This window comes from Spirosoma koreense (assembly GCF_054777875.1).
In genome coordinates, this window is the sequence record NZ_BAAHAC010000022.1 from 980,415 (window position 1) to 1,038,085 (window position 57,671).

General features: G+C 52.6%; 43 protein-coding genes (2 of these 43 cut by a window edge). 27 read left to right on the forward strand and 16 right to left on the reverse strand.

What is annotated here, in order from left to right; genetic code table 11:
• Both ACYVC2_RS17345 and ACYVC2_RS17350 read right to left on the reverse strand, forming a co-directional pair.
• A protein-coding gene (locus tag ACYVC2_RS17345; protein ID WP_461103960.1) for a SusD/RagB family nutrient-binding outer membrane lipoprotein crosses the window boundary here: on the reverse strand, positions 1 to 241 show its 5' portion. It extends 1,184 nt beyond the left edge of the window; only the first 241 of its 1,425 coding nucleotides appear in the window; its start codon is at positions 239 to 241; its stop codon lies off the left edge, out of view.
• Between the two features lie 21 nt (positions 242 to 262).
• Entirely contained in the window at positions 263 to 3,391 is a 3,129-nt protein-coding gene (locus ACYVC2_RS17350) for a SusC/RagA family TonB-linked outer membrane protein (RefSeq protein WP_461103962.1), read from the reverse strand.
• A gap of 333 nt (positions 3,392 to 3,724) precedes the next feature.
• Here ACYVC2_RS17350 and ACYVC2_RS17355 point away from each other — a divergent pair, with 333 nt between their 5' ends.
• The 3 genes from ACYVC2_RS17355 to ACYVC2_RS17365 all read left to right on the forward strand — a co-directional run bounded on the left by ACYVC2_RS17355 (position 3,725) and on the right by ACYVC2_RS17365 (position 9,349).
• The gene (locus ACYVC2_RS17355; protein ID WP_461103964.1) at positions 3,725 to 5,008 is read left to right on the forward strand and encodes a TolC family protein; all 1,284 of its coding nucleotides are present in this window, start codon (positions 3,725 to 3,727) and stop codon (positions 5,006 to 5,008) included.
• Positions 5,009 to 5,106: 98 nt separating this feature from the next.
• Positions 5,107 to 6,063 (forward strand): efflux RND transporter periplasmic adaptor subunit, encoded by a 957-nt coding sequence (locus tag ACYVC2_RS17360; protein WP_461103966.1) that lies wholly within the window; start codon positions 5,107 to 5,109, stop codon positions 6,061 to 6,063.
• A gap of 103 nt (positions 6,064 to 6,166) precedes the next feature.
• Positions 6,167 to 9,349 carry an efflux RND transporter permease subunit gene (locus ACYVC2_RS17365; RefSeq protein ID WP_461103968.1) on the forward strand — a complete coding sequence of 1,061 codons (3,183 nt, stop codon included), beginning with the start codon at positions 6,167 to 6,169 and terminating at the stop codon, positions 9,347 to 9,349.
• An 84-nt stretch (positions 9,350 to 9,433) separates the two neighbouring features.
• Here the strand turns inward: ACYVC2_RS17365 and ACYVC2_RS17370 are convergent, their stop codons facing one another.
• The 3 genes from ACYVC2_RS17370 to ACYVC2_RS17380 all read right to left on the reverse strand — a co-directional run bounded on the left by ACYVC2_RS17370 (position 9,434) and on the right by ACYVC2_RS17380 (position 10,776).
• Positions 9,434 to 10,156 carry an RluA family pseudouridine synthase gene (locus tag ACYVC2_RS17370; protein WP_461103970.1) on the reverse strand — a complete coding sequence of 241 codons (723 nt, stop codon included), beginning with the start codon at positions 10,154 to 10,156 and terminating at the stop codon, positions 9,434 to 9,436.
• A 149-nt stretch (positions 10,157 to 10,305) separates the two neighbouring features.
• Positions 10,306 to 10,545: a 50S ribosomal protein L28 gene (gene rpmB, locus ACYVC2_RS17375; RefSeq protein ID WP_461103972.1), complete on the reverse strand. Its 240-nt coding sequence runs from the start codon at positions 10,543 to 10,545 to the stop codon at positions 10,306 to 10,308.
• A gap of 60 nt (positions 10,546 to 10,605) precedes the next feature.
• Positions 10,606 to 10,776, reverse strand: coding sequence for a DUF5522 domain-containing protein (locus ACYVC2_RS17380; protein ID WP_461103974.1), 171 nt, complete (start codon positions 10,774 to 10,776; stop codon positions 10,606 to 10,608).
• Positions 10,777 to 10,885: 109 nt separating this feature from the next.
• On the opposite strand from ACYVC2_RS17380, the gene rocD reads away from it, so the two are divergent.
• The gene (gene rocD / locus ACYVC2_RS17385; RefSeq protein ID WP_461103976.1) at positions 10,886 to 12,139 is read left to right on the forward strand and encodes an ornithine--oxo-acid transaminase; all 1,254 of its coding nucleotides are present in this window, start codon (positions 10,886 to 10,888) and stop codon (positions 12,137 to 12,139) included.
• 222 nt (positions 12,140 to 12,361) lie between these two features.
• Here the strand turns inward: rocD and ACYVC2_RS17390 are convergent, their stop codons facing one another.
• Positions 12,362 to 13,399 carry a M48 family metalloprotease gene (locus tag ACYVC2_RS17390; RefSeq protein WP_461103978.1) on the reverse strand — a complete coding sequence of 346 codons (1,038 nt, stop codon included), beginning with the start codon at positions 13,397 to 13,399 and terminating at the stop codon, positions 12,362 to 12,364.
• A 205-nt stretch (positions 13,400 to 13,604) separates the two neighbouring features.
• Here ACYVC2_RS17390 and ACYVC2_RS17395 point away from each other — a divergent pair, with 205 nt between their 5' ends.
• On the forward strand, positions 13,605 to 14,492 hold the full coding sequence (locus ACYVC2_RS17395; RefSeq protein ID WP_461103980.1) for a hypothetical protein: 888 nt from the start codon (positions 13,605 to 13,607) through the stop codon (positions 14,490 to 14,492).
• 8 nt (positions 14,493 to 14,500) lie between these two features.
• On the opposite strand, the gene ACYVC2_RS17400 is transcribed toward ACYVC2_RS17395, so the two are convergent.
• The 6 genes from ACYVC2_RS17400 to ACYVC2_RS17425 all read right to left on the reverse strand — a co-directional run bounded on the left by ACYVC2_RS17400 (position 14,501) and on the right by ACYVC2_RS17425 (position 20,014).
• Complete coding sequence (locus ACYVC2_RS17400; protein ID WP_461103982.1) at positions 14,501 to 15,676, reverse strand: glycosyltransferase; 1,176 nt, start codon at positions 15,674 to 15,676, stop codon at positions 14,501 to 14,503.
• Complete coding sequence (locus ACYVC2_RS17405) at positions 15,673 to 16,809, reverse strand: glycosyltransferase family 4 protein (RefSeq protein WP_461103984.1); 1,137 nt, start codon at positions 16,807 to 16,809, stop codon at positions 15,673 to 15,675. The genes ACYVC2_RS17400 and ACYVC2_RS17405 overlap by 4 nt, the downstream gene beginning before the upstream one ends.
• Before the next feature lie 100 nt (positions 16,810 to 16,909).
• Positions 16,910 to 17,935 carry a WD40/YVTN/BNR-like repeat-containing protein gene (locus ACYVC2_RS17410; RefSeq protein WP_461103986.1) on the reverse strand — a complete coding sequence of 342 codons (1,026 nt, stop codon included), beginning with the start codon at positions 17,933 to 17,935 and terminating at the stop codon, positions 16,910 to 16,912.
• A gap of 78 nt (positions 17,936 to 18,013) precedes the next feature.
• Complete coding sequence (locus tag ACYVC2_RS17415) at positions 18,014 to 18,505, reverse strand: hypothetical protein (protein WP_461103988.1); 492 nt, start codon at positions 18,503 to 18,505, stop codon at positions 18,014 to 18,016.
• 29 nt (positions 18,506 to 18,534) lie between these two features.
• Complete coding sequence (locus ACYVC2_RS17420) at positions 18,535 to 18,984, reverse strand: hypothetical protein (protein ID WP_461103990.1); 450 nt, start codon at positions 18,982 to 18,984, stop codon at positions 18,535 to 18,537.
• 229 nt (positions 18,985 to 19,213) lie between these two features.
• Complete coding sequence (locus tag ACYVC2_RS17425; protein ID WP_461103992.1) at positions 19,214 to 20,014, reverse strand: Rossmann-like and DUF2520 domain-containing protein; 801 nt, start codon at positions 20,012 to 20,014, stop codon at positions 19,214 to 19,216.
• Between the two features lie 198 nt (positions 20,015 to 20,212).
• Here ACYVC2_RS17425 and ACYVC2_RS17430 point away from each other — a divergent pair, with 198 nt between their 5' ends.
• From ACYVC2_RS17430 to ACYVC2_RS17480, 11 genes are all read left to right on the forward strand, one after another.
• Complete coding sequence (locus tag ACYVC2_RS17430; protein WP_461103994.1) at positions 20,213 to 21,703, forward strand: cellulose synthase family protein; 1,491 nt, start codon at positions 20,213 to 20,215, stop codon at positions 21,701 to 21,703.
• A gap of 268 nt (positions 21,704 to 21,971) precedes the next feature.
• Positions 21,972 to 29,573, forward strand: coding sequence for a T9SS outer membrane translocon Sov/SprA (sov, locus tag ACYVC2_RS17435; RefSeq protein WP_461103996.1), 7,602 nt, complete (start codon positions 21,972 to 21,974; stop codon positions 29,571 to 29,573).
• Positions 29,574 to 29,737: 164 nt separating this feature from the next.
• The gene (locus ACYVC2_RS17440) at positions 29,738 to 30,796 is read left to right on the forward strand and encodes an aldo/keto reductase (RefSeq protein WP_461103998.1); all 1,059 of its coding nucleotides are present in this window, start codon (positions 29,738 to 29,740) and stop codon (positions 30,794 to 30,796) included.
• A gap of 108 nt (positions 30,797 to 30,904) precedes the next feature.
• Positions 30,905 to 31,288, forward strand: coding sequence for a glycine cleavage system protein GcvH (gcvH, locus tag ACYVC2_RS17445; protein ID WP_461104000.1), 384 nt, complete (start codon positions 30,905 to 30,907; stop codon positions 31,286 to 31,288).
• Between the two features lie 115 nt (positions 31,289 to 31,403).
• Positions 31,404 to 32,747 (forward strand): dihydroorotase, encoded by a 1,344-nt coding sequence (locus ACYVC2_RS17450; protein WP_461104002.1) that lies wholly within the window; start codon positions 31,404 to 31,406, stop codon positions 32,745 to 32,747.
• A complete protein-coding gene (locus ACYVC2_RS17455) occupies positions 32,744 to 33,295 on the forward strand; it encodes a DUF4199 domain-containing protein (RefSeq protein WP_461104004.1) in 552 nt (183 codons plus the stop codon). The genes ACYVC2_RS17450 and ACYVC2_RS17455 overlap by 4 nt, the downstream gene beginning before the upstream one ends.
• 24 nt (positions 33,296 to 33,319) lie before the next feature.
• Entirely contained in the window at positions 33,320 to 33,841 is a 522-nt protein-coding gene (locus ACYVC2_RS17460) for a DUF4199 domain-containing protein (protein WP_461104006.1), read from the forward strand.
• A 97-nt stretch (positions 33,842 to 33,938) separates the two neighbouring features.
• Positions 33,939 to 34,664 (forward strand): gliding motility-associated ABC transporter permease subunit GldF, encoded by a 726-nt coding sequence (gene gldF / locus ACYVC2_RS17465; RefSeq protein WP_461104008.1) that lies wholly within the window; start codon positions 33,939 to 33,941, stop codon positions 34,662 to 34,664.
• 16 nt (positions 34,665 to 34,680) lie between these two features.
• Positions 34,681 to 35,031, forward strand: coding sequence for a VanZ family protein (locus ACYVC2_RS17470; protein ID WP_461104010.1), 351 nt, complete (start codon positions 34,681 to 34,683; stop codon positions 35,029 to 35,031).
• An 80-nt stretch (positions 35,032 to 35,111) separates the two neighbouring features.
• A complete protein-coding gene (gnd, locus tag ACYVC2_RS17475) occupies positions 35,112 to 36,008 on the forward strand; it encodes a phosphogluconate dehydrogenase (NAD(+)-dependent, decarboxylating) (protein WP_461104012.1) in 897 nt (298 codons plus the stop codon).
• Positions 36,009 to 36,148: 140 nt separating this feature from the next.
• Entirely contained in the window at positions 36,149 to 37,234 is a 1,086-nt protein-coding gene (locus ACYVC2_RS17480) for a fatty acid desaturase family protein (RefSeq protein WP_461104014.1), read from the forward strand.
• Positions 37,235 to 37,299: 65 nt separating this feature from the next.
• Here the strand turns inward: ACYVC2_RS17480 and ACYVC2_RS17485 are convergent, their stop codons facing one another.
• Entirely contained in the window at positions 37,300 to 38,157 is an 858-nt protein-coding gene (locus tag ACYVC2_RS17485) for a DNA/RNA non-specific endonuclease (RefSeq protein ID WP_461104016.1), read from the reverse strand.
• Between the two features lie 120 nt (positions 38,158 to 38,277).
• Between ACYVC2_RS17485 and ACYVC2_RS17490 the strand changes: the two genes are divergently transcribed.
• The 10 genes from ACYVC2_RS17490 to ACYVC2_RS17535 all read left to right on the forward strand — a co-directional run bounded on the left by ACYVC2_RS17490 (position 38,278) and on the right by ACYVC2_RS17535 (position 51,609).
• Positions 38,278 to 40,305 (forward strand): tetratricopeptide repeat protein, encoded by a 2,028-nt coding sequence (locus ACYVC2_RS17490; protein ID WP_461104018.1) that lies wholly within the window; start codon positions 38,278 to 38,280, stop codon positions 40,303 to 40,305.
• A 1,003-nt stretch (positions 40,306 to 41,308) separates the two neighbouring features.
• Positions 41,309 to 42,085, forward strand: a complete 777-nt coding sequence (locus ACYVC2_RS17495; protein ID WP_461104020.1) for an MFS transporter — start codon at positions 41,309 to 41,311, stop codon at positions 42,083 to 42,085.
• A 67-nt stretch (positions 42,086 to 42,152) separates the two neighbouring features.
• Positions 42,153 to 42,599 (forward strand): DMT family transporter, encoded by a 447-nt coding sequence (locus ACYVC2_RS17500; RefSeq protein ID WP_461104022.1) that lies wholly within the window; start codon positions 42,153 to 42,155, stop codon positions 42,597 to 42,599.
• Positions 42,600 to 42,634: 35 nt separating this feature from the next.
• Positions 42,635 to 43,759: a metallophosphoesterase family protein gene (locus tag ACYVC2_RS17505; RefSeq protein WP_461104024.1), complete on the forward strand. Its 1,125-nt coding sequence runs from the start codon at positions 42,635 to 42,637 to the stop codon at positions 43,757 to 43,759.
• Positions 43,760 to 43,779: 20 nt separating this feature from the next.
• A complete protein-coding gene (locus tag ACYVC2_RS17510; protein ID WP_461104026.1) occupies positions 43,780 to 45,039 on the forward strand; it encodes an arsenic transporter in 1,260 nt (419 codons plus the stop codon).
• 281 nt (positions 45,040 to 45,320) lie between these two features.
• Positions 45,321 to 45,578 (forward strand): DUF1016 N-terminal domain-containing protein, encoded by a 258-nt coding sequence (locus ACYVC2_RS17515; protein ID WP_461104028.1) that lies wholly within the window; start codon positions 45,321 to 45,323, stop codon positions 45,576 to 45,578.
• 71 nt (positions 45,579 to 45,649) lie between these two features.
• On the forward strand, positions 45,650 to 46,360 hold the full coding sequence (locus tag ACYVC2_RS17520; protein ID WP_461104030.1) for a hypothetical protein: 711 nt from the start codon (positions 45,650 to 45,652) through the stop codon (positions 46,358 to 46,360).
• A 282-nt stretch (positions 46,361 to 46,642) separates the two neighbouring features.
• Positions 46,643 to 47,884: an MFS transporter gene (locus ACYVC2_RS17525; protein WP_461104032.1), complete on the forward strand. Its 1,242-nt coding sequence runs from the start codon at positions 46,643 to 46,645 to the stop codon at positions 47,882 to 47,884.
• A gap of 110 nt (positions 47,885 to 47,994) precedes the next feature.
• Complete coding sequence (locus ACYVC2_RS17530; protein WP_461104034.1) at positions 47,995 to 48,945, forward strand: hypothetical protein; 951 nt, start codon at positions 47,995 to 47,997, stop codon at positions 48,943 to 48,945.
• Between the two features lie 474 nt (positions 48,946 to 49,419).
• Positions 49,420 to 51,609, forward strand: a complete 2,190-nt coding sequence (locus tag ACYVC2_RS17535) for a sensor histidine kinase (protein ID WP_461104036.1) — start codon at positions 49,420 to 49,422, stop codon at positions 51,607 to 51,609.
• A gap of 135 nt (positions 51,610 to 51,744) precedes the next feature.
• Here the strand turns inward: ACYVC2_RS17535 and ACYVC2_RS17540 are convergent, their stop codons facing one another.
• The 3 genes from ACYVC2_RS17540 to ACYVC2_RS17550 all read right to left on the reverse strand — a co-directional run bounded on the left by ACYVC2_RS17540 (position 51,745) and on the right by ACYVC2_RS17550 (position 56,117).
• Positions 51,745 to 52,371: a carbonic anhydrase gene (locus ACYVC2_RS17540; protein WP_461104038.1), complete on the reverse strand. Its 627-nt coding sequence runs from the start codon at positions 52,369 to 52,371 to the stop codon at positions 51,745 to 51,747.
• Between the two features lie 265 nt (positions 52,372 to 52,636).
• Positions 52,637 to 54,781, reverse strand: a complete 2,145-nt coding sequence (scpA, locus tag ACYVC2_RS17545; protein ID WP_461104040.1) for a methylmalonyl-CoA mutase — start codon at positions 54,779 to 54,781, stop codon at positions 52,637 to 52,639.
• 13 nt (positions 54,782 to 54,794) lie between these two features.
• Positions 54,795 to 56,117: a methylmalonyl-CoA mutase family protein gene (locus ACYVC2_RS17550; protein WP_461104042.1), complete on the reverse strand. Its 1,323-nt coding sequence runs from the start codon at positions 56,115 to 56,117 to the stop codon at positions 54,795 to 54,797.
• 324 nt (positions 56,118 to 56,441) lie between these two features.
• Here ACYVC2_RS17550 and dnaA point away from each other — a divergent pair, with 324 nt between their 5' ends.
• Positions 56,442 to 57,671: the 5' portion of a chromosomal replication initiator protein DnaA gene (gene dnaA / locus ACYVC2_RS17555; RefSeq protein WP_461107174.1), read on the forward strand. The gene runs 180 nt beyond the window's last position; only the first 1,230 of its 1,410 coding nucleotides appear in the window; the start codon lies at positions 56,442 to 56,444; its stop codon lies beyond the right edge, outside the window.

Genomic DNA, 57,671 nt, shown 5'->3' on the forward strand with positions numbered 1-57,671 from the left:
CGGTTGGGCTGGCCGTGCCTGGACTAGCCAGATACTGCACAAAATAGGATGTAATATTGGCTACCCGCTGCGAATTCAGACCGGTCTTCTGGGTCGTGGTCGACAGGAGCGAAGCCAACGGCGGATTCGAGATCAGGTTTGGATTGCTGTTGAGATCGAAATAATCCTTACAACTGCTCAACAGGCTCATTACAGATGCCGTCAGAATCAGTAGTGTATATCGTTTAATGTATGAGTTCATTGGGATCAGAAAAGAAATGAATTAAAATCCAACGTTCAGCGTAAACAGGAAGCTTCGTACGGCTGGATAAGTAAAGCCAGCAAAACCGTCTACATTACTGCCGCTGTTGGTGGTGGATGCCTCCGGATCATAGCCCGTATATTTGGTCCACAATGCCAGGTTATTACCCGTTATGCCCAACCGCGCATTTTTCACAAATGACTTTTTGAGCACCGACGTCGGCAGATTATAGGATAACCCCACCGAACGGATTCGAACCCAGGAAGCATCTTCGATAAAGTTTTCGGATACGCCCCGGTGCACGTTCCGGTAAAACCCGTTGCCGTAGTCTACGCCGTCTGGCCCCTTGCCCTGTCCCAGCCAAACTGCTTTCGTGTTTTTGCTGCCGTCGGCCAGTACTCCGTCGAATACTTTGATATCGTTACGATCTTCGGTGTATTTGGCAATGCCGAACGCCGAGAAGAAGTTACCCATCTGGTTATATCGGTCCTGACCGACGCGGGCGTCCATCAACGCCGTCAGCGTGAAGTTGCCATACCGCACGGTGTTCGTCAGACCACCAATCCACTTGGGTTGCGTATTGCCTAACAGACGCTGTTTGGTATCGATAACCGGGAATCCATTGGCACCGATCACGATCGGGCGACTTTTATCGACCGTCGTCGAATTGTCTTCGCCGGCGCTGGAGTAATAGCGCTGGTAGCTCCGGCCGTACAGATTTCCGTAGGCCAGGCCCGGCACCAGTTTCATGGTTACCGTTGAGTTGGCATAGCCGTACTCAGTCGCGTAACTTATTTCGGTCAGGCCTTCGCGAATGCTGAGGATTTTATTCCGGTTAGCCGAGAAGTTGAGGTTCACGTCCCAGCTCAGCTTGCCTGCCCGGACGGGTGTGCCCCGCAGGATCAGTTCGATACCCCGGTTGCGCATCTGCCCCGAGTTGATGGCTGCTTTTTCATAGCCTGTTCCCGACGACACATTCACCTGAATGATCTGATCTTTACTGATTGAATTGTAATAGGTCACGTCAAGGCCCAGGCGGTTGTTCAGAAAACTCATTTCGAGCCCTCCTTCAAAAGTATCGGTGAACTCTGGCCGCAGATTCGGATTGCCTAACAAGGAACTTCTGGTGAACCCGGTCAGACCAGACGGTAAAGTCTGATAGGATGCGTAACCAGTAGCCGTCGAATAAGGCGCGGCATCTTTTCCGATTTTGGCGTACGACGCTCGCAGTTTCCCCAGGCTAATGAACTGAGGTAACTTAAACTGCTGCGAAAACAAATACCCGAGGCTTATCGATGGGTAAAAAAATGAATTGTTGGGCGCCTGAAGCGACGAAGTAATATCGTTTCGGCCGGTCAGCGTCAGGAAGAGATAATCCCGGTAATCCATCGTCAATTCACCAAATATCCCCATCAGGCGATAATCTTCGCCGTTTTGGGTAGGTACCACCGTTTTGGCATTGCGCAGATCGAAATAGTTGTAGACCGTCAACTCGGTACCTTCTGCACCAAAGCCCCGGATTTTGCGGTCATACAGGTCGTGCCCAATCCGTAGCGTGGTGTTGAAATCCTGCCCGAATTTATGGGTCGCACTGGCCGTGAACGTCGAGGTAATGGCCCTGAAGTTAGTATGATATTGGTTGATGAAGCCCAGCCCATTGTCTTCTGATATGTATTCGCCCGTCAGACCCGTGGGGCCGGGACCCGTGCCAAGCCGATCATCGGAATAGGTATCCAGGCCAGCCCGGTAATTCAACGTCAGCCAGCTCAAGGGCGTATAAACGAAGTTTACCCCACCGATCAGGCGGTTGACGTTGTCCCGGAATTTGTTGGTCATGGCCGTATAGATCGGATTGGCATTATCTCCGGAATACGTATTCATGGTACCATCGGGTTTCAGATAATCCCGGACATCGTAGCGTGGTGACCAGTAACTCAGGAGTTCGCTGTACCGCCCTGCGTTGTAGCGGTCGCCCCCGGAGTTGATGTAATTGAGGTTGACGCCCGTGCTGAACTTGTCGCTTAATTTGACGTTCGTATTCAGCCGAACCGACAGCTTTCCGTAGTTTGTAAAGGGAATGATGCCATCCTGTGTCAAATGCGAAATCGATGACAGGAAGTTGATCTTGTCCGTACCCCCCGAGAAAGACAGGTTGTTCTGAAACTGTTTGCCGGTATTATAGGCGTCCTTGAACTGATTGTACAGTTTTGCCGGATGCGTCGGGTCGATCTTGATGGCATCGGCGACGGTCGGTCCAAACGAAGGCCAGAAGCTGTGCGGATCATATTGCCCCTGCCAGCCAATGGTGTATTTATCCTGCACCTCCGGGTATTTGTTGACGTTTTCAAAGCCGTAGGTACCGCTGTAACTACCGCGCAGGGCGCCTGCTTTACCCGATTTGGTTGTGATGACCACCACCCCGTTGGCCCCACGCAGGCCATACAGCGCCGTAGCCGCCCCACCTTTCAGAATGTTGATGGTTTCCACATCGTCCGGATTGATATCGGCAGCCCGGTTGGTCATGCCCCGGCCATCTGCCCCCGAATTTGTTGTTCCCGTGGAGGTACTATTGTCGAGCAGAACGCCATCGATCACAAAAAGCGGCTGGTTATCGCGGCTCGCATCGATCGAGTTGATGCCCCGGATCAAAATTCGGGCCCCCTGACCCGGTGCCCCACCCGTACTGGAGATGGTTACCCCGGCTACTTTCCCCTGCAACGCATTGACCAGGTTGGTCTGATGATTTTGCACAAGCTGCTCGGAGTTTACGCTCTGTGCGGCATAGCCGAGCGCTTTCTTGTCGCGGCTGATTCCCAGCGCGGTCACCACCACTTCATTCAACACTTTGTTGTCCTGCTTCAGTGTTACGTTGATGCTCCGGCGGCTGCCCACCGCCACCTCCTGATTTTCGTACCCAATATAACTGAATACCAATACGGCATTCGCGGCATTCACGCGCAGGCTATATCGCCCGTCGGCATTGGTCAGGGTTCCGGTTGTAGTGCCCTTCACGGATACGTTTACGCCGGGCAGCGCACTACCATCGCCATCCGTAGAAACAATTCCGCTTACGTCGGCCTGTTGCGCCCTAACGAGCGACGAACTCAGTAGTGATGTCAGCACCAGGCAGACCTGTAAAATTTTCTTCATGTTTGAGTAAGTGTTAATATGTACTTGAAAGCGGTGAATGCGCAAAGGTATGGCCTAACTAAAATTTTGCAAAGCTTTTAAATAGACAAATTTTATTTTGTGTACTTTGGGGTAGCCAGGGTTGAGGTTTACTTCTCAGCATCAGGACATAAGCTTTTCGACCACTCAACCTCGATGAGCATTGCCATTGCCGGTGGTGCGTGTACGGCCTTCCAAGGCTAGGTGACTAAGTAGATTTAACTAATTTTTAATTGCAATTTTATGGGTGTTTAATTGCAATTTTGTCGCTTTAGGGTGGTTAGAAACGTTGTTTTTTTGACCCAAGCTTATCGAATGATTTTCCGGAAAGTACTATATCAGCTTCTGTTGATCGGCTCGGTCAGTCTACCAGCCTCGGCGCAGACTATACTCACTCTGCGACAGACTCTTCAGCGGGTTCGGGAGAATAGCCCAGCCCTGCGCGTCGAGCGGTTCAACATCAATGCCGCTCAGGCCGACCAAACCACTGCTAACCTGCGTCCGAATCCGGTTTTAAATAACCAGACGCTGTTGCAGCTAACGCCGACACCCGGTGCGGAAGGGGCCAATCTGTTGAATCGACAACGGCGGCAGTTCTGGTTGCAGGCGACCAAGGAGTTCGACATTCACAACAAACGGTTATACCGGAGTCGCTTCGCCGAGGCCAATACGAATCTGGCAGTCCGGAGCGTAGCCGAAACGGAACGTGGGCTGCTGTTCGATGCGGCCAATCGGTATCTCGATGCCTGGTACGCCCGTATTCAACTGGCGTTGCTGGAGCGGGCCAAGGCCAACGTCGACACACTAGTGCAACTGAACAAAGTGCGGCTGAAAAACCTGGTGATTACCACTACCGACCAGACACGTACCCAACTGATTTCGGATCAGTACGACATACAGACCCGAACGGCAATCCAGGAACTGCGCAATCGGCTGAGTGAACTTCGGCTGGTAGTTGGCTCCGCCGACAGCGTGACGGTTGCGCTGAACGACTCGATCGTCAACCCGGCGTTTTCAAATCCGCTACGGCTCTATCCAACGATTAGCACGAGCGCCGACAGTTTGTTTAGGCTGGCCTCCACAACCCGCAGCGACGTGCAGGTAGCCCAGGCAAATCTGGAGTCGGCCCGGCGCAATGTAGATTTGCAGCAGGTGCTGGCCAAGCCACGTAACGAAGCCGGTCTTATCTGGAACCCCCAGAACGCCATTCCGTACGCGGGGGTGTTTCTGACACTCGAACTGCCGGTATACAGCCGCAATCAGGGCGAAATTCAGAAATCGAGGGTGTTGCAGGAGCAGGCGGGGCAGGCAGCCGCGCTGGTACAGGCCCGGATTCGGTCGGAGGTAGAAACCGCCTACCAATCGTTCATGACCAGCCGGCAGAACATCGACCGCTATATCGCGATTCGGCGCGATGCCGATCAGGTACTGGCTTCTGTGCGCTACGCCTACCTGCGCGGAGCAACTACTCTGATCGACCTGCTCGAAGCGCAACGGTCGTGGTTCGATACGCAAACCGCTTATTACCAGACCTTATATACCTACCGTCAGAATTACGTCCGGCTGTTGTACGCAACCGGTCAGATTAATTCGTATTAATGAATAATGGATAATGAATACTGTAGAATGAGTACTTAGCTTCTGATTATGAGTGCATTATGCATTGTTCATTATCCATTATTCATTGCAAGAAAACCATGAAAGTTAGCTCCCTGTTCCTGCTCATCTTCCTTCTGCTTGGCTGTAAGGAAAAGCCGAAGCCCGTCGTTACGTCGATTCCCCGCCCGACGGTCAGTGCCGATGGAGTTCGGGTATCGTTTCCGGACGCGGCCATGATTCGCCCTTTTGTAGTTCAACCCGCTCGTACATCGGCCATTCACACCGATTTCTCGGCACCGGGGCATGTGGCAGCTATGGTGCTGCGGTCGGGTGAGAATCCTGCTGAGCGGCTGGTGCTTTTCGATGACCCCGGCCTGTCGGATAATTACACGGCTATCCTGCAGCACCGGATCAACATCCAGACCGAGCGGGGAAACCTGGAGCGGGTGAGAGATTTGCAGGCGCACGGAGCCGCTTCGGGTAAGGAAGTCATCGAAGCCCAGACCCAACTGGCAAACGAGGAAGCCGCCATTATTTCAGACGAAGCTACGCTTAAACTTGCCGGTTTCGATCCGGCGGCCCTGCGCCATGCGGCTCCCAACACGATTCTGGTCGTTTGCGAAATTCCCGAGAATCAATTCGGGAGCATTCGGAAAGGCCTGGTCTGTGCGCTGAACTTCACGGCTTTCCCGAACGAGCGCTTTACTGGCCGGATCGACAACGTAAACGATTACGTCGACAATACTACCCGTCAGATCAAACTCCGCATATCCGTAGCCAATCCCGACGGACGGCTTAAAGCCGGTATGTTCGCCACCGTTGAATTCGGAGTTACGGAAGGGCAGTTTATCACCGTTCCGCGCGATGCGGTTGTGACCGTGCAGGGCCGCGACTACGTCTTTATCCAGACCGGCCCGCAGGCTATTGAACGGCGATCGGTGCAACTGGGTCAACAACGGGCCGATCAGGTGGTAGTACAGAGCGGGCTGAAAGACAGCGATCGGGTGGTGGTCCAGAATGTGATGCAGTTGAAAGGACTAAGCTTTGGGTATTAAAAACAATGAATAATGGATAATGAACAATGGATGATGAGAACGCAGCCATCAGGACCAGGATCAGCCATTATTAACTATTCATTATCCATTATCCATTAAGGAGATGATTCAGCAATTAATAACGTTTTCCCTGAAAAACCGCTGGGTGGTAGTGGGTTTGGCGATTGCCGTAATGGGACTTGGCCTGTGGTGCTTTAAGCTGCTTAAGATTGAAGCTTACCCGGATATTGCCGATACCAACGTCATTGTCATTGCCAAATACGATGGTCGGGCCGCCGAAGAGGTAGAGCAGCAGGTGACCATTCCGATCGAGCGGGTACTCAACAGCGTGCCGCACGTAACGGACCGCCGGTCGCGGACGATCTTCGGCCTGTCGGTGGTGCAACTCAACTTCGACGAAACCGTAACCGATTATTTTGCCCGGCAGCAGGTAATCGAGCGGCTTACGGGAGCCCAACTGCCCGACGGTGTAGAGCCCGAACTGGCTCCGCTAACGACGGCCGTCGGCGAAATTTATCGGTACGTAATCGAGGCCCCGCCGAGCATGACACCGATGCAACTGCGTGATTTACAGGATTGGGTCATTATCCCCCAACTGCTGCAGGTGCCCGGCCTGGCCGACGTAACGACCTTTGGTGGACCCATCAAGCAGTATCAGGTAATTCCGGACCCCGCTAAGCTGCGTAAATACAGCCTGACACTACAGGACGTTATTGAAGCGGTTCAGAAAAATAACCAGAACACGGGTGGAAACGTCATTGCGCGCGGAGGGCAGGGTTTCGCCGTACGGGGACTAGGGGCGCTGAAAAGCCCCGACGATGTCGAACATATCGTCCTGAAAGCCAACGAAGGTGTACCCGTACTGGTGCGCGATGTTGCCAGCGTAGAAGTCAACCCACCGTCGCCGTCGGGGATACTGGGCTACCGGATTCCCGACGAACACCTGGACGTGATTGGCGCTACCGAAGGGATCGTGCTGCTGCGTCGGGGCGAAAACCCCAGTGAAGTGCTCGAGCTGCTGAAAGAGAAAATCGCCGACCTCGAAGCGCGTGAGTTGCCCAAAGGCGTCCATCTCCGCATTCTCTACGACCGGGGGTTTCTGATCGACCACTCGCTCGAAACGGTAGCGCATACGCTCATCGAAGGGATTTCCATCGTGGCCATTCTGCTGGTACTGTTTCTGGGGAGCCTGCGGGCCGCGCTGGTCGTTACGGTCACGATTCCGTTCTCGCTGCTGTTTGCTTTTATTCTGATGAAGCTGGTGGGTATTCCGGCCAACCTGCTATCGCTCGGTGCCATCGACTTCGGCATCATCGTCGACGGTGCCAGCGTCATGGCCGAACACCTGATCCGAAGGTATCGGGCCACTGGTCCGGCGGAGCGAAATCAGGGAATAGTGAATGTAACAGCACGCTCAGCGGGGGAAGTCGCGCGGGAAATCTTTTTTTCCGTAACGATCATCATTTTGGCGTACATGCCCATATTGCTGATGCAACGTGTGGAAGGTAAGCTGTTTAGCCCAATGGCGCTGACCCTATCGTTTGCCGTGATCGGCTCGCTGATTTGCGCGCTGACGGTCATCCCGGTCCTGATTTCGTTTGCCTTTCGAAAGGCGCTGGCACCGGATGGCAAGCCCCTGAAAGAGCACAAAAACTTTCTGCTGTCGCCCCTGGAGCGAGGCTATCAATGGCTTTTACGATCGACCCTGTTTCGGATGCCGCGTGTGGTTGTGGGCGTCGGAATGGCGATTGTACTGGTTATGATCGGCTTCGGACTTAAACTGGGCACGGAGTTTTTGCCCGAATTGGATGAGGGCTCGATTTTCATGCGGGCGTTTATGCCCTCAGGAATCACGATTCAGGAGAACGCGAAAATCTCGCCTAAAATCCGCGATATCATCAGCACCTTCAAACCCGTCAGTTTTGTGATCACCCAGGCGGGCCGCAACGACGACGGAACCGACCCGTTTCCCACCGACCGTACCGAAATTCTGGTCGGCCTCAAAGACTACAGCACCTGGTCGGATACCATTTCGAAGAAAGAAATCGTGCGCTCGATGCAGAACAAGCTGCAGGAAGCCTTTCCCGGTGCCTTTTTCTCGTCTGGTCAGCCAATCATTGACCAGGTGATGGAGATCGTAACGGGCAGCGCGGCTGATCTGGCGATCTCGGTAGTGGGTAACGATTTGACGCTGATGCGGTCTAAAGCCGACAGCATTGCGGCTCTGGTTAAAGGGATGAACGGAGCCGTGTCGGTGAATATCGAGCAGGAAGGCCCACAGGATCAGCTTGCCATTCGGATCAACCGACCTGCAGCAGCCCGCTATGGCATCAATGTTTCCGAAATCGAAAACATGATCGAAGCGGCCATTGGCGGAAAAGCCATCGGGTCCATTTATGACGAAGCCAAACGCTACGACATCGTCGTACGCTTCACGCCCGAAAGCCGGGGTAGCATCGATGCCATTCGGCTTTTGCAGGTGCCTTCAGCCTCAGGAGCGCTGATTCCGATGAACGAGCTGGCCGATATCCGGTACGTGCAGGGGCAGACCAACATCTACCGCATCAACGGCAAGCGGATGGTGACGGTCCGGACAAATATTCGTGGGCGGGACCAGGGTGGTTTCGTGAAAGAAATCAGTCAGAAAGTACGTGAACATGTTAAAATCCCCGAAGGCTACAGTGTTATCTACGGTGGGCAGTACGAAAATCTCGAACGGGCGGGTGGCCAGCTGGCCATTTCTATTCCGCTGACCATCGTCGTTGTGTTTCTGTTCCTGTTTATGCTCTATGGCAACGTTCGCGATACGCTCCTGACGCTGACCTGTCTGCTGTTTGCACTAGCGGGTGGCATTGGGGCGTTGTTGCTGAGGGGCTACAATTTCAACGTATCGGCTGGGGTGGGTTTCGTCTCGATTTTCGGCATTTCCGTCATGGCGGGCGTTTTGCTGGTGTCGGCCCTGAACCGGAACCTGCTCAGCAGCTCGAAGTCATTGCTCGAAGTGACCATCGAAACGGCACAGGAACAGTTTCGGGCCATCATGGCGATCATGGTTGTGGCGATTATCGGTCTGGTTCCGGCGGCTATTTCGAGTGGTATCGGCTCCGACGTGCAACGGCCTCTCGCTACCGTAATTATCGGCGGATTGACCACGACCCTGTTGTTTGCTCCGCTGATTATTCCGCCGTTGTTCTACCTCGTCAACCGCCGACGGCCGCGCCCTACTCCCCTGGATTCGACGGGGCATCATATTCCGGAGCCAATCGAGGAAGGCACGGAGATGTAATTTTAGTGAAGAGTTAAGAGTGAACAGTGAAGAATAGCGCAATACCAATTATTCTTCACTGTTCACTCTTAACTCTTCACTACTTTACGCAAACTTCTCCAACTGCTTCACCAGTACGTTGAAATCCTTGGGATACGGGGCGACGAACGTTTGCGGTTCTCCATTCAGCAGTGTAAACGTCAGCGAATGCGCATGAAGCGCAACCCGGTGGATCAGAGGTTGTTCTTCAGTGCCCTGTTTGAGGTTGAACTTGCGTTTTATCGCCGACAAATACACCGGTTCTCCGCCGTAGGTGGCATCGTTGACGATCGGTGCTTTCAAACACATCAGGTGCACGCGAATCTGGTGCATCCGGCCTGTAATGGGCATGCATTCTACCAGCGTAGTAGTGCGAAAAGCGCGTAGCGTATTGAAAATCGTTTCGGCCACTTTACCTTTCTCGCGATCGATCCGAACGGCAGTGCCATCTTTGATCGGCGAAATAGGCAGGTAGACCGACACATCCTCAAAATCGTGCACGCCATTCGTGACGGCATGGTAGCGTTTGGTAACCTCACGATGCTCAAACTGCATGGCCAGATGCCGGTAGGCTTCCGGGTTTTTGGCAATTGCCAGAATACCCGACGTTTCTTTATCCAGCCGATGCCCCAACTGTGCATCGGCATGATACGCTTTGGCCATCCGCACAATACTCTGACCACTCCGGTCGGTTGTCCGCTCATCGAGCGAAGCCACGTGGGGCGGTTTATTGATCAGAATATAATCCTCGTTCTCGAACAGAATGAGGTCTTCAAAAATCAGTTTCATTGATGTAGGTCATTCATAGTCATAAATAGTCATTAGAAAAACGATCACTGACACGAATAACTATTTATGACTATGAATGACAATATATATCGAACACAAAAAGCCTCCTCCTGACCGGAAGAGGCTCAATGCTAGCATCCTGATAAAACCTAGATTGACAGCGTACCGCGCTCGTGAGCTTTGCGGATCGTTGCTTCCAGACCGTTTTTATTGATGGTCTTGATCGCCGATGTAGCGACTCTGAGCGTAACCCATTCGCCGGTTGATTCGACGAAGAACCGCTTCTTCTGCAGGTTCGGGAAGAATTTACGCTTAGTCTTATTGTTAGCGTGAGAAACGTTGTTTCCCGTGCGTGTGCGCTTTCCTGTGATTTGACAAACTCTGGCCATTACCGTACTCGTTTTCCGTATGAGGGCGCAAAATTGGCTAAATTATTCATAACGTGCAACTCATTCCCGGTTTTTTTTGAATCCATATGGGCAATGGCGACAACCATTCCGACAGCAGTAGCCCCGTTTCAGGTGATAGGCCGCCGTAAAGACCACATAGCCTTCGGGAGTCAGGTAATAGTCTTCATCGGCTAAACCCGGAATTTTTTTCTTGGGTGAAGGCGGTGGCATCGGTTTGGGGGTCTGTAGAAGAAAACGTATTTTTGAAAGAACGGGCTACGCTCCGGGTTAGTTGCAAAACCAGCCAGTGCGTCGCTCAGGGACATTAATCCTTACCACTATGATACTCGAACCAACGATTCCGACCTCATCGGCCGATAAGGCGATGCAACTGGAGTGGCATTACGGTGCCCATAATTATCACCCAATTCCGGCAGTACTGTCGCGGGGGGAAGGCATCTTTGTGTGGGATGTGGATAATAAGCGCTACTTCGATTTTTTGTCGGCTTACAGCGCCGTGAGCCAGGGGCATTGCCACCCGCGCATCATCAACGCTATGATTCAGCAGGCCCAGCAGCTGACCCTGACATCGCGGGCGTTTTACAACGATAAAACGGGTTTGTGCGAAAAATACCTCTGTGATTACTTCGGTTACGATAAAGTGCTGCTAATGAACTCCGGAGCCGAAGCCGGTGAAACGGCCCTTAAGCTAACCCGTAAATGGGCGTATAAAGTGAAAGGTATCCCGCAAAATCAGGCAAAAACCGTTTATGCCGCCGGAAACTTCTGGGGCCGCACGCTAGCCGCTATTTCCTCATCGACAGACCCGAGCAGTACGAATGATTTCGGTCCGTTACTGCCCGGCTATATCATCATTCCGTATAATGACCTGGTTGCCCTGGAGGAAACGTTCCAGCGTGACCCCGACATTGCCGGTTTCATGATCGAACCCATCCAGGGAGAGGCCGGCGTGGTTGTACCTGACGAAGGCTACCTGCGTGGCGTGCGCGCGTTATGTACTCAGTATAACGTACTCTTCATTGCCGACGAAGTGCAGACGGGTATTGGGCGAACGGGCAAGCGTATCGCCTGCGATCATGAAGGTGTCAAGCCGGACTTACTCGTGCTGGGTAAAGCGTTATCTGGCGGCACCATGCCCGTATCGGCCGTGCTGACCTCCGATGAAGTCATGCTGACTATTAAACCCGGCGAACATGGCTCGACCTATGGAGGCAACCCGCTTGCCTGTGCCGTCACGATGGAAGCGATGCAGGTTGTCGAGGATGAAAAGCTGGCGGAGAACGCGACCGTAATGGGCGAAATTTTTCGAAGCCGCATGACGGCCTTGACTCAGAAGACGGATTTAGTAAAGTCGGTTCGGGGAAAAGGGCTCCTCAATGCCATCGTTATCGCCGAGCGTCCGGAATTCGGCGAAGAAACTGCCTGGGAAATCTGCCTGAAGCTGAAAGACAATGGATTGCTTACCAAACCCACCCACGGCGATAAAATTCGATTTGCTCCTCCGCTGGTCATCAACGAAGAACAAATGCACGAAGCCTGCGATGTCATTGAAAAGACGATCCTGGCGTTTTAGATGATACAGAATAGATCGCTGGTATTCGTCAATCTGATATTCGCGTGCCTTTGTCGGCATGACACCGGACGGACGACTGACTTAACCAGTCAGAACCGCTGGTGGCCCACGTAGTTCAAAAAATTGACCGACTGATTGAGATGGATTCGGGATCGGTTGATAGAAAGGACTGGCATCCGCCAACCTGCTTTGTAAAGCACCAAACAGGTTGGCGGTAGCGATCTACTGCAAGGGCTGACCGTTTTTGAACGTAGCTACTAAGCGTTCGCCACCAGTGAAATAATAGGTTCCTTTTCCGTTCGGTACGTTTTTCTGAAACCAGCCTGCGTATTTATCACCGTTGCGGTAGTAATACACACCGTAGTCATGACGGAGATTATCCCGAAAATTACCTTTGTATTTGAGTTTCCCATCGGCGTAATATTCTACGCCTTCGCCGTGTTTATCGCCTTCTTCGAATTCACCCGCGTAACGCTCACCGGTTGGGTAAACAAAAACACCGGTACCGTCTTCACAATCACCCGAAATACAACCTACGGCAGCACGGACGGGCGCTTTTGGAACGACGACCGGCCGGCTGGCCACAGCAGGGGTTGCCGCTGAGGTGAGGGGTTTGGGCGCTATGGCCGCGGGCGTTTTTACGGCCGTTCGGCTTTTCGGATACATAGCCTCGGCTTCCAGCCAACCCTTTCGGATGGCGTCCAGGCGAGCTGGTTTGGCAGGGTGGGTCGAGGTTGCATGCTCGTCGCCCAGCGCCCTGACGGCTACTAATGACTCATCCAGCGAGGCCCCCAACTGATGGAGCACGAAACCAGAAAACTTGTCGGCTTCGATTTCTTTCTGAGGTTGACCACCCCGACCGTCGATGGTATGGCCCTGTAGATGATGGCCAATTTCGTGCGCCATGATGCTGATGGCCGACCAGTCAGTTTCGGTTTCTTCCTCAATTTGTTGCATGAAAGACGCGTCGTACACAATAAATCGCTGGCCTTTCAAGACTGTAGCAAAGCAATTGTCGGTATTCGAACACTCGATTACTTTGAAATTCCGCATTAGGCCGATGGGCTTCAGAATCCGGTCGACGACGCGCTCGGCATGACCGTTGGACGATGTATTCGGAGAGCAGACGACCTGCTGATCTACTTTTCCACCAACGTACCGACAAATGAAGGAGCCCGATGTTGGAATCTGGGCGAAAAGGGGGCTAACAGCCGCACCAATCAATAAAATAGAGAGAGAAAAAGCCGATCTCACAGGCATAACCGGATGAGGTTAATCGTTCAACACGGCTGAATAACGATGGAAAGCGGCTGAGCATTGTGATCGGTTTTGTGGGAAGTGCAGAAGTTCGTTTAATTTTCTACCTTTCTGAGAAAAGCCATAACCTGGCCTGGAATTACAACGCTTTTCTCTGAAGATGGATCTTTTACGTATAGGTAGAAATGGTTAACCTAAGGCCTCGTCTATGAAAATATTGTGGTTTTGCCTGGTTGGATTGAGCCTGGTCGTGGGCTCATCCTGTAAGAAACCCGTAGAGCCTGCTGCGTCGGGACCGTTTTTGAAAACGGTGGTTGAAACCCGAAACCTGCCCGACGATAGTCTGACCATTACGTATCAGTACGATCCGATGGGGCGGCAGCTTAGCGAAAGCTATCAGGGTAACTATAAACCTTCGAATATCCATGATATATACAGTCCGTCGGCTATGCCTGCGCCATCGAACACCACGGATCAGTACCGACTGCATATTTTAGATGCTCAAAATCGGGAAGTTGCGGTCAAACGGTATTTCGCCCAGTACGGTTCGCACTGGTCTGTTTTTGATTCGGATACGATGGCGTATGAGGCAAATCGGCTGGTGAGGCAGGAGCATAAAGACTTTTTCTTTATAGTCGATGGAATGGGGCTTGCCTTCAATTATCCGTTGTGGGTAACCAGGCGACGTTTTACCTACGATCCCCGGCAGCATATTCGCTCCGCAATCGATTCGGTATTCATAACTCATGATATGCCGGCCGGAACCGTCGTTTTAGCTAACGCTCCTGCTACATTTCTGTATACTAATCAAACGACTTACGACTACGACGACCAAGGCAAAGTAGTGACGAAAACGGCCGTGTCCAACGATCCGAAAAAGCCAATGGTTTACAGCAATGGCTGGGCCTTGCTGGACACGGAAGGAAGAGGGTATGCGGCTTCGGTACGTATGCGCTTTACGCCGGGAATTACGACCTATGCTTACGAGTACGATGCCGCTGGGCAACTGACTCGCAAAACAGCCACGTATACAGCCAATCGAACCGCTCAGCCGTACGTAAGTACGTTTATCTACGAATACGGGATGAGTCAGTAGCAGAACAGCTACAGATGATCGAAAATGGTCCTGGCAAATGATACGTCGGAGTTCTCGTCTGCCAGCTTCTGAAGATTCACGGCTGAGTAGGGGAGACCCTCGGTCAGTACCTGCTCCAGAAGCTGGCTGATGGCGGTTGGTGAGGTCGAGTCGGCTACTACGCCCAGTTGCTCACTCGTTACCAGATGGCCCAGATAGCCGTAATCGGAAGAAACTAACGGTTTTCCGGACACAGCCGCCCGGATAATGACCGACGCCATGCCGACGTGTCGCTGATACAGGGTCAGCACGTAATCGGCCAATTCAAAATAAGTTTGAATAGACCGGCCTTTCACTTCTTTGAAGACGCCAATGAGCTGGACACTCGGGCTGACCGTTGTCATGAGCTGTTCGATTTTAACCTGGTATTCGGGTTTTATGGCACCGACCAGTAGAACGCAGACTTGTCTTTGTATAGCCGGGTCAACCTGATTGAGCGCTGCCAGTAAAGGCTCTATACCCTTCCGATCGTCCAGGTGACCGAACAGCAGAAAAACACGCCGGTTCGGCTCGATTCGTAGGGCTTCGCGTAGCTTTTCTGTTTCGTCGGTGGAAATCGTGTACGTCTTTACCGGATCGGGGAGAGGCAGGATATTCACGCGGGAATTCATCGCACGAATACGCGTGATGGCGGAGTGATCCAGACAAAACAGATTCGTCAGTCGCTTGCGCGCGAGTATGGCCAATAGAGTTGCCTCTTTTCGAATGACGTTTAAACGGGCCTTCAGACCGCGTGTAGTAGCGTAATGAAAATCCGGACGGAAATAAATGCCCGAAACCGCACAGGGCGCCTTTTTACCTAACAAAAGCCCAAGCTGAAAAATATCGAAATACATTAGTAAAGCGTGCGTTGGCTGGTAGCGCCGGCAATAAGTCAGGAGCAAGTCCCACTCTCTAAGCGACCGGCTCACTACCGATCCCTGATGAGTATGCCTTATTTCCTGCTGCGAAAGCGCTACAAACTGAACCTGAGCCTGGGCAGGTCCGTCTTCCAGCAATTGCTCAAACATGGGCCCGAATGCGGCCTGGGTTACAACGACAAGTTCGCCCTGGGGCTGGGCGCGAAGCCAGTAGTGAACAAGATGGCACAGGTAATCGGCGTGATGGCCATCAATGGTGGTATCAAAAAGCAGAATTCTTCTCACGATGCTTGCGCGACGACACGCTGATAAACTTCCAGGGTTTGGTTGACCACGTTTTCGGGCGAGAAATCCAGCTGCCGTCGATACCCTTTCTGGCGCAGCGACAACCGAAGCGATGCATCCCGAAGAATCCGCTCGACTTGCTCCCGAATGGAGGTTTCGGACTCCGGGTCGAAATACAGAGCCGCATCCTGCGCCACTTCCGGAAAGCAGGACGTATTGCTCAATACGACGGGGCAACCAGCCGCATAAGCTTCCAGAATCGGAATGCCAAACCCTTCATACAGTGATGGATAGACGAAAGCCAGTGCGTGCTGGTATAAGCGGTAAAGAATAAAATCGTCGATCGGATAATAAAGCACGCGCCCGGCTAATCCCAGATTTTGGATAAGTTGTGCTTCCTCCTGACCGAACTCTCCGCCCCCCGCGCAAAGCAAATGAACCGACTCATGGGCTTTCAGGACGGGCGTAATGGCTTTCAGAAAAAAATCGAAATTTTTATAACTGCCGCGCGCTCCTACATACAGCAGGTAAGCGGCTGGTGTCTGAATCTGGAACGTGTCCGGCACAGACAAATCCCGAAAATTAGTGGCATGGTAAACCACCGTAATTTTCTCCGGGTCAAGTCGAAAAATGCCGATTAAGTCTTTCTTCGTGTTTTCCGATACGGCAATGATATGTGCGGCCCGGTCGAACAGGAGCTGTTTTTGTTCTCTGGAAGCGTTGTCGAGGTGACCGAATTTATCCGGAAACTTATCCTTCGTCGCGTCGTGGTACGTAAGCACGAACGGCTTGTGGCCAATAAACCGTAAAAAGTAAGGATGGAAAAATGTAGGGTGAAACAGGTCGTAATTTTTCTGCATAATCAGCAGAATACTCCAGAGCCGGTTAACCTGCGAAAACAGCATGTTTGTTTTCATATAGCCCAGAAAATACCGAAAAGGCTGGACCGTAAACTGGCGACTCTCTTGCAGATATAGATTGTTGGAAAACCGAACCGAGAGCTGGACTGCTACCCCTTTTTGCCGAAGAGCCACCATTAAATTATAAAAATACCGGGCTACCCCTCCATACCGCGACGCCGTGAACGCCTGATGATCGAACAATATCTTCATATCCGGCGCAAGTTTACGCATAAACTCCGTGCCGTTGCGTACGAAGCGGCCAGATTACCGGGGAAGATACCTGGCGGATTGGCCCAAAATCTGGCCACTAGCAAACCCGTTGCCCGTTTTTTTATTTGAAATGTTGTTTGGCTACTTTACCCTTGGCCCCCACGGCATAACATGTTCCTTTGGCGCACGCAACCGAATGAAACCCCTCCGTATCGAGTCGTTGCCAGGTCTGACCCTGATCGGCCGACAGGCTGGTTCCGGATGGGCCGATAGCGAGGAGCCGATCGCCGGGAAGCAACGTTACGGCTTCTTTCAGACCGGGCGGATCGGTTGGCGAAACCAGTTGCCAGGTTTGTCCGCCATCGCGGGTGATGGCCGCATTCGGGCCAGTTTTCTGTTCTTCTTTGTAATTTCCGCCGACGACCATGCCATTTTTATCACTGAAAAAATGCATGCCGAACAAGCCCGTCGCTTCGCCACCGGGTAGTGGCGTGGTCGCTACCGTCCAGGTACGGCCCCGGTCGCGGGAGCGAAATACGCGCCCAAGGTGACCACCACCCGAAGCAATCCAGACATTGCGTTTGCCCTGTACAACCAGGCTGGTACCGCTGGCGGCAAAGGCTGCTTCGCTGGGTTCCATGGACGGAATGGCCGCGGGCGCCACTGGCTGCCAGGACTGGCCGCCGTCGTCGGTAGTCAGGATAAACCATTTGCCGTCGATGGGGTCGCTCATGACAATCCCATGGTCTTTGTCCCAGAAGTCCAGATTATCGAAAAAAACGCCTGTTTGCTGGGTTTGGTAGAGCAACGACCAGCTTTGTCCACCGTTGGTTGTTTTATAGAGCCGGGCGAGGCCTTTCTCGGCCGGGCCGGCGCTCATCAAATAGGCGGTCTGCGCATCGATGGCCTGCACGTCGCGGAAGTCGCAGGCTTGCGCGTCGGGAACGGTGCCTGTCTGCCAGGTTCTACCCCCGTCTGTCGTTCTGACAAACGTACCTTTGGTGCCTCCGATCCAGACGACATCGGCGCTGGCAACACTTACGGCCCGGAAACTGGCGTCGGTCCCAACGGCCTGTGTTTGCCATTGGGCAAAGGTAGCGCAGGCCGGAAATAAACAGACGAATAAGCCCAGTACGACGTGTTTCATCAACAGACTGTTAGTGCTACGCAGGAAAATCCCGGACGACGAATAAAAATACTACACAGGGCCACGAATTTCCTGTGCTTACGGCCTCCGGCTATTGGTTGTCGTCTGTTGAGATGCCGATTTAAGCCGCTGAATTTCCTCCTGCAGGCTGTTGGATTTGAAATAGTAATACAGACCAAGGATCAGAAAAACTTTCGATAGCACAAATACCGCAATGAAAGCCGCCCGCCAGTATTTATGAACCCGGATGTGTGTATCGCTAACTTCGACCTGGATATAGGGCGATTCGGCCGGTGCGGGTTCGGGTTGTTTAGCTTGCTGTTTGGAGCGTGGCTGATCGGCTTCCTGCCATTTTTTGACTTCCGTTTCGCTGATTCGCAGCTCGATTTTTTCCCGGATGCCAGGCGGGGGAGGTACGGCGTTGCTTATAAAATAATCTTCCATAGTCGCTTCAAGCTCAGTCAGCTGAGCTAAAACTTCCGGATCAGTAGCCAATACATGCTCTAATTCTTCGCGCTCTGTTTCGGCAACCAGGCCTAGCAGGTAAGCTTCCAGAATTCCGCTTGTCAAATAGTGCTGGGTTTCCAAGGCCGATTTAATTAAGACGAACGTAGATGTTTAAAATAACTATAAAACGCCTTAAACACATTCGTCGTGGATAGATTTAATTTTTCCGCTACAGCTTCCGGTGTATATCCCTGACAGAACGACAAATTAAAAACGATTTCTGCGATATTCACTGCATCGTTCGACTGCGCAAACGGGATGGGTGAATCCGGCAGATTGACTGAGACCGATTTGGCCGCCAGTGCTTTGGTCCTTGCCAGACGTATAATTTCGCCGGCTGTTGGTGCCTCCGGGCAGGCACTTAGGGGAGGTGAGGCAAACAAGTCCATCAACACCTTCTGGGCTACTTCTGGTTCCGGAATAATGGTTAAAATGATTCCGTATGCCATTGCACTATACTTGTCGTATAAGGCAAGCTGATCTACCGCTCCAGAAACTTCCCGATAGGCAGAGTCTATATTTATTCGTTTTAATGCACCCATTCTGTCGAATGAAGTCTAATAGGACTGTAGTAATTAAATCTATAGGCTTGTATCCCGCGTACTTTAGAGTACTATATATGGCGCAATTTACATAAATATTGGAATTATTTTACTTATTCTCGCTAAAAGGTAAACTTAAATATATCAATAGGTTTATTTGAGCGCCAGCAAATAGAGATAGTCTAATTTGTAAGCGTACAAAATAAAGCAATGAATAGAGTCCTGATCGTCAGTGACCGTAATAATGGCGGATGCTGTCGGTCATTACCTGATAAATTTCCGCCAGTTTAGGCTGGTCGGCTAGAACCGTCAGATGGTCATCGATCGTGGTTAAATCACCCCGGCGGGCAGGCCCCGTCTGCACATCGGCCGGATTACTGGCCGCCAGCCCTTTGCGAAATGTTTCGGTAATCAGCGGCCGAAGTAAATCGAATTCCAGGCTCTCCCGGCTGGTCAGATCATGTGCCAGTGCCAGCAAATGGTTCGTGAAATTACAAGCCAGAACAGCCGCCACGTGCAGGGTTCGCCGTTCGTCGGACGTGATCAGGTATACGATATCGCTAATGCTCTGTCCTACCTGCACCAAAGCCTCTTCGGTGGCTTTGTCGTCGGCTTCCAGGCAAAGCGGAATCTGGTCGAACGCCATAAAGGGCTGTTGTTTGCTGAAAGTCTGCAAGGCATAAAAAACCCCTGTCTGAACCGGAATATCGCTGTAAATAGCCATCCACTGGTCCAGTGAATCCAGGCTTTTGCTCCCTGAAGTATGTACCAGAATGGCCTGTTCGGGCAGAACCAGCCGCGAACAAACACTGTCGAGCGCATCGTCGGGAACGGCCAGAACAAACAGTCGGGATGGGCTATCGGCAAAATTCAGGTCGGAATGGGTAGTTGCATCGTATAAATTACTGACCAACTGCCGGGCATGCTGAAGCTGGCGACTATATACTTCATTGATATGATGGCCCGCATTTTCGAGGGCAGGGGCGAGGTGCCAGGCCAGGTTGCCCGCACCGATAAACGAAATTTCCATAGCCAAGTATAGGCTATTTTATGCGAATGCGAGTCATTGGCTACCAAGAAGATGGATTATGGCTACAAAACCTGGGGGACTTTGCAGCTTCGGGCAATCCACGCTCACTTTATCAACCATTTGCTTAGTCAGGCAGTTACGTCGGTGAGCAGGCCAGTGGGCTTTCACTCAACGTTCGAAACTTCGCTTATCAACCCTATGGAAATTCTAGTCCTACTATTATACGGACTGGCGCTGCTGCTGCTTTTTCTTTATAACTGCGGTCAGTTAAGCCTGATAATAATTTACATTCGCTCGGAGCGGGCGCGCCGGAAAGCCGCCCGAACAGTCAGCCTGATTCCTGCTGACGAGTTGCCCTTGGTAACGGTACAGTTGCCAGTTTACAATGAAATGTATGTTGTTGAACGGCTGATCGACGCGGTGGTGCAGTTGCAATACCCGCTCGACAAACTGGACATTCAACTCCTCGACGACTCGACCGACGAAACGGTCGAAATGATTGCGCAAAAGGTCGACCTCTATAAACGGCAGGGATTTTCCATCGAGCACATTCGACGCCCCGAGCGAAAGGGCTTCAAAGCGGGGGCGCTCGCATACGGGCTGGAGTTCGCCAAAGGGGAGTTCATCGCCATTTTCGATGCCGACTTCGTGCCCGACCCGGAATTTCTCATCAAGACCATTCCGCATTTCGCCGATCCCAAAGTAGCCATTGTGCAAACGCGCTGGGAACACCTGAACGAAGAATTTTCGCTCATGACCCAATTGCAGGCGTTTGGCCTCAATGCGCACTTTACCATTGAGCAGAGCGGTCGGCATGCCGCCGGATTTCTGGCCAATTTCAATGGTACGGGGGGCGTCTGGCGGAAAGCCGCGATTGCCGATGCAGGCGGCTGGCAAAGCGATACCCTGACCGAAGACCTGGATTTGAGCTACCGGGCGCAGTTGCGGGGCTGGAAATTCGTTTATCGCGAAGACATTGGTTCGCCGGCCGAGCTGCCGGTGGCGATGAATGCACTCAAATCGCAGCAGTACCGCTGGATGAAAGGGGCCGCCGAATGCGCCCGCAAACTGTTCGGTAACGTGCTGCGGACCCCCGGCATCTCGCTTACGCAGAAAGTCCACGCCTTTTTACACCTGTACAGCAGTGCGACGTTTATACTGGTACTAATTCTGGGGGTAATGAGCGTGCCCCTTATTTACATCCGTAGCCAGCATCCGGAATGGGAATGGGTGTTTTTTGTCATCAACCTGTTTCAGTTCAATTTGCTGATACTGATTACCTTTTATGGCATTCCCTGGTTCTTACTGAAACCTGCGATGAAGGCCAGGCTGGTCTGGTACTTTCCGATGTACTCATCCCTGATGATGGGACTTTCGCTGCACAATACCATCGCCGTAATGGAAGGCTACCTGGGGCGGAAAACTCCGTTTGTCCGGACGCCTAAATTCAACGTAACAACTGCAGCGGACCGGTGGGATGCGAATAAATACGTCAGTCGGCAGATCAACTGGCTGACCATCGCCGAAGGCTTTTTATCGATTTATTTTCTGGGCGGTTTGGTGCTGGCCATTTATATTCAGGATTTCCGTATGTTCATTCTGCACATCATGCTGATGGTTGGCTTTGGCATGGTTTTCATTTATTCACTCGTTCATGCCAGCCGCCGGCCGGGCGCTATACATGTTTGACACGGTCGGATGGCAACGTATATTCGGTACTTATAACGGGTAAAATAACAGAAGGGAACGGTTTTTCGACCGTTCCCTTCTTCATTGTATTGGAAAAGCATTCACTTAATCCTTACTTTTACGAATTAATTACGTCGAAAAATAGAAAAGGAATCGGAAGACTACCGTTAAAAAAATCTATCATCCGATTAGACGATTGGGCTGATTCTGGCCGTTTGATAAAAGAATACACCGTACGCTACTAATACTGAACCTGAAAGTACCCTCAATGGTGAACCCCTACTTTGTTCACAGTACCGTTACCTGCCATCTCCTTCCCACCGTTAGCCGACTTCTATTTATCTCGAATGGATGGCAAATACTGGGGTTCTGGCTACTTCTGGGACTGGGCATAAGCTTTGGGCAGGACCAACCGGCGCCCGCTCCGAACCGACGGGGGGCCGCCGGACGACGCCAGCAACAGGCCACGGCCGACTCCGCACGGGCAAACGCTCGTCGGCGGGCAGTCATGCGGGCCGATTCGGCGAAACAGGCCCTGCAAAACCGAAACGATAGCATCCGGGCTTTACGCAACGCCGACCGGCGCCCAACCGTCAATTGGCTCGACCGGCGCGCTACCCGCTTTTCAGAACGCCCGTCCAAATCCCCCTTCATCCTGCGGGACCCACGAGGGGTCGCAACGGATTTCCGGCTGTCACCCGACGGACAAATCGGCATCACCGAACGCGTCGGTGCAGGTACCCCTGTAGCCGGAACAACGCCGGCTACGTCTGCTACCGCTACGCCCAACGCCAATACGTCGGGACAGCCCGTGCCGGGGGTGGCCCTGCCGCCCTCGCAGTTCGGGTTACCGTATCGACCGGCCGAAACAGTTCCGTTTTCGACCTATAATCAAATTCAGAATCAGCAGGTTGAAAAAAGTTTGTGGCGGGAGTACAGCGCCCGTCGTGATGGGCAGAGCGCGCTGAGTGGCCGTGGGCTGATTCCTAAACTCGAATTACCTCCTATCATTGATCGGCTCTTCGGCGGCAGTCAGGTCGATTTCAAGCCCAATGGGTTTGTCACCCTCGATTTTGGCTACCTCTATCAATTCATCGACAACCCGGTATTGCCGGTTCGGCAGCGTCGGAACGGCAACTTCCTGTTCAATGAACAGATCAGCATCAACTTCAACGGCAAGATCGGTGAGAAACTGGGCGTACTGGCCAATTTCGATACCAAAGCTAGTTTCAATTTCGAAAATGCGCTGAAACTTAATTACAAGCCTGGCGGAAATCTGCCCGCTTTCGGAACAGGACAGGGTCTGCCGAATCTGCCCAACCTGCCGAGTACGCCGAACCTGCCCAATCTACCCGGCACCAACGGGAGTTCCTTGCCGGGATTCACACCCCAGAACGAAAGTATTTTGCAGGGCCTCGAAGTGGGAAATATCAACTGGACGGTCAACAGTCAGTTGATTCCGGGTGTGCAGAACCTGTTCGGGATCAAAACCCAGCTTCGATTCGGAAAACTGAACGCCACCCTGGTTGCATCGCAGCAGCGGTCGCGCAAGAACGAGATCGTCATCCGGGGAGGGACCTCGAACCGGCCATTTGAAATCCGGGCCGATCAGTACGACGAGAACCGACACTTCTTTCTGTCGCAGTTCTTCCGCTCGAACTACGAATCGTCGTTGAAAACCCTGCCCCAGGTAACCTCGGGGGTCAACGTTACCCGTATCGAAGTATACGTAACGAATCGAACGAACACGACCGAGACACTGCGGAATATTGCTGGTTTTCAGGACTTAGGGGAAGCCAATCCATACGCTCAGACAAACCCCAATTTATCACCCTTCTCACGCAACGGGCGAACCCCCGCCGACAACGCAGCCAATGGACTGTATGGTAAGCTGACCAGCAACTTCAGCAACCCCTTCCGGCAGGTCAATCAGACCAATGACGTACTGACGGGCACGTACACGCTGACGAAAGGAACCGACTACGACCTGCTTCGGGGGGCAAAACGGCTGAAAGACAATGAGTTTAAGCTGGAGGCCGATCTGGGATACATCTCGCTGGTTACTCCCCTCCGGAATGATGAAATCCTGGCCGTTGCGTATGAATATACGTATCAGGGACGGCGGTATAAAGTTGGGGAGCTGACCGAAGACTATCAGTCGCGCAAAGACGATGAAGTACTGGTGTTGAAACTCCTGAAATCAGCGACGCTTCGCAACAATCTTCAGTTGCCGATGTGGAACCTGATGATGAAGAACATTTATTCGCTCAACACGGCCCAGATAACCCGGCAGGGCTTTCAGTTGCGGATCATTTATAAAGACGACGTAACGGGAATCGACAATCCCAACCTGCAGGAAGGGCGCCGGACACAGAACAGACCGCTGGTACAACTGTTTGGCATGGACCGGCTCAACCAGCAACTGGATGCGCAGCCCGACGGCAACTTCGACTTTGTCGAAAACATAACCATCGACAGCCGGTACGGGAAAATCATTTTCCCGATTCTGGAACCGTTCGGGTCGTATCTGGAAAAACAGTTTGATCCCGACGAAGCCAATTTAAAAGCGAAATACGTTTTCAACCAGCTTTACCGAAGTACCCAAACGGATGCTGCGCAGGTTGCCGATAAAAATAAATTTTTCCTGAGAGGCTCCTTTCAGTCGGGCAATGGAGCTGAGGTTCCGCTGCCTTATGGTGTGAACGAACAGTCGATTTCAGTAACGGCCGGCGGGGTACCGCTGGTGTCGGGGCAGGACTATGTATATGACGCGCAGGTAGGTCGTTTGCGGATCATCAACGAAAGCGTAACCAACTCCGGCCGTGAGATACGGATCAGCTATGAACAACCCGATCTGTTTCAGAACCAGATCCGTACGCTGGTCGGAACCCACCTGGATTACGCCATCAATCAGGATGTTACCATTGGCCTGACCGCCATGCACATGAAGGAAACCCCCGCTGGGTTCCTGACCCGCGTAGCACTGGGCAACGAACCCGTCAACAACACCATTCTGGGTCTGAACGCCACTATCCGGAAAGACGCTCCCGGCCTGACGCGCCTGCTGGATGCCCTGCCGATGGTGCAGACGAAGGAACTATCGACGGTACAGTTTACGGGTGAGGTAGCCCAGCTGTTTCCTGGCACGAACCCACGCGCCCGGAATGAAAGTTATCTGGATGATTTCGAAGCGGCCCGAACCATTTTCGACCTGACCCGCCAATCTACGCGCTGGCGGCTGGGGGCTACTCCACAGCAGTTTCCGCAGGGCTCTTTTTCGGACCCACTGCCCTATGGCTACAACCGGGCGCGGATATCGGTTTACTCCGTCGATCCAAGTCTATACTCGACCGGGTCGTTGGGAGTGGTCTCGAACGTCGATCCCGACGATGCGAAGAAACACGTGTACGAACGTTATTTTTTGCCGACGGATCTGTTTCCAGGGCGATCGGTTCGGCCCGTGCAGTTGCCCGAAAGCATTCTGGACATTGCGTACTTCCCGAGCGAACGGGGTATGTACAACTACAACACCAACCTGACGGCGGCTGGTCTGCTGACCAACCCAAAGGGCAATTTCGGGGCGGTGTCGCGGGCTATTTCGTCAGATAACGACTTCGATAACGCCAATATCGAGAACATCACTTTCTGGCTGATGGATCCCTTCGTAACGGGAGAAGCCGGAAAAATTCGGGCCAGCAGTGACCCGAGCCAGCATACCAACAATACGACTGGCGGCAAGCTGGTCTTTAACCTGGGCGATATTTCGGAGGACGTTATCAAAGACAGCCGCTACGAGTTCGAAAACGGTTTTCCAGCCAGTGCCGACAGCGTCAACAACCGCATCGGTGGGGTCGAGACGACAAACTGGGGAAAGGCACCGACGCAGCAGTTCGTCACCAATGCATTTCAGAGTGGCGTACGCGACCGGCAGGATATTGGTCTGGATGGGCTCAGCAGCCAGCCCGTCATACCGGCGGGTGTGGTTTCAGAAAAAGACTTTTTCCGGAATTACCTGAACGCCATTCAGACGCGCGTGACCGATCCGGCGGCTCTGGCCGATATCCAGAACGACCCGTCGAATGACGATTTTCAGTTTTACCTGGGCGATCAGGCCGATCAGCAGAAGTACATCGTGGCGCGGTATAAAAAATTCATGGGTATGGAAAACAACTCGCCCGAAAATACCACGACCAACCAGTTTCTGACGCCGGCATCGTCTACCCTACCCGACATTGAGGACCTGAACATCGACAATACCATCAACGACAACGAAGCGTACTACGAGTACGAGGTCGATCTGCGGCCGGGTAAACTCGAAGTGGGCAGCACCAAATACATCGTCGATAAAGTGACCGTTCCTTCAGAAGGGGCACCGGGCGGGGTGGTAACCTGGTACCAGTTCCGGATTCCGGTGCGCGAACCGCTGCGTAAAATCGGAACGATCAACGGTTATAAATCCATTCGCTTCATGCGCATGTACCTGACGGATTTCGACCAGCCGGTAGTGCTGCGCTTTTCGGAATTGCAGATGGAAGCCAACCAGTACCGTAAGTACACCGGCGATCTGACCCAGCGCGGTTTGCAGGAAGTTCCTGAACCGTATGATGCCAACTTTACCGTTTCGACGGTCAATATCGAAGAGAACAGTGGTACGCAGGTGGCCACGCAGGGGGGCGACAAGTACGTATATGCCGTCCCGCCAGGCTACGTCCGTGACCGCGACTATACGCAGGTAAGTACGGTTGAACTGAACGAGCAGTCGATGCGGATGAGTGTGACCAACCTGCGTGATGGCGATTCGCGGGGCGCGTTCCGGAACACCAATTTCAACCTGTTGTTTCGGGAGCGGCTCAAGATGTTCATCCACATGCACAATGCCGAAAACGAAAGCGGACAGGTGTCGGCCTTCGTACGGCTGGGTACCGATTATACCAACAACTATTACGAAATCGAGATTCCGAATCTGGTAGCGACCCCACCGGGCAATCAGCCGTCTGAGGCTGTCTGGCCAACGGCCAACAATCTGGATATTGCCTTCGAGGAACTTATCAACCTGAAAGCAAACCGAAACCGGCAACTGACGCGCCAGACATCGCTGCCTTTCACCGATGTATCGTCGGATCGTCGTTACATTCTGACGGTGGTGGGTAACCCCGACCTAAGTTCGGTGCAGTCGGTGATGATTGGGGTGCGTAATCCTAAAATCAACGGGGATGGTGAGCGGCCCAAGACCTTTACGATCTGGGTGGACGAACTGCGGGCCAACGGCTACGACCAGCACGCGGGGATGGCTGCCGTCGGGGCGCTAAACATGAAATTGGCCGACCTGGGTACGCTGACAGCGTCGGGCCGAATTACGACCTTCGGCTTTGGTGGCGTACAGACCCGGATCGGTGAACGGGCGCTCGAAACGACTTCCGAGTTTGGCATTTCGTCGGCGCTGGCGCTGGATAAGTTCCTGCCCGCCAGCTGGGGGTTGCGGATTCCGTTCTACATTAACTACGACCACCGGAACGTAGACCCCCATTTCGACCCGCTGGACCCCGATATGCCGTTGGAAACCTCGCTGTCGACCAAGCCTGAGTCGGAGCGGGATGCTTACCGAAAGCTGGTTGAGGACAATACGACCCGGCGGGGGTATAACTTCTCGAATGTTCGAAAAGTAAAGACCAGTCCCAACGCTAAATCGCACTTCTGGGATATTGAGAATTTCGCGTTTACGTATGCCTTCAACGACATGCAGCGCACCAATATCCTGACGCAGCAGTACCTTCAGCAGCAGCACAAAGGGGGGATTGCCTACACTTTTAGCGGTCAGCCGAAAGCGTTCGAGCCGTTCCGCAACGTACAGTCGTTCGAAGCGCCTTACCTGCGCTGGCTCAAGGATTTCAACCTGACGTTGTTGCCCTCGCTGGTGTCGGTACGGGCCGATATGGACCGGAGCTTCATCAAAACCCAGCTTCGGTCGTCGGATCTGACCACGAACGGGATCGTGCCGCAGTTTGAAAAGTATTTCCTGTTCAACCGGTATTATGACCTGACCTGGAACCTGACCCGTAGCCTGGTGCTGACCTATCATGCGCAGGCGAACGCCATCATCGACGAACCCGCCGGCGACATCGACACGAAGGCCAAACGCGACTCGATCATCAACAGCATCAAGCACCTGGGCCGGATCAAGAACTTTGTGCAGGACATCCGCGCGACCTACCGGTTGCCGCTGGATAAAATCCCGCTGCTCGACTGGATTGCCGCTGATGCGGTCTATGGGGTGGGGTATCAGTTTCAGGCCAACTCGTTCGGCGTGACCGACACGCTTGGCGTTCCATTTGGAAATATCCTGCGGAACAATCGCGAACGGGGTATTACGGGCCGCGTCGACCTGATCCGTCTGTACAACAAAATTCGGTATCTGCGCTTTGCCAATACGCCCGCGCCGGTTCGCAAAAACTTCGCCCGAAATCCGGGGGATATCGAAGACATTGTCCGGAGTGAAAATACTGTCCTGAAAAACTTTACGCGGGCGTTGCTGACCGTACGGGGCATTAACTTCTCCTATGTTATTCAGGAATCCACGATTCTGCCGGGCTTCCTGCCCACACCTACGTTCTTTGGGCTGGATGGAAATAACCAGAATGCGCCGGGGCTGGGATTCGTGCTGGGTAGTCAGGATCATAACATAGCCTACAAGGCGGCCGCCAAAGGTTGGCTTTCACCCAGTACGGTACTGAATACGGCCTTCCAGCAGAACATCTCGAAGAAGTTTACGGCCAACACGACTCTCGAACCCTTCAAAGATTTCCGGATGCAGGTCAACTGGCGGCTGGACCGTACGGATGCGTACCAGGAGTATTTCCGGCCGGGTTCGCAGGGAGGGGCCTTCGAAACATTCTCGCCAGTGCGCAACGGCCAGTTCAGCATGTCGTTCTGGTCATTCCGGACCGCCTTTATCGGGCTGCGGGGCGATAACACGTCGCCCATCTTCGACCGCTTCGAAGAGTATCGGGAATTCTTTGTCGATAAGCTCACAAAGGCGAATGCTGAAAAGACCGGAAACTATACTAAAACTTCGCAGGATGTGCTGATTCCAGCGTTCTTTGCAGCCTATAGCGGCCAGCCTAAAGAAAAAGCACAGTTGTCGCCGTTCTATAATTTCCCGCTTCCGAACTGGCAGATCACCTACAACGGCATGTCGGGTTTAGGGTTTATTAAGAAGAAATTCAGCGCGTTTACTCTCAACCACAGCTATTCGTCGACTTACAGTGTCGGAAATTTTATCTCGAACCTGGATTATACGGCCGCCTATGTGAACCTGGCGGTACAGGGCTACCCGATGGCCACGTCGATCAACCAGCAGGGCCAGTTCGTGCCGGTATTTGCGATGAGCACCATTACCATGTCGGAGAAATTTGCCCCTATGTTTGGGGTTCAGTTCCAGACCAGGAGCCGGGTGACGGGGCGGCTGGAATACAACCAGAGTCGCGATGTGGCGCTGAGTTTGTCCAACACGCAGGTAGCTGAACTGAGCAACAAAGACCTGACCGCTTCGATCGGATTTACGAAGCAGAACATTCGGGTTCCGTTCCGGATCAATGGGGCGTATAAGCGACTGAAAAACGACCTGACGTTCTCCTGCAACGTGACCTTCCGGGACACCCGCTCGATTCAGCGGAAGCTGGATGCCCAACAGATCATTACCGCTGGGAACGTCAATTTCCAGCTCCGTCCGCAGGTCAGCTACATCGTGAGCCGTCGCTTAAACCTGAACTTCTATTTCGACCGTACCTTCAATGATCCGCTCGTCTCGAACTCGTTCCGTCGGGCTACTACCGCCGGGGGGGTGCAGGTGAAATTCAACCTGGCCGAGTAAAGGGTCATTGGTGGTCGTTGATTGCTATTCATTATCCAGGATGCAATTTGCTGAACAACGAATGACAATCAATGACTACTACTGACTATGAATGACAATTGACCATATTTAGGTCAACAATCTATTCATTTCCCGGTTGCACTAACAAACCTCAATAAGATCGTATGAAGTATAATCCGCTTGGAAACACGGGGGTACTGGTTTCGGAAATCTGCCTCGGTACCATGACGTTTGGTGGCAGTGGTTACTGGAAAGCCATGGGCGAACTCCAGCAAAATGCCGTAAACGACATCGTAAAAACGGCCGTCGACAACGGCATCAATTTTATCGATACGGCCAACGTTTATTCCTTTGGCGAGTCGGAGCGGCTGCTGGGTCAGGCCATTCAGTCGCTGGGCCTGTCGCGCGATGAACTGGTGATTGCAACGAAAGTACGCGGCCGCATGGGCGAAGGGAAAAATCAGGTCGGTCTGGGGCGGTTGCAGATCATGCAGCAGCTCGACGGCAGTCTGAAGCGCCTGCAAACCGATCATGTCGACCTGTACCAGATCCACGGATTCGATCCGCTTACTCCGCTCGAAGAAACCATGCGGGGGTTGGAGGATGTTGTCAGAAGCGGTAAAGTTCGGTACATTGGTTGCTCGAACCTGGCTGCCTGGCAGGTTATGAAAGCCAACGGTATTGCCGAGAAAAACGGCTGGACCAAGTTCGTCTCGACGCAGAATTATTATTCCATTGCCGGGCGTGATCTCGAAAACGAGCTGGTGCCGATGGTGCAGGATCAGCAGATGGCCATCCTGCCATGGAGCCCACTAGCGGGCGGGTTTCTGTCGGGGAAGTACACACGCGATAATAAACCGGCCGACGATTCGCGCCGACTCAACTTCGACTTTCCACCGGTCGACCAGGAACATGCCTATGCCATTATCGACGTCATGCAGACGGTTGCCGAAGCGCACGGTGTATCGGTTGCTCGGGTAGCGTTGGCGTGGGTGCTGGCTAAACCAGCGATTACCAGCGTCATTATCGGAGCGAAAAATACGGATCAGCTGCTGGATAATATCAAAGCCGTTGAGGTGAGCCTGACGACGGAGCAGCTAGATAAACTCGACGAGGTAAGCGCTACCCGGAAGCCGTATCCGCAGTGGATGATTCAGCGGCAAAGCAGTGACCGGCTCGGCGCCTACAACTTCAATCCGAACCAGTCGGCGGTTGTGAAGTAATACGACTGGGAAGCCGGGCTCAAGAGGCCTGGCTTCCCAGTCGTATTACTGTTTGCAAATACGGTGGCATCTGCCGTATTTTGTGGCTGTTAACAAACAACCCCTATAATGAATTTTCCCGCAGAACTGAGCTATACGGAAGATCACGAGTGGATTCGGATAGAAGACGATGGTACGGCTGTGATTGGCATTACTGAATTTGCCCAAAGTGAACTGGGTGATATTATCTTCATCGACGTAACCACCGTCGGTCAATCGCTCGCTAAAGGCGACGTGTTTGGTGCCGTTGAGGCCGTTAAAACCGTGTCGGACTTGTTTTTGCCCATCGAGGGTGAAATTCTGGAACTCAACCCGGCTGTCGAGAAAAGTCCCGAACTGCTGAACAGCGATCCGTATGGCGAAGGCTGGATTATTCGTCTGAAACCGGCTGATGCGTCTCAGAGCGAGGGGCTGCTCACTGCCGATGCGTACCAGACGCTGGTTGGTGCCTGATGATCTGATTTGTTTGATATAAGGCTCCGCGAGGGGCCTTTTTTTTAGAATGACCTTGTGGCAGTAACTGCCCGTCTCTAGCCTTTCGCCCTGGACAAGGTGAGGGGTGTTGCTTATGAAGACTCTTATCCGTTCTGCCCACGTAGTTGATGGGGCTTCGTCGTTTGATGGACAGGTTGTCGATATTCTTGTCGACAATGGCCTGATCAGCCAGATTGGTGTGAATCTGGAAGCCAATTCGCGTACCCGCGTCGTTGAAGCCGATCAACTACACGTTTCGCCCGGCTGGGTCGATTTGCGTGTATCGACGCAGGACCCCGGTTATGAACACAAAGAAGACCTGATTAGTGTTTGTCAGGCCGCCGTAGCCGGTGGCTTTACAGACATCGCGGTGCTGCCCAATACCCAACCCGTTGTGGATGCCAAAGGAACGCTCGGCTACGTTCAGCGGATGGCCGAAGGGCAGCCCGTAAGCCTTCACGTCATTGCGGCTGTAACGAAAAAAGCGGCTGGCGAAGATTTTACGGAGATGCTCGACCTGCATCATGCCGGTGCCGTGGCCTTTTCCGATGGTACTCATCCGCTTCAGAATCCTGATCTGTTGCTCAAGACCCTGCAGTACCTGCAACCGGTCAACGGATTGCTGATGAACCGGCCGGAAGAAACGCTGCTGACCCGTTTTGGGCAAATGCACGAAGGGGTTCAGAGTACGTTGCTGGGGCTGAAAGGTATGCCTGCGCTGGCCGAAGAACTGATTGTCGAGCGCGATCTGCGACTGCTGGACTATGTACTGGGCGGGCAGGGAGCAGCGGGCACGGGGCATGGGGAAAGGGGCCTAAGGGAGAGTCAGCCCTCCACCCCAAGCCCTCTGCCCTCTGCCCTTCACTTTTCTACCATTTCGTCGGCCCGTTCGGTTGAGCTGATCCGACAGGCGAAAGCGAACGGGATGCCGGTAAGTTGCGACGTGGCAGCTCATCAACTGGTTTTCGACGATTCGGCGCTGGCTGGCTTCGATACCAATCTGAAGGTCAATCCGCCTTTTCGGTCGCCTGCGGATGTGTCGGCACTTTGGGCGGGCCTGGCCGATGGAACCATCGATGCCATCGTGTCGGATCATTTACCGCAGGATGCCGAAAGCAAAAACCTGGAGTTCGATCAGGCTGAATTTGGTGTGTTGGGTCTGGAAACGGTCTTTGCGGCCATTATCACGCACAACCGCGACGTAGCTCTGGCGCAACTGCTCGACAAACTGACGACCCGCCCCCGGCAGATCCTTCGCCTGCCTGCCGTACGCATTGCCGAAGGCGAACCGGCCCGCCTGACGCTGTTCGACCCCACGCATACATGGCGTTACGACCGGACCCGCTCGAAGTCGAAAAACTCGCCGTTTCTCGGACAAACCCTGACGGGCCGCGTGATCGGAACCGTGCTGCACGGTCAATTTAATCCTGCTCTATGAAATCGATTCTCGCTTATTTTTCGCATCCGCTGCTGAAGATTCCGCTCCTGGCTGGGCTGGCAACGGGTGTTCTATGCTTTTTTTATTTTCTGGGATTGTATCTGGTTGGTATACCGGCGCTGGGAAACATCCGCGTACTGGACTACGGTATTCATATCATCGTAATGGTCGGAACGATCTGGTATTACCGCAAATACATCGGCCACGGCCGGCTGCATTTGTGGGAGGGGCTTACCATTGGGTATGTTCTCAACACCGTGGCGGCTCTGGTGACCGGCTGGCTTATCTACCTGTTCATCACCCAGATCGATCCTGGTGTCTTTACCGAATACGTGATCAACTCTAAAAAACTTCTGTTGCAGGGGAAGAAGCAGATTACCGACCAGTTTGGGCCGGAAACCTTCGCTGATCAGTGGAGCAAAGTTTCCACCATGAAGCCCTCGATTCTGCTTCCTGATGAGCTGACGAAGAAGACCGCTCTGGCCGTGATACCCGTTCTGGTTATTTCCCTTATTTTCCGAAAGCAGGATTACAGCGTTTTGCAATAACCATGTCCGCCCTATTTTACCCTTATGAATGAACAACCGTCTTCTGCACGCCTGGCTCTGAAATGGGGTGGCATCCTCGGCCTGGTACTGATTCTGACTACACTGGTCATGTATGTGAGTGAACAGACTGCCAACCCTATATTCAGTATACTGACGTTTGTGGCCATGATCGCAGGGCTGATACTGGCTATGCGCGATTTTCGGACGCAGAACGGTGGCTACATGACATGGGGAGAGGGAGTTGGCCTTGGCGCCCTTTTATCGGCCGTGGCCGGGCTGCTGTCCGCTACGTTCATCACGTTTTATAATGTGATGATCGATCCTACCGTTCAGCAGCGGGCGCTCGAAAAAGCACGTGAGCGACTGGAAGAGCAGGGGAAGCTATCGGACGAGCAGATCGACCAGGCGATGGAAATATCGCAGAAATTTCAGTCGTCGGGCTTTACATTTATTGCGGGCGTGTTCGGAACGATTTTTATGGGCTTACTGATTTCGTTAATTGTCGCGGCATTTATACGGCGGAATAAAGCGAATCCGTTTGAATAAAAAACAGGGGTCGGTTGCCAGTGGCTGACGCACGAACATTACCCGATTACTGCCTCCTGACGACTATCCACTGACACTTAACGATTTAGTAAGTAACGTGCTGGCCATCTTTCGCAAAGAAATCAATCAGTTTTTTTCCTCGCCCATCGCTTATATCATCATGGCCGTGTTTCTGACGGCTATTGGATTGATGCTCTGGGTATTTCCGGACACGAGTCTGCTCGAAAACGGGTACGCCGACATGGGTACGTTCTTTACCCTGACGCCCTATGTGATGCTGTTTCTGGTACCGGCCGTTACGATGCGCTCCATTGCCGACGAAGTGCGGTCGGGTACGCTCGAATGGTTGCTGACCAAGCCCGTTAGCCGATGGGGCGTTGTGGGGGGCAAGTTTCTGGCGAGCTGGCTGCTGGTGATTCTGACGCTGCTGCCTACGTTGCTGTATTACATTACCCTCTATCAGCTCGGCTCACCGGTGGGTAATATCGATTCGGCGGGGGTATTCGGTTCGTATATCGGCTTAATTCTGCTGGCTGGCGTGTTCGTTGCCATCGGTTTGTGGGCCTCCTCGCTCAACGATAATCAGGTGGTGGCGTTTGTGCTGGGCGTATTTTTCTGTTTTTTGCTTTATATTGGCCTCAGTGCGCTGGCAGGTCTGTCGGGACTGGGCGGAATATCGTATTACCTGTCGTCGTTCGCGCTGGATGAGCAGTACCGTGCGCTGGGGCGAGGGGTGATCGACTCCCGAAATGTCGTTTATTTACTGAGCCTGCTCATTTTTTTTCTGGTGCTGACGGTTCAGCGGCTTAAATCAACCAATTAATTACCTACTCTATCGAATGAACTTCTCTACCGTAGCGCGCTGGCTTGCCATCACCTGGACTATTATCATCCTGATTGGCTGCCTGACTCCCCACGAAGATGTACCGGGTACACTGATGACCTGGAACGATAAAGTGCTGCACATTGCCATCTTCGTTCCGTTTTCGCTGTTATGGATCCTGGCGGGTTTCCGTCGAAACAATGTGGTGGTAGCTGGGTTTTTTCTAGGCGCACTGATTGAAGCGCTTCAGTACGTATTACCCATCAACCGGAGCGCCGATGCCGTCGATCTGCTGGCCGACTGCCTCGGAGTGGCCATTGGCGCAGTGCTGGCGCTGGCGTGGTACCGTCTGTTTCCCAAATCATAAATTTAATCGAAATCTATTGACCGCGTGGGCGTCCTTGTTGGAAAAAATTACCAATTTGCCCACCTAAATCATTGATCATTATGCACATTGGATTTGTTGGCTTAGGTAAGATGGGGTTCAACCTCGTCGCTAACTTAATAAAGCACGGCCACACGGTGGTCGGTTACGATATTAATGCCACGCTGGTAGAAGAAATTAAAACCGAAGGGGCACAGGGAGTTAATACGCTGGAAGATCTTTACAAGGCCTTACCCGAAAAGCGTGTGCTGTGGCTGATGATTCCGGCCGGGCCGCTGGTCGATAATGTGATCGAGCAGTTACTGGCGTTTATGCAACCGGGCGATGTGGTAATCGACGGAGGAAATTCGCACTACAAAGATTCGATCCGGCGGCATGATTACCTGAAAGAAAAAGGGATCGGCTTCCTGGATTGCGGCACCAGCGGTGGTATCAGCGGAGCCCTGAACGGTGCCTGCACCATGGTTGGCGGTGACGCCGACGTCATTGAACCGCTGCACGTTGTGTTCAGAGACATTTCGGTCGAAGATGGCTACCTCTACACTGGGCCATCTGGCAGCGGCCACTTCACCAAGATGGTGCACAACGGGGTCGAGTATGGCATGATGCAGTCCATTGCAGAAGGGTTCGAAGTACTGGAGAAAAGTCAGTTTCCTATTGATTTCGAGGCCGTTGCCAAAATGTGGAACCACGGTTCCGTTATTCGGGGCTGGCTCATGGAACTGACCGAGAATGCGTTCAGCAAAGATCCTAAACTCGATGCTATTAAAGGAAAGATGTTCTCTTCGGGCGAAGGCAAGTGGACCCTCGAAACTGCCCTCGATCTGGGCGTACCGACGCCGGTTATTGCGCTCTCGCTGATCATGCGGTATCGCTCCCTGCAGGAGGATACATTCACCGGAAAAGTGGTGGCTGCGCTGCGAAACGAGTTCGGCGGGCACGCAGTTGAGAAAAAATAATTGGCCGTGACCAGCTTCTTACTCAATCTGGTTAATTTTTTTTCGTTAGTATTACAGGAAGGTTCGGACAGTTTCGATTGTCATAGCACAGTCGGGACCGTTCGAGCTTTTTTTATTCCTTTTTAACCCCGTAAACTTGCATGAAGCTACTTGGTGCTATCCATGATCCTACCTTTACCGCCCGCGATTATAACCGGCTCGATCGTTTCTTTCTTTCGTATCTCAAAGACGAACGCGATCTGCCCTTCGTTTATCTGACCATCCGGATTAGTGGCATCCTGCTTCCGTTGAGCATTCTGCTGTTCATGCCGTTTGTTACGGGCTGGGTATGGTGGGCCATAGCGGCTGTTCATTTTTACGTAAGTAATTTCGTATTCAAAGGGCCATTCGGGCTGATGCTCCATTGCACAAGCCACCGGCAGTTTTTCAAATCCGAGTACGACTGGATGAACAAATACCTGCCCTGGATACTGGCTCCCTTTTTTGGTCATACGCCCGAAACCTACTACAGCCACCACATTGGTATGCACCATCCGGAAAATAACCTGGAAGAGGACGACAGTAGCACCATGGGATTCCAGCGCGATTGTTACAAGAGCTTTCTGGCTTATTTCGGCCGCTTTTTTGTCGTTGGCGTCCGGAACCTGCTGACGTATCTGCGCCGGAAAAAGCGCCCGAAACTGGCTACCCGCGCCCTGCGTGGTGAGATCGTGTTTGCCATCGTCTGCATCGGACTTTGCTTCATCAGCTGGCCCGCTACGGTGCTGGTTTTCCTGTTGCCGCTGGTCATTTACCGGGTTGTCGCTATGATGGGTAACTGGACCCAGCATTCGTTCGTCGATGTCGATGATCCGGGGAATGCCTATAAAAACAGCATCACCTGCATCAATGTGAAGTACAACAAAAAATGCTGGAACGACGGCTATCACATCAGCCATCACATCCGGCCGGGGATGCACTGGACCGAGCATCCGACGTTTTTCCAGAAAACTCTCGACAAATACGCGCAGAACCAGGCGATCATTTTCGATGGACTGGATTTTCTACAGGTTTTCTTCCTGCTGATGCGCGGCCGCTACGACGTGCTGGCCAGTCATATGGTCAACCTCAATGGTACATTCACCGGCGACGAAGAAGCGATCTCGCTGCTCCGCCGACGGGTGCAGCGTATTCAGCCCAGTCTGGTGGCCGTGCCTGCCACTGTAGATGCCGCAATCACGGTCTAGAACTTATCACCTTACGGTTGGAGGGGCCCTGATGCTGAGTTGGGGCCCCTCTAACTATTTAGCGGCTAGCTATTTCCGCCATCGATCCGTGCTTCGAGAACCTGCTGAATCTCGACCGGAACAGCAGACAAAAAATCGTACCCCGTCAGACTTTCCAGTGCATCGATGCTGGTCAGATAAGCACGCCAGGGTTTGTCGGCAGCTGTTTGCGTATTTGGAATGTTGACGGCAATCACGCGGGTATCGGCGGTGAGCTGAAACGTGTCGTCGGTGCCGGTCGGTACAATCACCAGAATTTTCCAGAGTGTGGCCGGAACCGTCAGTTTCCCATTCGCCAAGGTGGTCGCGAAGCCATTCTGCCCCGTACCGCCCGTGCCGCTGGCCCCCGCCAGGATGTATACATCATTGCCACTGCTCATCAACTGCCGTTCGTAGTCTTCCAGCGTTTTCCATACCTCGCGATTATGTCGGGGAGCCTGTGGGACAATATTTGTTAACAGGAACGTCGCTGCATTATCGTCGGGAGTGTTATCCCGATCGTCGGAAGGACACAGGTGCCCCCGGTCGAAACCTGTATTCGTGTAGTCGGAAGTTCGGACGGCATACCAGTTGGTCGGCAGGAGCGGGTCGGGTCTGAAATCGTTGGTTCGCTTGCTATCTCCTTTCCAGGCCGTGCTCAGATGCCAGCTTACCCAATTGGCAATGCCCCGGCTTCGACTGTAGGAAAGTACGTACTGAGGCCGGGAAAGCAAGTAATTCTCCGGATCGCCCGCTGAAGCCCCGCTCGGATTGCCGAGGGCCAGGTTGTCGGTCCGTTTCAGGATAGTCGAGGTGCCGATTATGGCCGGTTTTACGGTTCGGCAACTGTTGGACAGGAGCCCTAAACTAACGACGAAGAGGATTGTTTTTAGATGATTGCGCATATGGATTGATTTTACTGACATTCTTGCGGAACTTTACACCTTGATGTATGGAAGTGACAACTCTCTACTAAAACGATATAGAGAAGTAAATTACCCTGAAACAGACGGTTTATTTGCTGTATGGCTAAAAAGAAACAATCGCCGGGCACCGGGAATGCGCGCCCAGCCAACGAACGAGTGCCGAATCCGAAGCCTGTTCCGACGCCGACACCTGGTACTTCCCGACCAGCTCCTGCGCGACCTGCCGAAGCCGCATCTCGGCCACCGTTACGCCCGGTAGCCGCGAAACCTGAGTCTGCAACTGATAAGCTGCCCATCGAACGACGCCCCATAGTCTGGTGGCCGGCAATCGTCCTGGCGCTGGTTGGCTTCCTGCTCTACGTCAACACATTCGGACATCAGTATGCGCTGGACGACATTGCCGCCGTTGGGCAGAATCTGTTCGTGAAAAAAGGCATTGCGGGTATACCCGATCTGCTGCGCACGGAGTTCTGGCATTTCAGTAATATTTCGCTGGGATATTACCGGCCGCTCTCGCTGATCACTTTTGCCCTGGAGCAGGAATTCTTCAAGGACAATCCGCATATCAGCCACATGATCAATGCGGGTTTGTACGGATTGATCGGGCTGGTAATTGGTTTGCTACTTCAGAAATGGCTGTCGGGCCAGACCATCACGGCCTTTCTGATCGGACTGGTGTTCATGGCGCATCCGATCCATACCGAGATTGTGGCGAACATCAAAGGGCGCGATGAAATCCTGAGTTTCCTGTTTATTTCGCTGATGCTGTTGTCCTACTGGCGGTATCTCGAAACCAACCAGCAGGGCTGGACGATGTGGGCCTGTATCTCGCTTTATCTGGCCTTTCTGTCGAAAGAGTCCTCGATCGTCAGTCTGGCGCTTATTCCGGCGATGCAGTATTGGTTTGCCCGGCGTAGCGTCGGGCAGTCGCTGCTGAGCCTATGGCCGTTTTTGCTGGTAGCGATTCTATTTTTCTACCAGAAACAGAAAATGATCGGTACGCTAAGCGGTAACCCACCGGTCGACTGGGCCAACTATCCTTATGCGATCGAAAAAACCCAGAAATCGACGACCTTCAAGTTTTTGATGTATTACATCCGGCTGATCATTTACCCGCATCCGCTGGTATATGACTATTCGTACAACGTCATTCCGTCGGGTGGAAAGGGCGATTTACTGACCTGGGCGGGCTTCGTTACGTTTCTGGGGCTGCTCTGGCTAGCCTGGAAAGGGTTCGTGAAACGGACCGTGTGGGGATTCGGTATTTTCTGGTTCTTTGTTACGATGGCACCCGGCCTGGGCTTTATCTGGCTGCGGGGGGGGATTTTTGCTGAGCGGTTTGCCTTTGCTGCCGTCATGGGATACGGCTTTATCCTGGTCTGGGCTTTACAAAAACTACTGATGCGTACGCCAGCGGAGCCAGAAGCCCAAACCCAGCCGCTGCTGACCCGCTACACGCCGGTGCTGGGCATTATGGCCGTCATCATTGGCCTATATTCGTTCAAGACCATTGCGCGCAACCCCGACTGGGAAAACAACTTCGTGCTCTTCAACTCGGCTTTGCCCTACGCGCCCAACAGTTGTCAGGTACAGCGCCACGTAGCCAACGAATGGATTGAAAAAGGCTTGAAAGACCGCGCCAAAGCCGACTCCATTGCGACGAAGACAAATGCCCTTAAGCCAAAGCCATCGGCGGAGCAGATAAAAAAGGCGCAGGCGCTGATCGATACGAATATTGCACACGCGAACATACACGGGCGCTGGGCGCTCGATCACCTGCAGGAATCGACCCGAATCTACCCGAATTTCGGGGAAGCATATTTCTCGATGGCGTATGTGTTTCAGAAGATAACGCCTAATGTCGATTCGGCCAAGTACTATTACAAGCAGACGATGCGGGCGGCAAACGCCTACGCACCGGCTTATAACAACCTGGGCGTAATCTACCAGAACGAGGGTATTACCCAGAATAACCGACAAAAACTGGAACTGGCATCCTACTATTACAACCGGTCGATGGTCGTGAATCCAGCGTATGTAGATGGCCAGAACAACCGGAACAACCTGTTCAAATCGACAGGAATCGATGTGAAATTCTTACCCGACTCGGTCTTGAATAAATACTAAACCTGTCCCGGTACTTAAAATAGGCGTATAAATTCGTAACTACCGATTAGAGGGCTAACAGGGCTACTAGCTTGAATCAATAAACTCTGCGCCCATTCGAATCAGAACGTTAAGCGAATGTTCTGATTCGAATGGGCGCAGAGTTTATTGGGTTTGGGGGCAGGTAGAATGATTGTTGAGAACCTGCCTATACATATTTGCTCGTCTATACGCTAGTTCCGGACTTCTAAGCCTGGTGCCTCCTGCTTCACCTAAAAACGAGTTTCGCCGAGTCTGGACCATTTTTCGGTTGCCGGAGTCAAACAAATCGCTGACCGGATCTGGTACGCGCTGCTGCCTGCAAGAACGTAGTCTGTAGTCAAGATGCTGGATGCGGTTAGGGGCAAGACGGTGCCCGTTAGCAAGGGTTTTGTAATCTGCTAAGATACTTGTTGACCCGCTAAATTATCATCCCGCATTTATTCGTGTGTTTACCACAAATGACGCATCGGTGGCAGTCCATATGGTTTGCCAGGTTTCTTCTGATTTGGTAATTATCACTTTATCGATGGTATTCGGGAACCAAATCAACTATGCATCATCAAATCATCTGTTCTTTGAGTAATTATATCAAGTTAGTTTTAATAGACTTTTAATATATACCTGATTGTTAGGGTGCTAGTGAGATAGTGTTTCTACGTATATGAGTATAAATACCCCAGTGGTCGTGGGTAGTCATAGGCCTTTTTTACTACCAACGTGTTGGCAAACAGGTTATTGATAACCGTTAAGTAGTTTGGCATAATTTTTCGAATGGGCAGCTATCGTCCAGGTAACTTCCGTATTTCTTATTGAAAAAGATTCCTTCTTCTTTATAGCTGAAGAAAAATTAATACTAAGCTAATCGAAACTTTATCTGGCCAGGATTGCTTTGCCAAGATCTTGAGTAAGTGCTTTATCCATTCGCAGAAAATGCGCACTTACTCCACCAGTAGTTAATCAGTTACTCATTGAATATCGACTTATGCCGCGCCCTGCACCTCAAACTACAGATAAGCATCGTGTTGTCTGGGCACTTCAGGCCCTGAATTTTTTCATGGCCGATATGCAGGCGGGCATTGGCCCCTTTCTGGGTGTATTTTTATTAGCTCACGGCTGGCAAAGCGGCCTGATTGGGTCAGTCATGACAATTGGCGGAGTAGCTGGTATGCTGATGACAGCGCCTGCTGGCGCACTCATCGACGCTACCAAACGTAAACGAATGTATGTCGTGGTAGCTGCCTTATTTACCACACTGGCTTCTGGAATTATACTCCTGTCGCAAAACTTCTGGTTAGTCAGCCTATCGCAGGTCGCTACGGCCATCGCCGGATCGGCCATTGGCCCCGCCGTGGTTGGCATGACCCTGGGCATCGTGCGTCAGGCTGGATTTAATCGTCAGAATGGCTATAATCAGGCTTATAATCACGCCGGCAACGTTCATGAGGGGCTGTATCCGGTGCAAATTCTGGACGGCATCGGAGCGGGACTGCAAAGCGTGGCCGTTCCGGGGCTAGTGGCGCATCTGCTGAACGGAACGGGGCGAGTCAACATCGGACAGGGTGCCGTTATGACCGTGCAGGGTCTGGGGGCATCCTTGAGTCCCGCCATCGGAGGATGGATGGCCCAGCAAATCGGTTATTCGTCCACGTTCCTGATTTTAGGCAGTTTTGCCTTCGTTTCGATTGGTTTGTGGATGTTGTTTGCCACTACGCTTAAATCCGCCTGTGCAACAACGCTGCCTGTGGCGACTGCCTGCTAACCTGAAGCCACAGATCGCTGACAGGGTGTTTTTCTCAATTTACTAAGCAACTTCAACTTAATTAGCTATGAATCAAGCCTGGCTTTACCCACTTATTATTGCCGCTGGTGCGCTGCAGGCCTGGGGGCCTCCCATGAACGGGGCTCTACTGAAATCCGTCAGTAACCCCTGGTTGTCGAGTATCATTTCGTTCCTGCCCATAGTGGCCCTGCTGAGCTGCGTTTTTTTGTGTCTACCCAAACCCATGCCTACCGGAGATGGCCTGTCCTCGATGCCCTGGTGGGCACCGCTTGGCGGGCTGGCCGGAGCCGGGGCTGTTGTGGTCGGGCTGATGTTCGTCAACAAGGTGGGGGCTGGTACACTGGCGGGACTGACCATCACCGCTAACATATTGATGTCGCTATTGATCGATAAATACGGCTGGTTTGGTATGGAACAGCACCCACTTAGCCTGGGTCGGATAGCCGGTGCTACGTTGCTGGTGATTGGTATCTATCTGGTTTCTAAATACTAACTCGTTTTTAGCGAAGAACGCACCTGTCAGCGTCGATGGATACGAACGGACCACTACTGATTGCCCACCTGGGTGACCTGCATATTACACACCCCAAACAGCAGAACTACGTCGACTTTTTGTCTATTGTAGCCCAGATCGAAACCGAATGCGGCTCCGCGCTCGATTTCGTTTTCTTGCCGGGCGATATTGCCGACAGTGGGTTGCCTATCCAGTATAAATGGGTGGCTACTGCCCTGAAAATGCTGCGCGTTCCGGTCTACTGCATTCCCGGTGATCATGATATGGAACAGAAAAGCCTGGCGGGTTTTTATCAAAATCTACGAGCGGAGCCCCTACCGATATCCAGCGTCATCCAAGGTATTCGCTGCCTGTTTTTAGATGTCAGTGGCACTGGCAGTGGGGGGCCGGATTTTCGGCTGGGCGATTCACAACAAAACTGGTTAAGCCGTGAAATGGCCATGGCCCGAGTCAACGGCGAACAGGTTGTTATCTTTATGCACACGTATCCGGCTGATTTAGTCGACCCGCAGGAAACTCATTTACTGAATAGCCTCATCGCCGAACACGATGTAGCGTTAATCGATATGGGGCATACGCACTACAACGAACTGGCCAACGACGGGCATGTCATTTTCTCGGCTACCCGGTCTACAGGTCAGATTGAGGAAGGTCCGGTTGGGTATTCGTTGATTTCCGTTGACAACGGGAGTGTAAGTTGGCGGTTTAAAGCGCTTCACGACGCCTTTCCGTTCGTTCTGATCACAAGCCCGGCCGATTACCGGCTTCGCCGGGACGATACACCGCTACCTTTGGATACTGTAGAGATACGAGCTAGTGTTGTAGGAGCCAATGCCCTGCAAACCGTGGTCTGCCGACTCAATAACAGCGACTGGACGCCCATGACCTTGTCGAGCGATCAGCGCAGTTGGTTGGCTACGATTAGCGTGCCATCCGCCGACCAACTGGAATTGACCGTCGAAGCAACCGATACGAGGGGGCGGCCCGGACGGCACACGATACAATTGGCTCCGGCCCGGCACAAAAAAAACGAACGAATAAAAAACGGGAGCGATGCCGATCGGATAGGAGCATGGCCTGAAAACGGAATTTTCGGGACACAACTAGGGCCCAATAGAAACGGCAAACCAACTTCCTGAATACGTTTTAATAACTGAACATGACTTCTTTTTCTATCTGGCTTATCACCGTTTTATCGATTGCCGGGGTTATTTTCCGCCCCTTTAAAACCCCCGAATTCATCTGGGCCGTTGGAGGAGCCGTCTTATTGCTCGTTCTCGGCCTGATTACCCCTGCCGAAAGTTTGTCGGGAATTACTAAGGGAATCGATGTATATCTGTTCCTGACCGGCATGATGCTACTAGCCGAAACCGCCCGCGAAGAAGCCCTTTTCGACTGGCTGGCCGCTCATGCAACCAAACGGGCCAACGGATCGGCTAGTCGGCTTTTCGGACTGATTTATCTGGTGGGTGTCGTGGTTACTGCCTTTCTGTCGAACGATGCCACGGCCGTTGTGCTTACGCCGGCTGTGGCGGCTGCCGTGAAAACGGCGAAGGTTAAGAATCCATTGCCTTATCTGTTTATCTGTGCCTTCATCGCCAACGCTGCTTCGTTTGTATTACCGATCTCGAACCCGGCCAATCTGGTTATTTACGGAGTTCACATGCCTCCTTTACTGGTCTGGATAGCGCATTACGCATTGCCATCCGCTGTCTCCATCGTGGCTACCTACCTGATCCTGCGCTTCACACAACAGCATGCATTACGTGAATCAGTGGCTCAGGACATTTCGATTCCGTCGCTATCGCCGGGTGGGCGGCTGGCCATTATCGGTATTACCGCCACCGCACTCATTTTGCTGGGAGCGTCGGCGCTCGATAAACCCCTGGGGCTGCCAACGGCCATTACCGGCATTCTCACCTCGGCGCTGGTGCTGATCCGGGCCAGAAAAAATCCATGGGTGGTCATCAAGGATGTTTCCTGGGCGGTGCTACCGCTGGTAGCCGGGCTGTTTGTGCTGGTAGAAGCCCTGGCTAAGACGGGCGTTATTCAGCAACTAACCACCCTACTGCGAACCAGCACTGCCCATTCGGTATCGGAAACAACCTGGCTGAGTGGCATCGGTGTAGCGATTAGCTGTAACCTGGTCAATAACCTGCCTGCCGGATTGATTGCGGGTACGGTTGTTCAGACCGGGCAGGTCCCCGAAATGATCAAAAGTGCGATCCTGATCGGGATCGACTTAGGGCCTAATCTGTCGGTAACGGGTTCGCTGGCAACCATTCTCTGGCTGGTTGCACTACGCCGGGAAGGCCAGTCGGTAAGTGCGTGGGAATTTCTCAAATTAGGCGCCCTGGTCATGACGATACCGCTGCTTTGCACACTGGGCACGATCTGGCTCTATTACCGCTATTTTTAAAAGGAAACTAGGCTGGCTGGGCATTGAATTCATTGCTGAGCACCAGCGTTAAAAGCAGTCATAGATACAATAGGGAAGAATCTGGTGCTACAATAACAAAACAGACCAGGAGCATGAAATTTCAGAATTGGTCGCGTATGGATGGATTTATATGAATAATAAAACACGCGATGAAGGAAGATAAGTGTACGCCAGCAGCTATAAACGAAGCCGCGTATAGTGAATCTCTGTAACAAGCTGTCGCAGAAATTCGCCTTTCCCGAACGTTACTGGCAAAACAGGTGAAAAGTGTTGCTAATTCAGTTTGCTGGAATTTAGGGAAGTTGCTGTTGGATAAGCAATTTACGGAAGGGTATGGCAGTGGTGTGGTGAAGCAATTATCCATTGACCTCAAAAACGAGTTCCCGGACATAGGCTTGTCACCCCACAATATGTGGAGTATGAAACGCTCTTCTACGAGCGATATATCAGGAAGACACAAAACTGCTACGGTCTGTAGCAGTTTTGCCGTGGGGACACAGCCTTTGAGCTTAAGATAAATTAATACGCTTTTCAGACCATCCTTAAACGGGTGCGGTAGGTTTGCTTTCGTAATCAATCAAATACAGTTATGAAACGCAACCACCAAATTCCATTTTTGCTATTACTTGTCGGCCTGGCCGGTACGCTCACAGCACAGGCCCAACCACCTATAGGCCCTGGCTCCAGTGGACCCGGCCCAATTGCTTTCGCCGGTGTTCGTCCGCCACAAACGTCGGGTATGGTCGCCCTGACAACCCTGTCGGGTACGGTTCAGCAGTTCACCGCTAATGACGAATCCGTTCTGGATGGACTTACATTAAACACGGGCTCGAAAACCGTAGCGGTTCAGTTTGCTCCTCACTTGGGACAAGCGATTCAGACGACTGGTAAAGCCGGAAGTCAGGTAACCGTGACCGGATTAGCCGACGTTACCCCCGAAGGAACGACCGTTTTTCGGTTGGTTAGCCTGAGCAATGGCCGTACTGTTGTAACGGATACGCCACCGGCTGCTCCGGCTGTACGCTCCGCGCCAACGTCCATAACCGTAAAAGGAAAAGTAATTGACTATTCGTTAGATCGGCAGGGTCAGGTCAACGGATTGCGATTAAGTGATCAGACACTGGTTCGGGTGCCTCCTCACGTAGCGGCTCAACTTATGACCATAGCCCCTAAAGGAACTGCGATTTCTGTAGACGGCTATGTCTGTCCGATCGGAGAAGGACAGGTTCGATTGCAGAAACAGACCATTCTCGACGCTTCTCTAATTACGGCCAACGGACAGTCCTTCCTGGTCCGTTAATCCTAGGGCCCGATATAGCTTCCCGGTTTCTATCGCGGTTCATCTGATTCATGTTGGCACTTCAAAAGAATCGGATGAGCCGTGCGTATATCGGGCAACAGCACTAGGTATTTTTCTCTACAGTGAACTGAGTAATTTATATATGAAACATTGTAATGGTAGTTGATAATCAGTACAGTGGATGCTGGGTGCCACTTCGCTCCAGGCTGGTACAGTATTTACACAACTTCAATATTGTGATCTCACCATTCACTTTACTCATCGTTGGCTCAACATTAAAATATGGTTAAATCTACCCCGAAACTGACTACCCGGCAACCCAGTTTAGCCAGCCTGCGTGCGCTGGATGCCGCCAATTTCTTTCTGGCCGATGTTCGCGATGGATTAGGACCCTACCTGGCTATTTACTTGTTAACGACCCTGCATTGGGATGCCCAAAATATCGGTATTGCTATGTCGGTGATGGGCATTGCTACCGTCGTTGCACAAACACCGGCTGGCGCTCTGGTCGACCGGACCCGCCGGAAGCGGGCTTACTCGATTGTTGCCTCGCTTCTAATCGCCCTTGCCGCGGTCATCACGATTACCCTACCAACCTATCCGGTAATTCTGGGAGGGCAGGCCATCATGGGCGTGGCTGCCGCCTGGTTCACCCCCGCCATTGCCGCCATTACCCTGGGCCTGGTGGGGCCTAGATCGTTAGATAGACGAGTGGGGCGCAACGAAACCTTCAACCACGCCGGGAACGTATTTGCCGCTCTGCTGGCAGGTTTGCTGGGTTATTACGTGAGCACAAAAGGTATTTTTCTGCTGCTGGCCGCCATGTCGGTCCTGAGTAGCTTGTCGGTATGGCGCATTCGGGAAAAAGACATCGATCATCAACTGGCCAGGGGCTGTTCAGAAGAAGAGGAACAAGCCGGCAACGACAAGCCCTCAGGCTGGCAGGCTTTGCTCAGTAACCGGTCGATTCTCTTTTTTGCGCTGGCCTGCGTGCTGTTTCATTTTGCCAATGCAGCGATGCTGCCACTGCTTGGCCAGCGACTGGCCCAGGGAATCGATGCGGGCGCATCTTCGGCCTATATGTCGGCCTGTATCATCGTCGCTCAGCTCGTCATGATTCCAGTAAGCTACCTGACCGGGAAACTGGCTCCGAACGGCCGTAAGCGGCTGTTGCTCATTGGCTTTGCGGTGCTACCCATTCGGGGGCTGCTGTATACCTTAACGGGTGATCCGATACTGCTGGTGGCCATTCAGATTCTCGACGGCGTTGGGGCAGGGATTTTTGGGGTATTGTCCATCCTGATTGTCTCGGACCTGACGCGCGGATCCGGTCTGTTCAACACCACACAGGGAGCCATCGCCACGGCCGTTGGGCTGGGGTCTTCCCTCAGCAACGCCTTTGCCGGGATGCTCCTGCAACAAACGAACTACAACGTCGCTTTTCTGACCCTGGCCGCGCTGGCCCTCGTTGCCCTGGCCGTATTGTGGTTTTTGGTGCCGGAAACGAGCCCTGAGGCAAACTGATCTCTCCAGGACAGCACGGAAAAGGAGTGGGTCGTTTTATTCATTAACTAATCAACTGCATGACCAATTTTGGATTGCATTCTCTACCCGCTTGCCTGATAAGTTTACTTTTGATCGTTTCGTTAACCAGTTGCCTGACCTCCCGGCAAACCGCAAACACGTTGACAAAAGTTGCCAGCGATAATTGTGCAATTGACTCCAGCGGTACATCGGGCTACGTCTTTCACCCCGTTGACTTAGCGCCCGGCTCAACGGACGATTCCCTGCTTCGGCATCGCTACGGCGAGCGTGGCCTTCGGATGGCGCAGGCCATAGGTCTTACTACACTCCTGGTCCAGGCAACACGTCTGGAACAGCAACAAAAGCCTGATCAGCCAGCATCGAACGAATACCTGACCATCCGGCAAAAAATGACGGACCAACTGCAACTCGCCAGTTTCGACATTGCCACGTCGGTTGCACTGGTCGACTGCGATAGCAAACGAGCCGCTTTGACGGCAACCTTACTAACCCGGCAGGAGAACAGTCGGGAAAAACGTATGACCATCAGCGCCATCACGACCGGTGCACTGACGGCACTAACGGTCGGTTTACTCAAATTAGGCGATCATGAAGATGCTGGCGAGTGGGCCGGCATTGGCGGTGGTTTAGCCGAAGCGGGCCTGGGTATTACCTCATTACTGCAAAAACCACCCAAGGCCGATTATCGTCACCTACGTAATCCGCTACGTGATATATGGAATCACCCAACTACATCGACCGTTTTTCCGCCACTAGTATGGTATTACCTCAACAAGCCAAAATCGGGCGGTAATCCCTCGCTTATCAATGGCCTGCGTAGCCGATGGGATATTCTGGTTTCGTTAAATGCCGAAGCGAAGCGGTCACGTCATCGCAGGCATCGGGAGGTCGATTATTTTGGCGATGGAGATTTTTACACGGCTGAAGAATTAACCGTCCGTTCAACGATGTTAGGGCAACTGGCCACTGAACTTCAACTGATGAACAATGACTTAACTATCCTGCTCAACGAGATTGTGCGTCCAGTCGTAAAGCGATAGCCGGTTCCTGGATCACCCCGGGAATTGATTTTACCGTAAGAAAATCTTCATCTGTCAAAGCCAACTTCAGTTCGTTAACAAAACAAAGCCTTTCATCCGTTGCCGTTCTGGCAGTGCCCATCAACGGAGACACGCAGGAATACCGGGGTAGATTCTGATCGACCTGGATGGTGAGCGAAGCCGCCGTACCATACGGATGAACCGCCAGGTAAAGCTGTCGCTGTTTGATGGACGTATGATGGGGCGTCGGGTTCGATGCTTGCCGGACGGAGCTGCATCGATAAGAATTTTCAGTCGACAGGTTCACTGAGTACGCTCAAGACTTTGTGAACAGCTTCTTACAATTGATACGATCTGCCTGCCAGTTGAGCGCATTATCCGATCAATCTGTACAAGCTTTACTGGCAGCAGGCCCATCTTATTGCCGATTTTAGGGCATTTATGATCCTGTCAGGCGTTCACTTACCAGTTACGATGCGGTTACTTATTGGACTTGCCATACTTGTTGGCTTAACGGTACTGGCGCGGCCCTCCCTACAGGCTCAACCAGCCGACAAGGTGCTTACCCTCCCTTTAGATGAAGTTTTCCCCGATGAATATTGGCGATTTCAGGTGGGTCACCATCCGGCCTGGGCTAGTCCGGCGTATAATGACCGACAGTGGGCCAACAACTCTCCTTCCTCTCTGTTGCTCCAGAACCGATCTCTATGGCAAACCCGACAAGGCTGGTTTCGCTTGCCGGTTCGCATCGACAAACGCCTGGTAAACCAGTCCATTCAACTCACCATCCGGCAGTTTGGTACCACCGAATGGTACCTCGATGGGCATAAGCTGGCAACACTAAAACCATCGGTCACCGGTTGGGCGGCCTCTCAGCGCACGCATCAATCCCTTTCCTTTCGGTTGGCCGATACCAATCGGCACTTGCTGGCCGTCCATTACCAGTTCGAGCCCGAATCCGTCTATTACGCAGCTACTGGCCAGACTCCCTTCGAAACTACGGCTTATCTGGCCAGTCAGGCCAGTCAGATCATGGTGAACTGGCACCGCTTAGTTGCGGGCTTGGCCTTTTGCTTATTGAGCGTATTTGGACTGCTGGGTGTACTTCACCTGCTGTTTTACCGGGCCAATCCTGGTCAGCTGGTTCATAAATGGCAGGGCCTGGCCATGCTTTTTCTGGGTCTGGGGGCATTGATGGATACGTTGGGCGATTTTCCCATCTCGTTGACGGCTTACTCGTTGACCAGCCTGGTCTCCGAAATGACCTTCTACCTGGGGTGTGGTTTTCTTCTGACGGCTGTGTACCGATATGTAGATCAGCCTGCTGGCTGGCTTTATCGGCTACTGCTGGGTTGGCTGTCCGCTATCTTCGTGTACAGTCTCTGGATCGATAACCCACCTCACCTAATGACGGCAGGACTGCTCAGTACGGTCCTATTCGACTATGTTCGGGTCAGCTGGTTGGGCAAACGGCAACTCGCTGCCGGCTTTCGGCTTCCCTGGAACGCCCTTAAAGTCGCTTTCTATGCTTTAATGGGGATTCCCCTGATGCTGATCCTGTTAGTAATGATGGGGCGAGCCGAACACCTCGACTTGTTTGTGTATGCGACCTTACTCCTGGTGTCGGTAGCCATGCTCAGCATACCGCTCGGCTTTTCGCTGCTGTTAGTCAGTGACTATGCCCGCACTCACCTGGCATTGCGCCGAAATTTGCAGCGGGTAGAACAACTCTCGGCACAAACCCTGGCGCAGGAGCAGGAAAAGCAGTACCTGCTGGCCCAGCAGAATCAAACCCTCGAACGACAGGTGCACCAGCGCACGTCCGCTCTGGAAGAATCGCTGGAGGAGCTACGCCGGACGCAGAACCAGTTGATTCAGGCCGAAAAAATGGCCACGATTGGTAAGCTGACCAAAGGCATTGTCGACCGCATCCTCAACCCGCTCAACTACGTCAATAATTTCTCGCTCAGCGCCCAGGAACTGCTACGACAAATGCAGACAGTGACTCAAAAATACCAGGCAATGTTTATGGCTGATGAGCAGGACGATCTGGCCGATGCCGCTCAGATGCTGGCCCAGAATTTAATCAAGATTCATGAGCATGGGAATAGCAGCGCCCGGATCTTACAGGATATGCGGAAATTGCTCAAAGAGCGCTCGTCAACCCTGGTACTCACGGACCTCAATCCTTATCTGACCCAACATCTCGACAGTGCTCTGCAGAAAGCCATGGCCAAATACCCTACTTTGTCCATTCAGCTCGACCTGCAACTTTGTCCGCAAGCCATTCCCGTGCATCTGTTGCCGGCCGAGTTCAGCGAAATGCTGGCCAGCCTGGTGGATAATACCTGTTACACGCTGGTTGAAAAGAGCCATCGGGTGAAAGAGTTTGAGCCCCGTCTGGAGGTGCGTACGCAGGTCGTTAATGAGCAGGTGCAGCTTCAGGTTCGCGACAATGGGCTAGGGATTCCAGCCCGTGAAGCTAGTCAGGTGTTCAACCCTTTTTTTACGACCAAGCCCACGGCCAAAGGTAGTGGACTGGGTCTGTTCATGAGTAAAGACGTGGTTGAGTCTCTGCAGGGGCACATGCAGATCGAGTCGGTGGAAGAACAATATACCCAAGTGACGATCCTGCTGCCACTAGGCGCAGATCGGGTTAACTGATGGCTGACAATAGGGCAACCGTAGAACGGAACTCCGAAAATCACAATCAGCGCGTAGTCAGTACAGTAAATTTGTACTGACTACGCGCTGATTCAGCCGCTTGTGCAAGGCTAGAGCGGTCGGACTTTTTATGCTTTAGTCGAGATGGTAAATTTCCTTTATATTTTCCAGCAATTTGATAAAATCAATCTTTAAGTCAATCAACTCACCTGAATGTACATCGAATACCCAGCCATGAACGGTAAGATTTCGCTCCAGTTGGGCTTTTTGTACTTCCGCTGTTTTAAGAACATTTATACACTGTTCTTGGACGTTCAGCTCTACCAGTCTTTTATAGCGTTGTTCCTGATCGGCAATGGCATTCAGTTCATCCTTATGCGTCCGGTAAACATCACGGATATTTCTTAGCCAGGGGTTCAATATACCCATATCTGCCGATTTCATAGCTGCCTGCACACCACCGCAGTAATAGTGGCCACATACTACCACGTGATCTACTTTGAGGTGTACGACAGCATAGTTGATAACTGACATGACACCCAGATCCGTGTTCGGAACCATGTTTGCAATGTTTCTAAGCACAAACACTTCACCGGGTGATACACCCATCAGTTCTTCGGCTGTTACGCGGCTATCCGAACAACCTATGTAAAGAATACCTGGTGTTTGCCCTTGCGATAGCTTATTAAAATAATCTGGTTCTAGGTTTAGCTTCTTTTGAACCCAATTTTGATTGTTTGCAAAGATTTGTTCAATATTCATTTTTGCTTCCTGAATAGTAGTTTATGATCGATTATGTGGCTGTTGGGTAAACCAAATTCATTACTTTGTGTTTAGACAGGTCAACTTCCGGCTGTTTCAGCGAGGAGGACAGTAGCAGCAGGAATAGCCCAGTAATTGCCTACCCGGCGGAGAAGCGACCTTGTAAAGTAATGAAAAAAGCGGTTCTGGTACTAATTATTGTCTGGCTTTCCGTAGGGGAGGGAAACCCCACTTTCCGAGTCAGATCCTCCTGGTGCCGGTTCGGTTACTCCTCCATCAGCTCCGCCAGAATCTTTTGAGCCGCTATCGAGATGACGGTACCCGGCCCGAAAACACCTTTAACACCCGCATCATATAGGAACTGATAGTCCTGCGCCGGAATCACCCCACCTGCAATGACGAGAATATCGTCGCGGCCAATTTTTTTGAGCTCGTCGATGAGCTGAGGAACCAGGGTTTTGTGGCCTGCCGCCAGGCTCGATACCCCAACGATGTGGACATCGTTTTCGGCCGCTTGCCGGGCTACTTCGGCGGGTGTCTGGAACAAAGGCCCCATATCGACGTCGAAACCCAGGTCGGCGAAGCTCGTAGCGATCACTTTCGCACCCCGGTCGTGGCCGTCCTGCCCCATTTTAGCCACCAGAATACGGGGCCGTCGCCCGTCCAGTTCGGCAAAGCGATCGCTCATCTGGCGGGCAATCCGGAAGTTTTCATCGTCGGAGACTTCGGCTGAGTAAACGCCTGACACGGCGCGGATAGTGGCTTTATGGCGGCCGAAGGCTTTTTCCATAGCGTCAGAAATTTCGCCCAGCGTAGCGCGGTGGCGGGCCGCTTCAACGGCCAGCGCGAGCAGGTTGGGGGCAGCGAGTGGGGTAGCGGCAGCAGTGGTCAGGGCGGCTAAGGATTGCTCAACTGCTAGCTGGTTCCTGGTGGCTTTTATCGCCCCGAGCCGCTTCAGCTGCGCTTCCCGGACGGCCTGATTGTCTACTTCAAGTAATTCGATTTCGGTTCCGGACGCGGGCTTATAGCGATTTACGCCGACAATTATGTCTTTACCTGCGTCGATACGGGCTTGCTTTCGGGCGGCTGCCTCTTCGATCCGAAGCTTCGGAAGGCCCGTTTCAATGGCTTTTGTCATACCCCCCAACTGCTCGACTTCTTCCAGCAAGGACCAGGCTTTTTCGGCCAGTTCGTTGGTCAGAAACTCAACATAATAGGAACCACCCCAGGGGTCGATGGCACGGGTAATATCCGTTTCGTGTTGCAGATACAACTGCGTGTTGCGGGCAATCCGGGCCGAAAAATCGGTCGGTAGCGCGATGGCTTCATCCAGGGAGTTGGTATGCAGGCTCTGGGTGCCGCCCAGCACCGCAGCCAGTGCTTCGATGGTGGTGCGGGCTACGTTGTTGAACGGGTCCTGCTCGGTCAGGCTGTAGCCCGACGTCTGGCAGTGGGTCCGCAGCGCCAGCGATTTGGGATTTTTTGGCTCAAATTGACTGACGATCCGGGACCACAGCAACCGCCCTGCCCGAAGTTTGGCAATCTCCATAAAATGGTTCATGCCGATCCCCCAGAAAAACGACAACCGGGGTGCAAACTCGTCGATGTTCATGCCCGCCCGCAGCCCCGTCCGGATGTATTCCAACCCATCTGCCAGGGTGTAGGCCAGTTCGAGCTGAGCTGGTGCGCCCGCTTCGTGCATGTGATAGCCACTGATACTGATGGAGTTGAATTTGGGCATGTGACGACTGGTGTAGGCGAAAATGTCGCCTACAATGCGCATCGACGGTTCGGGGGGATAGATATACGTGTTCCTGACCATGAACTCCTTCAGAATGTCGTTCTGAATGGTGCCCGACAACTTTTCGGATGGAACGCCCTGTTCTTCAGCGGCTACGATGTAAAACGCCATGATTGGAATTACCGCGCCATTCATGGTCATCGATACCGACATCTGGTCGAGTGGAATCTGGTCGAACAGGATTTTCATGTCTTCCACCGAATCGATGGCTACGCCCGCTTTGCCTACGTCGCCTACCACGCGCGGGTGGTCGGAGTCGTAGCCGCGGTGTGTAGCCAGATCGAACGCGACCGACAAACCTTTCTGACCGGCGGCCAGGTTACGCCGGTAAAAAGCATTCGATGCTTCGGCAGTCGAGAAACCGGCATATTGTCGAATGGTCCACGGTTGCCGGACGTACATGCTTGCGTAGGGTCCCCGCAAAAAAGGTGGAATCCCCGCCTGAAGCGGTGCCAGTCGTTCCAGATCAATATCGGCCCTGGTGAACCGGGATTTGAGCCGGATGCCTTCGGCGGTGGTGAAGGGCAAAGGAGGAAGGGCAGAGGGATGCTCAACAGCTCTCCGCTCCCCGTCCTCTGCCTTCTGCTCAGGTTTAAATGTCGGTCTCATGTGGATAATAAAATTATTCAAAGTCCTGCGCCAGGCGTCGGTTGGGTAATAAACCGGTTTCTGACGGTATGGCTGGCTTTTCGGTAACGGCTTCGTCGGACCGGAACTTCGTTACACCCACCAGCACGTTTCCCTCGCTGACAGCCTGCCGTTTGGCCTTATAAGCCCGTTCCAGGTCATTCTGGACCGAGCCATCGGCCAGAGCCTTAGCCAATCCACCGCGCTGTTCGACGGCCAGGAATAAAGCCCAGGCCGATTCGGCTAAATGCCAGGTCAGGTTTTCCAGATAATAAGCGCCAGCCGCCGGGTCGGCTACTTTGTCCAGATAGCTTTCTTCTTTCAGCAGAGTCGACACGTTTCGGGCCATTCGCTCGGCAAAATCACGATTTGTGGCGTCCGCAGAGGATGAGAGGATGGCATCGTACGGATGCACTGTCAGCGCATCGCACCCGCCAATAACGCCCGCCATAGCCTCGGTGGTAGCCCGGAGCAGGTTGGTATAGGGCGTAACAGCGGCATCGTAGAAAGTAGACGTTTGCCCGTGAATAAATATCGGCTCCTGTTTTTTAGTCAGTGTATAATAACTCAACAGTCGATTATACAGGACACGCAACGCACGTAATTTGGCGATTTCCCGGAAATAGCTTGTGCCGATGGATACCGACAGCATGGTTTTCGGAACGAGCTGGTCTATCGTCAGGCCAGCTTCGGTCAGTAAATCATACACATCGGCGAGTGACGCCAGGGTATAGGCCAGTTCCTGGGTAGCGGTAGCTCCCGCATTATGAAAAACATGACCGCTGATGCAAACCGTCCGGAAGTGGGGCGAATCGGCTGTCAGGCGCGTGACTTCAGCCGTCTCGTCGGTACTATCCGTTAGCATGCCACCTTTGAGCTGGTAGGGCGCCAGGGTTTGTAAATTTTTTATAAACCCGACGGTATCGGCTGAAAGTTGGAAGAAAACGGGCGTATCGCTGAGTTTGATGCCATAAAGCAACTGAGACAGGTTGGCTTCGGGCGTCGATAACGCTAGCAGGAGGCCATCTGCTCCCTGCGCCAGCGCGTCGCGGACAAGCGCATTCGTGGGTTTCTCGCCGTCGACCTGATAAGCCGGTAAATTGAGCCAGCCTGTGGTGGAGCGCTGGGCAGCCTGAATGGCATCGAGCGGTAAGGCATTGAGTGAATCAGCCGTGTAATATGGTTCGAGCGTGAAGCCTTCGTCGGTTTTCCAGCGAAGGCTCTCGTAAGCAGACTCACTCCGAAGCTCTTGCTGAAGCTGCGTCAGCCAGGCGGTTCGGCCGGCATTTGGAAACCTATTGGCCAAAAGTGTCTCCATCAAAAAAGATTGGGTTATTGGGTTAGTAAATGTAGTCTTTTTCTCTTTTCGGGGTTCATCCGTCGTTCTACTCATCGACAAGCGGAGGCTTTTGGATTATTCGAAGGGATTTCGTTTAGGGCTTGATGTTCCGTCAGAATCGCAATACTTTTAGCTTAACAATTGGGTAATACGCCCCAGCAGACAGCGGCAGACCGGTAGAAAAAAACGTGGCCGGGGTGGTACAGCCCCGCCATAAATTCCCTACATTTGTCTCCCTTTTTTGCGACCCAGACCGTAACAGAAAAATGCACTCTCCCCGTGAACGTAACTTCTCAGACAGGCATGCAGCGTGAAATAACGACGGTGTGGAATCGCTGTCTGAACGTGATCCGGGAGATTGTTCCCGAACAAAGTTTCAATACCTGGTTTGAGCCCATTGTGCCGTTGCGGCTAACTGGCAACGTACTGACCATTCAGGTTCCGAGCGAATTCTTTTACGAATGGCTGGAAGAAAACTTTGTGCATGCCCTGCGAAAGGCACTCGATACGGCCATCGGTCCGCAGGGCCAGCTGGAGTACTCCATTATTGTCGATAAGGGAAATGAGCAGAACCGCCCGCTGACTGTCAACGTACCCACGACGAAAACGCCACAGACGGCTAAGCCAGATAACGTCAATCCCGACATTCTGAAGAGCCCATTTCAGCTTAAAGACCTGGATTCGCTAACGCTGGATTCGTACCTGAATCCGAGTTATACGTTCGATAATTACGTTGAGGGCGACTGTAACCGGCTGGCACGCTCGGCGGGCTTTGCCGTTGCCGAACGACCAGGCGTGACGTCGTTTAACCCGCTGATGATCTACGGCGGAGTCGGACTCGGCAAAACCCATCTGGTGCAGGCTATCGGCAACTTTATCAAGAACAACAATCAGAACAAGTTTGTCCTGTACGTAACCTCGGAGAAGTTTACCAACCAGTTCCTGAATGCGGTTCGTAGCGACGGTATCCGGGATTTCACCGCCTTCTACATGCAGGTCGATGTACTGGTGATCGACGATGTGCAGTTTTTACAGAAGAAAGAAAAAACCCAGGAAATTTTCTTCCATATCTTCAACCACCTTCACCAGTCGGGCAAACAGATCATTATGACCTCCGACCGGGCTCCTCGTGCGCTCGATGGGCTGGAAGATCGTTTGCTGTCGCGGTTCAAGTGGGGCTTATCCGCTGATTTACAGACGCCGGACCTCGAAACCCGCATCGCTATTATTCAGAAAAAGCTACAGGCCGAAGGCATCTACATCGAGGATAACGTCATCGAATACCTGGCCCATAGCGTGAATACCAACGTTCGGGAGCTGGAAGGCGTCATTGTCTCACTGATGGCCCAGGCTTCGCTCAACCGGCGGGATATCGACCTCGAACTGGCCAAGAAAACCCTGCGCAACATCGTAGTCGACTCGGAGCGCGAAGTAAATATCGATTCCGTACAGGAGATCGTTGCCGATTTCTTCAACGTGACCATTGCCGATCTGAAAGCCAAGAGCCGGAAACAGGAGCTGGTCTATCCGCGG

Bases quoted from the DNA above. Each gene is read 5' to 3' on its own strand.
- ACYVC2_RS17350 (WP_461103962.1), bottom strand. From the start codon at position 3,391: ATGAAGAAAATTTTACAGGTCTGCCTGGTGCTGACATCACTACTGAGT.
- ACYVC2_RS17355 (WP_461103964.1), top strand. From the start codon at position 3,725: ATGATTTTCCGGAAAGTACTATATCAGCTTCTGTTGATCGGCTCGGTC.
- ACYVC2_RS17360 (WP_461103966.1), top strand. From the start codon at position 5,107: ATGAAAGTTAGCTCCCTGTTCCTGCTCATCTTCCTTCTGCTTGGCTGT.
- ACYVC2_RS17365 (WP_461103968.1), top strand. From the start codon at position 6,167: ATGATTCAGCAATTAATAACGTTTTCCCTGAAAAACCGCTGGGTGGTA.
- ACYVC2_RS17370 (WP_461103970.1), bottom strand. From the start codon at position 10,156: ATGAAACTGATTTTTGAAGACCTCATTCTGTTCGAGAACGAGGATTAT.
- rpmB (WP_461103972.1), bottom strand. From the start codon at position 10,545: ATGGCCAGAGTTTGTCAAATCACAGGAAAGCGCACACGCACGGGAAAC.
- ACYVC2_RS17380 (WP_461103974.1), bottom strand. From the start codon at position 10,776: ATGCCACCGCCTTCACCCAAGAAAAAAATTCCGGGTTTAGCCGATGAA.
- rocD (WP_461103976.1), top strand. From the start codon at position 10,886: ATGATACTCGAACCAACGATTCCGACCTCATCGGCCGATAAGGCGATG.
- ACYVC2_RS17390 (WP_461103978.1), bottom strand. From the start codon at position 13,399: ATGCCTGTGAGATCGGCTTTTTCTCTCTCTATTTTATTGATTGGTGCG.
- ACYVC2_RS17395 (WP_461103980.1), top strand. From the start codon at position 13,605: ATGAAAATATTGTGGTTTTGCCTGGTTGGATTGAGCCTGGTCGTGGGC.
- ACYVC2_RS17405 (WP_461103984.1), bottom strand. From the start codon at position 16,809: ATGCGTAAACTTGCGCCGGATATGAAGATATTGTTCGATCATCAGGCG.
- ACYVC2_RS17410 (WP_461103986.1), bottom strand. From the start codon at position 17,935: ATGAAACACGTCGTACTGGGCTTATTCGTCTGTTTATTTCCGGCCTGC.
- ACYVC2_RS17420 (WP_461103990.1), bottom strand. From the start codon at position 18,984: ATGGGTGCATTAAAACGAATAAATATAGACTCTGCCTATCGGGAAGTT.
- ACYVC2_RS17425 (WP_461103992.1), bottom strand. From the start codon at position 20,014: ATGGAAATTTCGTTTATCGGTGCGGGCAACCTGGCCTGGCACCTCGCC.
- ACYVC2_RS17430 (WP_461103994.1), top strand. From the start codon at position 20,213: ATGGAAATTCTAGTCCTACTATTATACGGACTGGCGCTGCTGCTGCTT.
- sov (WP_461103996.1), top strand. From the start codon at position 21,972: ATGGTGAACCCCTACTTTGTTCACAGTACCGTTACCTGCCATCTCCTT.
- ACYVC2_RS17440 (WP_461103998.1), top strand. From the start codon at position 29,738: ATGAAGTATAATCCGCTTGGAAACACGGGGGTACTGGTTTCGGAAATC.
- gcvH (WP_461104000.1), top strand. From the start codon at position 30,905: ATGAATTTTCCCGCAGAACTGAGCTATACGGAAGATCACGAGTGGATT.
- ACYVC2_RS17450 (WP_461104002.1), top strand. From the start codon at position 31,404: ATGAAGACTCTTATCCGTTCTGCCCACGTAGTTGATGGGGCTTCGTCG.
- ACYVC2_RS17455 (WP_461104004.1), top strand. From the start codon at position 32,744: ATGAAATCGATTCTCGCTTATTTTTCGCATCCGCTGCTGAAGATTCCG.
- ACYVC2_RS17460 (WP_461104006.1), top strand. From the start codon at position 33,320: ATGAATGAACAACCGTCTTCTGCACGCCTGGCTCTGAAATGGGGTGGC.
- ACYVC2_RS17470 (WP_461104010.1), top strand. From the start codon at position 34,681: ATGAACTTCTCTACCGTAGCGCGCTGGCTTGCCATCACCTGGACTATT.
- gnd (WP_461104012.1), top strand. From the start codon at position 35,112: ATGCACATTGGATTTGTTGGCTTAGGTAAGATGGGGTTCAACCTCGTC.
- ACYVC2_RS17480 (WP_461104014.1), top strand. From the start codon at position 36,149: ATGAAGCTACTTGGTGCTATCCATGATCCTACCTTTACCGCCCGCGAT.
- ACYVC2_RS17485 (WP_461104016.1), bottom strand. From the start codon at position 38,157: ATGCGCAATCATCTAAAAACAATCCTCTTCGTCGTTAGTTTAGGGCTC.
- ACYVC2_RS17490 (WP_461104018.1), top strand. From the start codon at position 38,278: ATGGCTAAAAAGAAACAATCGCCGGGCACCGGGAATGCGCGCCCAGCC.
- ACYVC2_RS17495 (WP_461104020.1), top strand. From the start codon at position 41,309: ATGCCGCGCCCTGCACCTCAAACTACAGATAAGCATCGTGTTGTCTGG.
- ACYVC2_RS17500 (WP_461104022.1), top strand. From the start codon at position 42,153: ATGAATCAAGCCTGGCTTTACCCACTTATTATTGCCGCTGGTGCGCTG.
- ACYVC2_RS17505 (WP_461104024.1), top strand. From the start codon at position 42,635: ATGGATACGAACGGACCACTACTGATTGCCCACCTGGGTGACCTGCAT.
- ACYVC2_RS17510 (WP_461104026.1), top strand. From the start codon at position 43,780: ATGACTTCTTTTTCTATCTGGCTTATCACCGTTTTATCGATTGCCGGG.
- ACYVC2_RS17520 (WP_461104030.1), top strand. From the start codon at position 45,650: ATGAAACGCAACCACCAAATTCCATTTTTGCTATTACTTGTCGGCCTG.
- ACYVC2_RS17525 (WP_461104032.1), top strand. From the start codon at position 46,643: ATGGTTAAATCTACCCCGAAACTGACTACCCGGCAACCCAGTTTAGCC.
- ACYVC2_RS17535 (WP_461104036.1), top strand. From the start codon at position 49,420: ATGCGGTTACTTATTGGACTTGCCATACTTGTTGGCTTAACGGTACTG.
- ACYVC2_RS17540 (WP_461104038.1), bottom strand. From the start codon at position 52,371: ATGAATATTGAACAAATCTTTGCAAACAATCAAAATTGGGTTCAAAAG.
- scpA (WP_461104040.1), bottom strand. From the start codon at position 54,781: ATGAGACCGACATTTAAACCTGAGCAGAAGGCAGAGGACGGGGAGCGG.
- ACYVC2_RS17550 (WP_461104042.1), bottom strand. From the start codon at position 56,117: ATGGAGACACTTTTGGCCAATAGGTTTCCAAATGCCGGCCGAACCGCC.